Source organism: Duganella sp. BJB1802, assembly GCF_013369445.1.
Classification (GTDB): domain Bacteria; phylum Pseudomonadota; class Gammaproteobacteria; order Burkholderiales; family Burkholderiaceae_D; genus Rugamonas; species Rugamonas vulcania_A.
Map to the genome: position 1 here is coordinate 1 of NZ_JABWEF010000012.1, position 56,842 is coordinate 56,842.

At 66.3% G+C, this 56,842-nt stretch carries 47 protein-coding genes, 9 tRNA genes and 1 pseudogene (1 of these 57 cut by a window edge); 27 read left to right on the forward strand and 30 right to left on the reverse strand.

Annotated features, from left to right (window positions below; translation table 11 throughout):
• The 5 genes and pseudogenes from HUX88_RS18710 to HUX88_RS18730 form a co-directional block, all read right to left on the reverse strand.
• Window positions 1–512 (reverse strand): annotated as a pseudogene (locus HUX88_RS18710) (DUF349 domain-containing protein); the annotation flags it as partial.
• Between the two features lie 78 nt (window positions 513–590).
• On the reverse strand, window positions 591–1,316 hold the full coding sequence (locus tag HUX88_RS18715) for a hypothetical protein (protein WP_117013686.1): 726 nt from the start codon (window positions 1,314–1,316) through the stop codon (window positions 591–593).
• A gap of 153 nt (window positions 1,317–1,469) precedes the next feature.
• Complete coding sequence (locus HUX88_RS18720) at window positions 1,470–3,878, reverse strand: bifunctional acetate--CoA ligase family protein/GNAT family N-acetyltransferase (RefSeq protein WP_176362749.1); 2,409 nt, start codon at window positions 3,876–3,878, stop codon at window positions 1,470–1,472.
• Between the two features lie 27 nt (window positions 3,879–3,905).
• Window positions 3,906–4,895, reverse strand: a complete 990-nt coding sequence (locus tag HUX88_RS18725) for a DUF2804 domain-containing protein (protein ID WP_176362750.1) — start codon at window positions 4,893–4,895, stop codon at window positions 3,906–3,908.
• Window positions 4,896–4,905: 10 nt separating this feature from the next.
• Entirely contained in the window at window positions 4,906–6,147 is a 1,242-nt protein-coding gene (locus tag HUX88_RS18730) for a winged helix-turn-helix domain-containing protein (RefSeq protein ID WP_176362751.1), read from the reverse strand.
• 143 nt (window positions 6,148–6,290) lie between these two features.
• On the opposite strand from HUX88_RS18730, the gene HUX88_RS18735 reads away from it, so the two are divergent.
• The 4 genes from HUX88_RS18735 to HUX88_RS18750 all read left to right on the forward strand — a co-directional run bounded on the left by HUX88_RS18735 (window position 6,291) and on the right by HUX88_RS18750 (window position 15,303).
• Window positions 6,291–8,945, forward strand: a complete 2,655-nt coding sequence (locus tag HUX88_RS18735; protein WP_176362752.1) for a diguanylate cyclase domain-containing protein — start codon at window positions 6,291–6,293, stop codon at window positions 8,943–8,945.
• An 87-nt stretch (window positions 8,946–9,032) separates the two neighbouring features.
• Complete coding sequence (locus HUX88_RS18740) at window positions 9,033–10,283, forward strand: exonuclease SbcCD subunit D C-terminal domain-containing protein (protein ID WP_176362753.1); 1,251 nt, start codon at window positions 9,033–9,035, stop codon at window positions 10,281–10,283.
• Window positions 10,280–14,119, forward strand: a complete 3,840-nt coding sequence (locus tag HUX88_RS18745) for an AAA family ATPase (RefSeq protein ID WP_176362754.1) — start codon at window positions 10,280–10,282, stop codon at window positions 14,117–14,119. The genes HUX88_RS18740 and HUX88_RS18745 overlap by 4 nt, the downstream gene beginning before the upstream one ends.
• Before the next feature lie 32 nt (window positions 14,120–14,151).
• Window positions 14,152–15,303, forward strand: a complete 1,152-nt coding sequence (locus HUX88_RS18750; RefSeq protein ID WP_176362755.1) for a serine hydrolase — start codon at window positions 14,152–14,154, stop codon at window positions 15,301–15,303.
• 6 nt (window positions 15,304–15,309) lie between these two features.
• Here HUX88_RS18750 and HUX88_RS18755 read toward each other — a convergent pair whose 3' ends face one another.
• Complete coding sequence (locus tag HUX88_RS18755) at window positions 15,310–15,465, reverse strand: hypothetical protein (protein ID WP_176362756.1); 156 nt, start codon at window positions 15,463–15,465, stop codon at window positions 15,310–15,312.
• A 147-nt stretch (window positions 15,466–15,612) separates the two neighbouring features.
• Here HUX88_RS18755 and HUX88_RS18760 point away from each other — a divergent pair, with 147 nt between their 5' ends.
• The 9 genes from HUX88_RS18760 (at window position 15,613) to dbpA (ending at window position 23,223) form a co-directional block, all read left to right on the forward strand.
• Window positions 15,613–16,191, forward strand: a complete 579-nt coding sequence (locus HUX88_RS18760) for a putative metalloprotease CJM1_0395 family protein (protein ID WP_176362757.1) — start codon at window positions 15,613–15,615, stop codon at window positions 16,189–16,191.
• Window positions 16,192–16,248: 57 nt separating this feature from the next.
• The gene (locus tag HUX88_RS18765; protein WP_008449977.1) at window positions 16,249–16,458 is read left to right on the forward strand and encodes a hypothetical protein; all 210 of its coding nucleotides are present in this window, start codon (window positions 16,249–16,251) and stop codon (window positions 16,456–16,458) included.
• A gap of 77 nt (window positions 16,459–16,535) precedes the next feature.
• Window positions 16,536–17,447, forward strand: a complete 912-nt coding sequence (locus HUX88_RS18770) for a hypothetical protein (protein ID WP_117013677.1) — start codon at window positions 16,536–16,538, stop codon at window positions 17,445–17,447.
• A 113-nt stretch (window positions 17,448–17,560) separates the two neighbouring features.
• Window positions 17,561–18,730 carry a class I SAM-dependent methyltransferase gene (locus HUX88_RS18775; RefSeq protein WP_117013676.1) on the forward strand — a complete coding sequence of 390 codons (1,170 nt, stop codon included), beginning with the start codon at window positions 17,561–17,563 and terminating at the stop codon, window positions 18,728–18,730.
• A 77-nt stretch (window positions 18,731–18,807) separates the two neighbouring features.
• Entirely contained in the window at window positions 18,808–19,398 is a 591-nt protein-coding gene (locus HUX88_RS18780; protein WP_176362758.1) for a hypothetical protein, read from the forward strand.
• Window positions 19,399–19,502: 104 nt separating this feature from the next.
• Window positions 19,503–19,579, forward strand: a tRNA-Met gene (locus HUX88_RS18785).
• Window positions 19,580–19,714: 135 nt separating this feature from the next.
• A complete protein-coding gene (locus HUX88_RS18790; RefSeq protein WP_176362759.1) occupies window positions 19,715–21,379 on the forward strand; it encodes an acid phosphatase in 1,665 nt (554 codons plus the stop codon).
• A gap of 135 nt (window positions 21,380–21,514) precedes the next feature.
• Window positions 21,515–21,739 carry a hypothetical protein gene (locus HUX88_RS18795; protein ID WP_161091669.1) on the forward strand — a complete coding sequence of 75 codons (225 nt, stop codon included), beginning with the start codon at window positions 21,515–21,517 and terminating at the stop codon, window positions 21,737–21,739.
• 74 nt (window positions 21,740–21,813) lie between these two features.
• Window positions 21,814–23,223: an ATP-dependent RNA helicase DbpA gene (gene dbpA, locus HUX88_RS18800; RefSeq protein WP_176362760.1), complete on the forward strand. Its 1,410-nt coding sequence runs from the start codon at window positions 21,814–21,816 to the stop codon at window positions 23,221–23,223.
• A gap of 6 nt (window positions 23,224–23,229) precedes the next feature.
• Here the strand turns inward: dbpA and HUX88_RS18805 are convergent, their stop codons facing one another.
• Window positions 23,230–24,435, reverse strand: a complete 1,206-nt coding sequence (locus HUX88_RS18805) for an MFS transporter (RefSeq protein WP_176362761.1) — start codon at window positions 24,433–24,435, stop codon at window positions 23,230–23,232.
• A gap of 62 nt (window positions 24,436–24,497) precedes the next feature.
• Between HUX88_RS18805 and HUX88_RS18810 the strand changes: the two genes are divergently transcribed.
• On the forward strand, window positions 24,498–25,301 hold the full coding sequence (locus tag HUX88_RS18810) for a helix-turn-helix domain-containing protein (RefSeq protein ID WP_176362762.1): 804 nt from the start codon (window positions 24,498–24,500) through the stop codon (window positions 25,299–25,301).
• Here HUX88_RS18810 and HUX88_RS18815 read toward each other — a convergent pair.
• Window positions 25,298–26,791 (reverse strand): HAMP domain-containing sensor histidine kinase, encoded by a 1,494-nt coding sequence (locus tag HUX88_RS18815; protein WP_176362763.1) that lies wholly within the window; start codon window positions 26,789–26,791, stop codon window positions 25,298–25,300. The genes HUX88_RS18810 and HUX88_RS18815 overlap by 4 nt on opposite strands.
• Entirely contained in the window at window positions 26,788–27,504 is a 717-nt protein-coding gene (locus tag HUX88_RS18820) for a response regulator transcription factor (protein ID WP_117013668.1), read from the reverse strand. The genes HUX88_RS18815 and HUX88_RS18820 overlap by 4 nt, the downstream gene beginning before the upstream one ends.
• A gap of 151 nt (window positions 27,505–27,655) precedes the next feature.
• Between HUX88_RS18820 and msrB the strand changes: the two genes are divergently transcribed.
• Genes msrB through HUX88_RS18860 form a run of 8 tightly spaced genes read left to right on the forward strand, consistent with a single transcriptional unit; the run spans window position 27,656 to window position 34,352 of the window.
• Window positions 27,656–28,150, forward strand: coding sequence for a peptide-methionine (R)-S-oxide reductase MsrB (gene msrB, locus HUX88_RS18825; protein ID WP_117013667.1), 495 nt, complete (start codon window positions 27,656–27,658; stop codon window positions 28,148–28,150).
• 15 nt (window positions 28,151–28,165) lie between these two features.
• The gene (locus HUX88_RS18830) at window positions 28,166–30,028 is read left to right on the forward strand and encodes a cytochrome c biogenesis protein DipZ (RefSeq protein WP_176362764.1); all 1,863 of its coding nucleotides are present in this window, start codon (window positions 28,166–28,168) and stop codon (window positions 30,026–30,028) included.
• Between the two features lie 15 nt (window positions 30,029–30,043).
• Window positions 30,044–30,757 carry a peptide-methionine (S)-S-oxide reductase MsrA gene (msrA, locus tag HUX88_RS18835; protein ID WP_117013665.1) on the forward strand — a complete coding sequence of 238 codons (714 nt, stop codon included), beginning with the start codon at window positions 30,044–30,046 and terminating at the stop codon, window positions 30,755–30,757.
• A 35-nt stretch (window positions 30,758–30,792) separates the two neighbouring features.
• On the forward strand, window positions 30,793–31,842 hold the full coding sequence (locus tag HUX88_RS18840; protein WP_176362765.1) for an ABC transporter substrate-binding protein: 1,050 nt from the start codon (window positions 30,793–30,795) through the stop codon (window positions 31,840–31,842).
• The gene (locus HUX88_RS18845) at window positions 31,839–32,423 is read left to right on the forward strand and encodes an SCO family protein (RefSeq protein WP_176362766.1); all 585 of its coding nucleotides are present in this window, start codon (window positions 31,839–31,841) and stop codon (window positions 32,421–32,423) included. Before HUX88_RS18840 ends, HUX88_RS18845 begins: the two co-directional genes overlap by 4 nt.
• Before the next feature lie 20 nt (window positions 32,424–32,443).
• The gene (locus tag HUX88_RS18850; protein ID WP_229219416.1) at window positions 32,444–32,863 is read left to right on the forward strand and encodes a hypothetical protein; all 420 of its coding nucleotides are present in this window, start codon (window positions 32,444–32,446) and stop codon (window positions 32,861–32,863) included.
• 9 nt (window positions 32,864–32,872) lie between these two features.
• Entirely contained in the window at window positions 32,873–33,631 is a 759-nt protein-coding gene (locus tag HUX88_RS18855) for an ABC transporter permease (protein WP_176362767.1), read from the forward strand.
• On the forward strand, window positions 33,621–34,352 hold the full coding sequence (locus tag HUX88_RS18860; protein WP_176362768.1) for an ABC transporter ATP-binding protein: 732 nt from the start codon (window positions 33,621–33,623) through the stop codon (window positions 34,350–34,352). The genes HUX88_RS18855 and HUX88_RS18860 overlap by 11 nt, the downstream gene beginning before the upstream one ends.
• 100 nt (window positions 34,353–34,452) lie before the next feature.
• Here the strand turns inward: HUX88_RS18860 and HUX88_RS18865 are convergent, their stop codons facing one another.
• From HUX88_RS18865 to earP, 3 genes are all read right to left on the reverse strand, one after another.
• Window positions 34,453–36,072 (reverse strand): amidase, encoded by a 1,620-nt coding sequence (locus HUX88_RS18865; protein WP_176362769.1) that lies wholly within the window; start codon window positions 36,070–36,072, stop codon window positions 34,453–34,455.
• Between the two features lie 182 nt (window positions 36,073–36,254).
• Window positions 36,255–36,830, reverse strand: a complete 576-nt coding sequence (locus HUX88_RS18870; RefSeq protein WP_117013659.1) for an elongation factor P — start codon at window positions 36,828–36,830, stop codon at window positions 36,255–36,257.
• A gap of 132 nt (window positions 36,831–36,962) precedes the next feature.
• Window positions 36,963–38,117 (reverse strand): elongation factor P maturation arginine rhamnosyltransferase EarP, encoded by a 1,155-nt coding sequence (earP, locus tag HUX88_RS18875; RefSeq protein WP_176362770.1) that lies wholly within the window; start codon window positions 38,115–38,117, stop codon window positions 36,963–36,965.
• Between the two features lie 156 nt (window positions 38,118–38,273).
• Between earP and HUX88_RS18880 the strand changes: the two genes are divergently transcribed.
• The 3 genes from HUX88_RS18880 (at window position 38,274) to HUX88_RS18890 (ending at window position 41,872) form a co-directional block, all read left to right on the forward strand.
• Window positions 38,274–39,464, forward strand: a complete 1,191-nt coding sequence (locus HUX88_RS18880) for a hypothetical protein (protein WP_117013657.1) — start codon at window positions 38,274–38,276, stop codon at window positions 39,462–39,464.
• An 84-nt stretch (window positions 39,465–39,548) separates the two neighbouring features.
• The gene (locus HUX88_RS18885) at window positions 39,549–39,845 is read left to right on the forward strand and encodes a hypothetical protein (RefSeq protein ID WP_117013656.1); all 297 of its coding nucleotides are present in this window, start codon (window positions 39,549–39,551) and stop codon (window positions 39,843–39,845) included.
• Window positions 39,846–39,856: 11 nt separating this feature from the next.
• Window positions 39,857–41,872, forward strand: a complete 2,016-nt coding sequence (locus tag HUX88_RS18890) for a S8 family serine peptidase (RefSeq protein WP_176362771.1) — start codon at window positions 39,857–39,859, stop codon at window positions 41,870–41,872.
• A gap of 55 nt (window positions 41,873–41,927) precedes the next feature.
• Here the strand turns inward: HUX88_RS18890 and HUX88_RS18895 are convergent.
• From HUX88_RS18895 to apbC, 14 genes are all read right to left on the reverse strand, one after another.
• A tRNA-Glu gene (locus tag HUX88_RS18895) sits at window positions 41,928–42,003 on the reverse strand.
• Window positions 42,004–42,042: 39 nt separating this feature from the next.
• A tRNA-Glu gene (locus HUX88_RS18900) sits at window positions 42,043–42,118 on the reverse strand.
• Window positions 42,119–42,253: 135 nt separating this feature from the next.
• A tRNA-Glu gene (locus tag HUX88_RS18905) sits at window positions 42,254–42,329 on the reverse strand.
• 22 nt (window positions 42,330–42,351) lie between these two features.
• A tRNA-Ala gene (locus HUX88_RS18910) sits at window positions 42,352–42,427 on the reverse strand.
• 56 nt (window positions 42,428–42,483) lie between these two features.
• Window positions 42,484–42,559: transfer RNA gene (locus HUX88_RS18915), tRNA-Glu, on the reverse strand.
• A gap of 41 nt (window positions 42,560–42,600) precedes the next feature.
• A tRNA-Ala gene (locus HUX88_RS18920) sits at window positions 42,601–42,676 on the reverse strand.
• 121 nt (window positions 42,677–42,797) lie between these two features.
• Window positions 42,798–42,873: transfer RNA gene (locus tag HUX88_RS18925), tRNA-Glu, on the reverse strand.
• Window positions 42,874–42,896: 23 nt separating this feature from the next.
• Window positions 42,897–42,972, reverse strand: a tRNA-Ala gene (locus tag HUX88_RS18930).
• Between the two features lie 84 nt (window positions 42,973–43,056).
• Window positions 43,057–44,466, reverse strand: a complete 1,410-nt coding sequence (gltX, locus tag HUX88_RS18935; protein ID WP_176362772.1) for a glutamate--tRNA ligase — start codon at window positions 44,464–44,466, stop codon at window positions 43,057–43,059.
• Between the two features lie 30 nt (window positions 44,467–44,496).
• Window positions 44,497–44,910 carry a VOC family protein gene (locus HUX88_RS18940; protein WP_176362773.1) on the reverse strand — a complete coding sequence of 138 codons (414 nt, stop codon included), beginning with the start codon at window positions 44,908–44,910 and terminating at the stop codon, window positions 44,497–44,499.
• Between the two features lie 142 nt (window positions 44,911–45,052).
• Entirely contained in the window at window positions 45,053–45,676 is a 624-nt protein-coding gene (locus HUX88_RS18945) for a TetR/AcrR family transcriptional regulator (RefSeq protein ID WP_176362774.1), read from the reverse strand.
• Window positions 45,677–45,688: 12 nt separating this feature from the next.
• On the reverse strand, window positions 45,689–46,711 hold the full coding sequence (locus tag HUX88_RS18950) for a DUF3667 domain-containing protein (RefSeq protein WP_158568851.1): 1,023 nt from the start codon (window positions 46,709–46,711) through the stop codon (window positions 45,689–45,691).
• Between the two features lie 114 nt (window positions 46,712–46,825).
• Window positions 46,826–47,218, reverse strand: a complete 393-nt coding sequence (locus HUX88_RS18955; RefSeq protein ID WP_176362775.1) for a DUF4399 domain-containing protein — start codon at window positions 47,216–47,218, stop codon at window positions 46,826–46,828.
• Window positions 47,219–47,231: 13 nt separating this feature from the next.
• Window positions 47,232–48,320, reverse strand: a complete 1,089-nt coding sequence (apbC, locus tag HUX88_RS18960; protein ID WP_161098725.1) for an iron-sulfur cluster carrier protein ApbC — start codon at window positions 48,318–48,320, stop codon at window positions 47,232–47,234.
• A gap of 122 nt (window positions 48,321–48,442) precedes the next feature.
• Here apbC and metG point away from each other — a divergent pair, with 122 nt between their 5' ends.
• Window positions 48,443–50,620 (forward strand): methionine--tRNA ligase, encoded by a 2,178-nt coding sequence (gene metG, locus HUX88_RS18965; protein WP_229219417.1) that lies wholly within the window; start codon window positions 48,443–48,445, stop codon window positions 50,618–50,620.
• 10 nt (window positions 50,621–50,630) lie between these two features.
• Window positions 50,631–51,110 (forward strand): GNAT family N-acetyltransferase, encoded by a 480-nt coding sequence (locus HUX88_RS18970; RefSeq protein ID WP_117013648.1) that lies wholly within the window; start codon window positions 50,631–50,633, stop codon window positions 51,108–51,110.
• A gap of 221 nt (window positions 51,111–51,331) precedes the next feature.
• On the opposite strand, the gene HUX88_RS18975 is transcribed toward HUX88_RS18970, so the two are convergent.
• From HUX88_RS18975 to HUX88_RS18990, 4 genes are all read right to left on the reverse strand, one after another.
• Complete coding sequence (locus HUX88_RS18975; protein WP_176362777.1) at window positions 51,332–51,799, reverse strand: cache domain-containing protein; 468 nt, start codon at window positions 51,797–51,799, stop codon at window positions 51,332–51,334.
• A 17-nt stretch (window positions 51,800–51,816) separates the two neighbouring features.
• Window positions 51,817–52,368 carry a hypothetical protein gene (locus HUX88_RS18980; protein ID WP_117013647.1) on the reverse strand — a complete coding sequence of 184 codons (552 nt, stop codon included), beginning with the start codon at window positions 52,366–52,368 and terminating at the stop codon, window positions 51,817–51,819.
• Between the two features lie 10 nt (window positions 52,369–52,378).
• Window positions 52,379–53,455 carry a porin gene (locus tag HUX88_RS18985; protein WP_176362778.1) on the reverse strand — a complete coding sequence of 359 codons (1,077 nt, stop codon included), beginning with the start codon at window positions 53,453–53,455 and terminating at the stop codon, window positions 52,379–52,381.
• Window positions 53,456–53,525: 70 nt separating this feature from the next.
• On the reverse strand, window positions 53,526–56,842 hold the 3' portion of the coding sequence (locus HUX88_RS18990; protein ID WP_176362779.1) for a hydantoinase B/oxoprolinase family protein. 295 nt of this gene lie beyond the right edge of the window; 3,317 of the gene's 3,612 nt are visible here — the last part of the coding sequence; its start codon lies beyond the right edge, outside the window — the gene reads right to left on this strand; the stop codon is at window positions 53,526–53,528.

The window sequence follows — 56,842 nt, forward strand, 5'->3', positions numbered from 1 at the left end:
TTGACCTGCGCTTCCCGGCGGGCCGCCAGCGCGGCGCGCGCGGCGGCGTAGGGTTCGGCCAGCGCCGGCACGGCGGCGGTGATCTGCCATTGGCGGTCGAGGTCGGCCACCTGGTTGGGCGTCAGCTTCTCATCCTGCAGCAGGCGCTGGGCCAGCTCCAGGCAAGCCTGCGCTTTTTGCTGCTCGGCCTGCTGGTAGCGGATCGCGTCCAGCCGTCCCTGCATCAGCTTGGCGACGCGGCGGTCGGTGTTGCGCATGGCCTGCAGCACCCGTTCGAGCTGCGGCTGCGACTGCACATGCTCGGCGGCGGCCAGGCGCACGCCGGCGAATTCGCTCTGCAGTATCAGCTCGACGGCGGCGGCCTCGTCGCCCGCCAGCGCGGCGGCGCGCTGGGCCTGCTCCTCGCGGCGGCTGGCCGATGCGGCAGCGGCGGCGCCCTGCTCGGGAGTCGCCTCGGCGGCCTGTTGATCGGCCGCCTGGTCGGTAGTTCGCTTGAAGATGAAATCGAACATGGTGCGCTATGAGATGGCTAAAACCACCATCATAGCAAAGCAAGGGGAATTTGCCCGAAGCGTATGCTAATTGGGCGGTTATTTCATCGCCGGCAACTGCCGGGTGGTACGGACCTGGGGCGCCGGCGCCGCTTGCGCCTCGCTTTCCTCGACACTAATCATCGGCAACACCTGCAGGCCGGGAATGCTGATCTGGCCGTCATCCACCACGCGCAGGGCGCCGGCCAGGTTGCGCGCGGCCACCGCCTTGGGCTTGGCCGCGTCGACCGCCGCCACCGCCGTCATGCCGGCGCGCTTCATTTCTTCCAGATGCTTGTCGTGCATCATCAATTGATTCGCGATGGAAAACCAGGTCTCGCCGGCGATGGCGTTGCGGGCGATGGCGAACAGTTCCTGCTCCTCCTTCTCCAGCCGCTTGAGCAGCGAGGAGCAAAAGGTTTCGATGCTTTCGCAGATGAGGTTGACCTGGTCCTCGCGCACGTCGGCCACCGAGCCCAGCTTTTCCTGCAGCATGCGGATCGACAGCAGCGCCGACTGGTTCAGGCGGTTGAGCTCGTCCAGCAGTTGGTCGGCGCGCTCGGTCGCCTCGCGCAGCGCGGGGATCAGGTACATCTCGGTTTTGCGCCAGTGGCAGGCCTGGTACAGGCTGTTGAGGTTTTCGCAGGCGTATTCCAGCTGCGAAAGGGTAATGCTGTTCTGATGCATCAGCGTGGAGCGCACATACTTTTGGAACGATAACAAACTGAGGCGGACACTGGCGTGCTCCACCGACAGGGCTACCAGAGTATATGTGGCAGTTAACATTCTGACTCCCAAGGCTGAAGTTGCGAAACGCCCGGATGGGCGGCAAAGAGCGGAAGTAAAAGTGTAAATAAAGCCGACAAACACGCTTTGACCTAGAACAAATCTGCGGCCTTGCGTTATACACATCAATATATAACAACCCGGCCGCGAATGCTATCGCAACGGCAGTTGCAGACGCACCATTCCGGCCTCGGGATGCGGCAAAACCACGCCGCCGAAATGGCGCACCAGTTTTTGCACGCCGAAGTTCTCCGCCAGCGCGTCGCCGACGATCTCGCCGGTGCCCTGGCTGCGGAAATAATCGACCAGTTTCTGGAACAGGATGTAGCCCAGCCCCTTCCCTTTCAAATCGGAACGCACGATGATGGCGAATTCGGCGGACTGGTTGTCCGCGTCGGCCACGGCGCGCACCACGCCCAGCGTTTCCGGCTCGCCGTTGGCGCCGTTGCGGGTGGCGATGAAGGCCATGGCGCGGTCGTAGTCGATCTGCGTCAGGCGCGCCAGCTGGGACGGCGGCAGCTCGCGCATGGCGGTGAAGAAGCGCAGCCGCACGTCGTCCGGGTCCAGCGCGGCGAAGAACACCTGGTGCTGCGGCGCGTCCTCCGGCCGGATCGGCCGCAGCAGGATGCGCCCGCCCTGCCAGTCCAGCTCCTGCTCCAGCTCCAGCGGATAGGGACGGATCGCCAGCGCGCCGCCAGCGCGGGCCGGCGCCAGCCGCACCTGCGCGGCCAGGGCCACCACCGCGCCGCCGATGGCCAGCAGCGGATTGAGATCGAGTTCGGCCAGCTGCGGCAGGTCGGCCACCATGTCCGCCACCTGCACCAGCGTGCGGCACAGCGCGTCCGCGTCGGCCTCGGTCTGGCCTTGCGCCAGCAGGCGCGCCACGCGGGTGCGGCCGACCATGTCGCGCGCCAGCACCATGTTCAGCGGCGGCAGGCCGGCGGCGCGGTCGGCCGCCACCTCGGCCGCGATACCGCCCTGGCCGAAGAACACAACAGGCCCGAACACCGGGTCGGTGCCGGTCTGGATGCGGGCCGCCGCCAGCGTGTGGCCGGTCAGCGCGGCCTGCTGCGGCGTGGCCAGCGCGATGCCGTAGGCCGACAGCAGCGCGCGCGCATCCTGGTCGGACAAGGCGCCACGGCCGGACGCCAGGGCCGCCGCCACCAGCACCCGCGCCGCCGCGCGCTCCGGCGCCGAGGTCGCGGGCAGGCGCGCCGGCACCTCCATCAGCAGCTCCTGGTTGCGGCGGTACTGGGCGATCTGCAGGAAGCCGTGCACCGCCTTTTCCGGCGTGTCGTAGGTGGGCAGGCCGGCGTCGGCGAACAGCTGGCGCGCGGCCGCCACCGCGCGACCGCCCAGCCAGCAGGACAGCACGTTCTTCGACGCGGAGCGCATCAGCGGCGCCACCGCCGCCGCGATCCGGCCGCTGTCCACCATGGCCGTCGGCGCGTGCAGGAACAGCAGCGCGTCGGCCTGCGATTCGCGCAGCAGCGCCTCCACCGCGCTGGTGTAACGCTCGACCGGCACGTCGGCCAGCAGGTTGACGGGATTGTCCAGCGGCGCGTCGGCGCGCTTGAGCAGGCGCTGGGTCTCGGCCGACAGGGGCGCCAGCCGCGCGCCGCTGCATTCGAGCGCGTCGGCGGCGATCAGGCCCAGGCCCACGCCGTTGGTCAGCACCGCCAGCCGCTCGCCGCGCTGCGGGCGCTGGCGCGCCAGCGTCTCGACGGCGTCGAACAGGTCCTCGGTGGAGTGCACGCGCAGCATGCCGGCGCGGCGGATCGCGGCGTCGAACACCAGGTCGGCGCCGGGGGCGGCGTCGCGCCCGACCTTCAGCACGATCACCGGCTTGCCGCGCGCCGCCAGCCGTCCGGCCGACATGAACTTGCGCGCGTTGCTGACATCCTCGATGCACAGCAGGATGGCCTCGGTCTCGACGTCGCCGGCCAGGTAGTCCAGCAGGTCGCCGAAGTCGACGTCGGCGACCCCGCCCATCGTCACGAAGCGCGAGAAGCCGATGCCGCGCAGGCTGGCCCAGTCCAGCACCGCCGTGCCCAGCGCGCCCGATTGCGACACGAAGGCCAGCTTGCCGGCATCGGCGGCGATGTGGGTGAAGCTGGCGTTGAGCCCCGCCGCCGGCGACTGCAGGCCGACGCTGCCCGGCCCGAGGATGCGCATCAGGTAGGGCCTGGCCGCGTCCAGCATCGCCTGCTGCACGCTGCGGCTGCCGGCGCGCAAGCCGTCCAGCCCCGCCGTCATGACGATGGCGGCGCGGGTGCCGCGCGCGCCCAGTTCGGCGATCACGCCGGGGATGGTGGACGGCGGCGAGCACACGATCGCCAGGTCCGGCGCCGACGGCAAGGCAGCCACCCGCGCGTAGCACGGCATGTCGTGCAGCACCTGGTACTTGGGATTGAGCGGCCAGATGGCGCCGCCGCCGCGCGCGAAGCTACCCTGCGCCAGGTTGGCCAGCACGCGGGTGCCGATGCGCTGCGGGTTGTCCGAGGCGCCGATCACGGCCACCGAACGCGGTTGGAACAATCGGTCGAGATTCCTGATGCTCATGCTGCGATGCTCCTGTTGTACCGGCGACTACCAGCGCGAAGCATGGTCCTCGGTCACGCCCATCATCTGCGTGACCACGCGTTTCGGTTGATCCGGCGCGCTGCGCACCCAGCCCGTGAAAGTGCCGACCGGCTGCAGGTAGCGGCTGGCCGCCACCACCAGGTTCTGGTCGTCGCGGCGCGCGCCCTCGGGCGTGAAGTACAGCTCCAGCAGGTCGTCCTCGGTGAAGATATGCCACTGCGACAGCGGATCGCTGCTGTCGTAGATGAAGTGCGCGGGCGCCAGCGCGTGCACCTGGCCGTCCAGCCACAGCGCGTTCTCGTTGCCGCCGAAGTAGCCCGACTGCAGATTGAAGCCCATCTCCAGGTCGTGCGCCGAGGCCCAGCGCCACGCGGTGTTCCGCGCCAGCAGGCCGTTGGAGTAATCGAAGCTGGCGACGCCGCCGGCCAGGTCGTAGTCCTCGCGGAAGGTCCGCACTTCGCCGCTCAGCGGCATGCCGGACGACTTCTGCGTCGCATGCACCGAGCCATGCGCCACCGGCCCGGCGGCCAGCAGCAGCGGCGAGGCGCCGGGACCGAATTCGGCGTCGATCTCCAGGTAGTCGCAGCGCAGCGTCAGCCCGAAGCTGCCGTCGCCGCGGCTGTCGATGGCGATGCTGCTCTTGCGCGTCTTGAAGCGGCTCGACGCGCCGGCATGGTCGGCCAGCCGCGCCGACAGGCCGGGCAAGCCGTTCTCGCCGAAGTTGGCCAGCATGTCGCCGTCGTTGCGGTCGAAGGCATAGGCGAAGGCGGTGCTGGTCCAGCCCAGGTCGACGATGGCGACCGCGCAGAACAGCTGTTCGGTGCACAGCGCCACGTAGTGCCAGCGCTTGTGGTGGAAGCGGCGCCACAGGCGGTTGCGCGCGAACGGCGCGGCCAGCCGGCTCCAGTCGATGTGGCCGACCTGGCCGGCGTAGCGGCCGAACAGCGGCTGGCCGTCGGGGCCCAGCAGGCTGTCGGGGGCGGCGGGCAGGCTCATTGAACTCCCATCATGCGGCTTCCATTTCTTTGATGTTGTGATCCAGCGCGGCGCGCAGCAGCGGCGCGAAGCCCTCCGGCGCGGCGTGGACGATGCGTATCTCGGGACATTCGTGCCAGTTGGCCAGGCGCTGCAAGGCGCCGGCGACGTCGCGCACGAAACGGTCGCTGACGCGCACACCCGGCTCCAGCACCAGCGACTTCAGTTCAAACACGCCGCCGCGCCGGTGCGCCTTGGCGTCCACCCGGCCGACCAGCGCGCCGCGCCGCAGTATCGGCAGCGTGAAGTAGCCGTATTTGCGTTTCTCCGCCGGAGTGTAGCATTCGAGCCGGTAATCGAAGCCGAACAGCTCCAGCGCGCGACGACGGTCCCACACCACCGGATCGAACGGCGACAGGATGGTGGTCAGCGTCGGCGCCAGCGTGCCGGCGGCGGCGGCCTCCAGCAGCGGCGCGTGATCGGGATGGACGTAGATCGGATCGTCCCAGTCGTCGACCCAGGCGCGCAGCAGGGCGCCCTGCTCCACCAGCTCCGCCGGGTCGAGGCGCGGCGGCTTGGTGCGGAAGTAGTCGCCGATCCAGGCGGCGCGCGCGCAGCCCATCGCCTTGACCGCCTTCAGCACCAGCGCGCGGCGGGTGTCGTCGATGTGCGGCATGCGGCGGTCGTCCCAGCCGGGCAGCACGCGCTCGGCCAGGTCGTAGATGCGCTGGAAGTTCTCGCGCGCGGCAATCATCAGCGCGCCGGAGGTGAACAGCACTTCCAGCGAACGCTTCTCCGGCTTCCAGCTCCACCAGCCGCCGCTCTGGCCGTCGGTGCGCTCGAAGTCCGAGGAGCGCGTTGGACCGTTGACGCGGATGTGGTTGAGCACCGCGTCGACCTCGGCGCGGCGCTCGCGCATCCAGGTCTCGGAATACTTCCAGCCCATCGCCGCCGGATCGAGCATGCGGTGGCGATACAGGCCGTAGTCCTCGATCGGCACGAAGCAGGCCTCGTGCGCCCAGTACTCGAACAGCTGGCCGGCCGCCAGCGCCTGTTCCAGCCACGGTTGCGGATAGTCGCCCAGGCGGCTCCACAACACCAGGTAGGGACTGCGCGCCACCACGTGGATGGTGTCGATCTGCAGCACGCCCATCCGGCGGATCGCATCCAACACGTCGGCCTGGCGCGCCTTGCGGCGGCGCGGTTGCAGCAATCCCTGCGCCGCCAGGTGCAGCGCCCGCGCCGCGGCCAGGCTGATTATCAATTCGGTCATGACCGCTATTCTAATAAAGAAATCAACATTGCCTGTGATCGGAAAGTGGTTTTTTTTGACTGGCCGGCCACAAACGTGATATTTCCGTGCAGAATATCCACATTGCGGTACAGCTTAGATTTCGCCGTGACCCAAGACTTTCAATGACCCATACCGCCACGCGCCCGATCGTGATTTTTTTCCGCCGCCTGTATCGCGCGGTCCTGCTGCCCGTTTTTGCGCTGGTGCTGCTGGCCGCCATGTGGGCGGCGGTGGCCTATCAACTCGGCCAGGAGCGCCAGACCGCCCGCTACGAAGCGGTGCTGCACAATCAGTCGCAGGCGCGCACGCTGGCCGAACACACCAACCACCTGCTGCGCCAGGTCGACCACGCCACCCAGCTGTTCAAGCTCAAATTCGAGGAGACCGGCGGCGCGCTGCGGCTGGCCGAGTTCACTCGCAGGAACGGCCTGCTCGATTCGCTGCTGCCGTCCAAGCTGGACCTGCCGCTGGCATTGGTCGGCCCCGACGGCCGCCTGATCGACAGCCGCAACGGCTACTTCCCGCCGGACATGCACGACCAGTCCCTGTTCCAGCACCACGCCGGCACGCCGGTCGACACGCCACTGGTGTCGACACCGGTGGTCGAGCCGCGCACCAAGAAATGGCAGATCCTGATCACGCGCCGGCTGAACGACGCCAAGGGGGAGTTCGCCGGCATCATCATGGTGATGATCGACCCGGCCACCTTCGTCGAGGACTACGACCGCCTCAACGTCGAACCCGGCGGCGCCGTGCTGCTGGTGAGCCGCGAGAACGGCATGTCCACCGCGCGCGTCGACGACCAGCTGATCATCAGCGATTCGATCGACTTCACCGCCGCGCAGGACGGCGCGCAGCAGGACGAGCTGCTGCTGGCGCGTCCGTTCGACGCCGTCGAGCGCATCTACGGCTACGCCGAGATGCCGCGCTACCTGCTGCTGGCGGTGGTCGGCAATCCGGTGCAGTCGGCGATGGAAGGCTACACGCACCGGCGCGACATGTACTACGGCGCCGCCGCCACCGCCTCGGTGCTGATGCTGCTGTTCGTCGGCCTGCTGATGCAGCAGGCGCACCGCTTGCGGCGCAGCGCGCGCATGATCACCGAAGCCCAGACCATGCTGCGCGCGGCGGCCGACGCCAGCATGGACGCGGTCTACCTGTTCAAGGCCTGCCGCATGCGCGGACCGTCCAAGGAAATCGTCGACTTCACCATCGCCGACCTGAATGAGCGCGGCGCGGCGCTGCTGGGCGCCACCGCCGCCGAACTGAAAGGCAAGCGCCTGCTGGAAGTGCTGCCGGCGCTGCACACCAAGGGCTACATCGACAAGTACAAGACGGTGCTGATCACCGGCCGGCCGATGGAGGAGGAGTTCGAAGCCGACCACCTGCCGGGCGGCGCCCACCTGTGGCTACACCACCAGATCGTCGCCATCGACGAGGGCGTGGCGGTGACCACGCGCGACATCACGCCGCGCAAGGAAAGCGAACTGGCGATGCGCAAAAACCAGGCGGAGCTGGCCGCCGTCAACGACGCCTCGCCACTGGGCCTGATCCGCGCGGACGCCCAGGGCCACTGCACCTACGTCAACCGCACCTTCGAATTCATCACCGGCCTGACGCGCGAGGAATCGCTCGGCGATTCATGGATGCGCGCCATCCATCCGAACGACCGCCCGGTGCTCAAGGCGGCCCTGAAGCACATGGCAGAAACCCGCGTCCCCTACCAGGACACGATGCGCTGCGTCCACCCGGACGGGATGATGATCTGGATCTCGTTCAAGATCGCCGCGATGGTGGTGGACGGCCAGGTCTATGGCTACGTCGGCACGGTGGACGACATCACCCACGTGCGCAAATCCGTGATGGCGCTGCGCGAGAGCGAGGCGCGCCTGCGCACCATCGCCGACACGCTGCCGGCCATGGTGGCCTACATCGACTCGGAGGAAATCTACCGCTTCCACAACCTCGCCTACGAACGGGAATTCAACCGCAATGGCGTGTCGGTGCTGGGCAAGGCCGTGGACACCACCATCAGCGAGGAGCGCTACCGCTTCCTGTCGCCCTACATCAAGCGCGCGCTGGCAGGCGAAACGCTGACCTTCGAGGAGGACGATCCCGACTCCACCATCGGCCGCACCTTCGAGGTGGTCTACATCCCGCAGATGGACGAAGACGGTGTGTCCGTGATCGGCTTCCACGTCATGCGGCAGGACGTCACCGCGCAGAAGCGCGAGAAACAGCGTCTGCTCAAGCTCTCGCAGGTGGATGCGTTGACGGGCCTGACCAACCGCGCCGGCTTCGTGCAGCGGCTCCAGGACAGCATGCAGGCGAGCCGCGAACACCATGGCCTGATGGCGGTGATGTACATGGATATCGACCGCTTCAAGCCGGTCAACGACACCTATGGCCACAGCGTCGGCGACGCGCTGCTGAAGGCGTTTTCGGCGCGGCTGACGCACGCCATGCGCGCCAGCGACACCATCGCCCGGCTGGGCGGCGACGAGTTCACCATCATCATGGAGCGCATCGCCCGCGTCGACGACGCCGCGGCGCTGGCGGCCAAGATCGTCGCCGCGATGCAGGCGCCGTTCGATCTCGATGGCACGGTGGTGTCGATTTCGGCCAGCATCGGCCTGGCCTATTACCGGGACGAAGACATCACGCCGGCCGAGCTGCTGCACCGCGCCGATGTGCTGCTGTACGAGGCCAAACAGGCCGGCCGCAATACCTATCGCGCCGGCCCGGCGCTGCCGGCGGCGGCCAGCAACGCGGCCTAGCCAGCGGCGTATCCACTTTTATCAACTCGTCCGGGTCCATCTTGCGCTATATTGTGCGCTTCCCGGCTGTTTTGATTACACATCTTCATGCGTCTGCTGCACACCTCCGACTGGCATCTCGGCCAATCCCTGCATAATTTCGAGCGCACCTACGAGCACCAGTGCTTCCTGGACTGGCTGCTGGACACCATCGCCGCCGAGCAGGCCGACGCGCTGCTGATCGCCGGCGACATCTTCGACAACGCCAATCCCTCGTCGGCGTCGCAGAAGCAGCTGTACCGTTTCCTGCAGCAGGCCAGGGAGCGCGCGCCGCAACTGAACCTCGTCATCATCGCCGGCAACCACGATTCGCCGGGACGGCTGGAGGCGCCGGGACCGCTGCTGGAGGCGCACGGCACGCGGGTGGTCGGCGCCGTGCAGCGCAAGGCCGACGGCGAGATCGACCTGGAGCCGCTGGTGCTGCCGCTCACCGGACGTGGCGGCGCGGTGGAGGCCTGGTGCCTGGCCGTGCCTTTCCTGCGGCCTGGCGACGTGCCGCGCCTGCCGGCGGAAGATGGCGCCGATCCCGCTCCCGATCCTTATTTAGCGGGCATCGCCCTGCTCTACCAACAGACGCTGGAACTGGCGCAGTCCAAGCGCCAGGCCGGCCAGGCGATACTGGCGATGGGCCACTGCCACATGGTCGATGGCCAGATGTCCAACGATTCGGAGCGCCGCATCGTCATCGGCGGCACCGAGATGCTGCCGGCCGGGATCTTCGGGCCGGACATCGCCTACGCCGCGCTGGGGCACCTGCACCTGGCGCAAAACGTCGGCAAGCAGCAGCACATCCGCTACTGCGGCAGTCCGATCCCGCTGTCGTTCGCGGAGGTGGGATACAGCCACCAGATCCTGCGCATCGACATCGACGGCGCCAACGTGCGCGAGATCACGCCGCTGATGGTGCCGCGCGCGGTCGCGCTACTGCGGGTGCCGGCCAAACCGGCGCCGCTGGCGCAGGTGCTGGAGGAACTGGCGGCGCTGGACCTGCCGCAGGCGGAGCCTGAACGGCAGCCCTTCCTTGAGGTTCGCGTCCTGCTGGACGCGCCGGAACCGGGCCTGCGCGCGCGGGTCGAGGCGGCGCTGGACGGCAAGCCTGTGCGGCTGGCCAAGATCGAGACATCGAGCGCGGCGCGCAACACCTCCATCGACGACGAAGTGATGACGCTGGACCGGCTGGAGCAGCTCAAGCCGGACGACATCTTCCGCCAGCTGTACAGGCAAAGATTCGACAACGACGCGCCGCCCGACCAACTGAGCGCCTTCACGGAACTCATGCTGACATCGAGGCAGCCATGAGAATCCTGAAAATCAGCGGCAAGAACCTGGCCTCGCTGGCCGGCGAATTCGGCGTGGACTTCGAACAGGAGCCGCTGGCGTCGACCGGCCTGTTCGCGATCAGCGGCCCGACCGGCGCCGGCAAAAGCACCCTGCTCGACGCGCTCTGCCTGGCGCTGTACGACGCCACCCCGCGCCTGTTGAAGGTCGCGGGACGCAACTACCTGGCCGACGTCGGCGCGGAAACCGTGTCCACGCAGGACCCGCGCACGCTGCTGCGGCGCGGCACGGCCGAAGGTTATGCGGAGGTCGATTTCGTCGGCAGCGACGGCGCCTCCTACCGCGCCCGCTGGAGCGTTCGCCGCTCGCGCACCAAGGCCGAAGGCGCCTTGCAGCCGACCCAGATGTCGCTGCTCCTGCTGCCGGCGCTGCAAGCGATAGGCGGCACCAAGACCGAAGTCAAGGTGGAGATCGAGAAGCGCATCGGCCTGTCGTTCGAGCAGTTCACGCGCGCCGTGCTGCTGGCGCAGAACGAATTCTCCGCCTTCCTCAAATCCGAAGACAACGAACGCGGCGAGCTGCTGGAGACGCTGACCGGCAGCACTGTCTATTCCGAGATCTCGATGCGCGCCTTCGAACGCGCCAAGCAGGAACAGGCGGCCTTGCAAAGCCTGATCGCCCGCCTGGCCGACCAGAAGCCGCTGAGCGCCGAGCAGCGCGGCGAGCTGGAAGCGCAGCGCGCAAGCGCCGCCGAAGCCCTGCAAGTGCAGGAACAGCAAAAGCTGGAGCTGGAACAGGAACTGCGCTGGCACAAGCAGGCCGCGAAGCTGGCCGACGATGAACAGTTGGCGCAGCAAGCCTGCCAGGTCGCCGTCGCCGAGGTGGCAGCATCGGCGCCACGCCGCACCGCGCTGGCGCGCATCGCGGCGGTGCAGCCGGCGCGCCCGTTGGCCGACGACATCGCGCGCATCGGCGCGGACATCGCCGCCACCCAGGCCACCATCGCCAGCAGCACACAGGATGCGGCACTCGCCGCGCAGGCGCTCGAACGCGCCACGGCGGCGCAAGCGCAAGCCGCAGCGCAAGTGCAAGAATCGGAAGCCGCGCAACGCAACGCCGCGCCGCAGCTGGACCAGGCCAAGGCGCTGGACGCCCGCATCGAGGCCATGCTGCCGACCTACCGGCAAACCGCCGCCGCGTGCGAGAAGGCCGACCAGGCGGACGCAGTCGCCAGGGCCGCGCTGCAAGAACGGCAGGACGAACGCAAGCGCCTGGCCGCGCAGCACGAGGCGGCCGTCACCTGGCTGGCGCAGCACAAGCAATGGCAAACGATGGCGCAGTCGTGGGAGCGTTGGGATGTGCTGTTCGTACAGGCCGGCCAGGCTGCGTCGCAAGCGGAGAAGCTGAGCAGCTCACTGGCCCGCGTGCAGCGCAACGCCAGGGCGCATCGCGACGAGGAGGCCGACGCCAGCGGCAAGCTGGCCGCCGCCGGCGCAGCCATGCAAACGCTGGACGCGCAGCGGCAGGAAGCGGCACGTGTGCTGGCGGCCTTCCCCGCCGACCAGTTGCAGACTACCCGCCACGATCTGGAGCAGCGCCGCGATCGACTGGCCGCTGCGGAAAAACTGTGGATCGAACTCGATGCGCGGCAAACCCGCCATGCACATATCGAGGCGCAGTCGGCGCAGCTGCGGCAGGCGGTGACCGCCGCCGAGATTCAACTGAAGGCCGCGCAGCAGGAAGGCGTCGGCATACTGGCGGCCTTCTCGCAGGCCGAGCGTTCGCTGAAGCTGGCGGAAGCCGCCTGCGCCAAGAACGTGGAATCGCTGCGCGCCGCGCTGGAAGACGATGCACCCTGCCCCGTCTGCGGATCGCATGAGCATCCATACCGGCAGGACGACGGCGGCCTGCACGCGATGCTGGCCGAGTTCCAGGCGGAAGTGGTACGCTGCCGCCAGCAGATGGAGGCCAACGTCAATCAGCAGGCGGCGCAACGCGCCACCGAGCAGGCCAGCCTTGAACAATTGAACGCGCTGACCAGCGAAGGCCGTGCCGTGGCGCAGGCGCTGGAGCGCGTCGCCGCCGCCTGGCAGAGCCACATGCAGGCCGCCGCTCAAGGCGATGCGGCATCGGAGCTTTCGGCGTCGCTGCCGCCGGAACCGGAACGCACCGGCTGGTTCGTCACCCAGCTGGAGCAGGTGCGCGACGCGCTGCAAGCCGTCGAACGGCAGGAACGGGACATGCACGCCGCCCGCACCGCGCGCGACCAGGCGCAATCCGCCTACGACCTGGCGGCCGCCGAGCACGCGCGCCTGCAAGGCATCGCCGCCCACGCACAGACCGCGCTCGCCCAATCGAACACCGAATACAAGGCGCTCGACGATCAGCGCATCGACATCGCACTCACGCTCAGCGGCCTGCTGTCCGACCTGGACCCGGCCTTCAGCGGCGGCGACATTCCGAGCGAAGACTGGAAGGACGACTGGAAAGCCGGCCCGGCCCGATTCCACGAAGCCCGGCAGGCCGAAAGCAAGCAATGGCTGGCGCAGCGCGCGGCGCATGACGAACGCGCCGCCGCCATCGCCACCATCGAGCTGGAAGTGAAGGCGCTCGCCGAAGCGCAGGCCAGGGCCGGCCTGGACGCCGTCAACGCCCGCGTCGCCTACAGCAGCGCGGACACCGCGCTCAAGGACATGCAGCAGCAGCGCATGGCGCTGTGGGGCGGTAAGGAAGTACGCGATGTCGAAGCGGCGCTCAACGCCGCCATCGATGCCGCCAGGGAGCGGCTGGCGGGACTGCAAAACGCGGCGCAGCATGCGGCGCAAGCCCGCGCGCGCGCCGACGAGGCGCTGGCCCAGGCCACGCAACGGCTGGCGGCGCTGCACGGCGCATCGACGACGGCCGTGGCAAAGCTGTCCGACTGGGTCGCCGCATTCCAGCAGCGCCAGCCCGACGCCGGCCTGCGCGACCTGGAACATCTGCACGAACTGCTGGCCCATTCCGCCGACGACGTGGACGCCGAACGCGCCGCGCTGCAAGCCATCGACCGCGCCGCCGACAACGCCGCCGCCGTGCTGAATGAACGCCAGCGCCAGCGCGTCGAGCACCAGCTGTCCGCGCCACCGGAGCGCACGCCCCCGGCCGAAGCAGATGGCGACAACGACGCGGCCGCCGCCGCGCCGTCGCCGATCGCCCAACTGGCTGCGGCGCTGAACGCGCTCGCCACGGAACGCGGCACGGCGCAGGACCAGGCCACAGCGCTGCAACTGGCGCTGGCGCAGGACGACGCCAAGCGCCGGCAATCGCAAGCCATGCTGGCGCAGATCGAACAGCAGGAAACCATCGAGCAGCGCTGGGCGCGCATGAACGACCTGATAGGCTCCGCCGACGGCAAGAAGTTCCGCAACTACGCCCAGCAGTTCACGCTGGACGTCCTGCTGGGCTACGCCAACGCCCACCTGAACCACCTGGCGCGCCGCTACCAGCTGGAACGCATCAGCAATCCGGCCAGCCCTTCCCTGGCGCTGCTGGTGCGCGACCTGGACATGGGCGGCGAGATGCGCTCCGTGCATTCGCTGTCCGGCGGCGAATCGTTCCTGGTGTCGCTGGCGCTGGCGCTGGGACTGGCCTCGCTGTCGTCCAACCGCGTGCGGGTCGAATCGCTGTTCATCGACGAAGGCTTCGGCAGCCTCGATGCCGAGACGCTGCGCGTGGCGATGGACGCGCTGGACGGCCTGCAGGCGATGGGCCGCAAAGTCGGCGTGATCTCGCACGTGCAGGAGATGACGGAACGGATCGCCGTAAAAATACTGGTGCAGCCTTCGGCCGGTGGTAAAAGCGCGGTCACTGTGCAGTAGAATGGTGTTTTATTGCTAATGCACGTCAGCCCATGAAACTGCTGCTTCGCTTGTGCTTCTGCCTCTCGTTCGCGCTGCCCGCGGCCCATGCCGCGCCGTGCGCCGCGCCATCCACGCTGGCCGATGGCTGGGAAGTGGCCGCGCCCGAGGCGGAGGGCTTCAACGCCAACGCCTTGTGCGTCACGCTGACCGCGCTGGCCGAGGGCGGCGACAATATCCACGGCATCGTCGTCGAACGCCACGGCAAGCTGGTGGCGGAGATGTACCGCGCCGGCAAGGACCGCTCGATCCGGCGCGGCCTGGGCATCTGGCCGCCGTTCGCACCGACGGTGGAATTCGGCCCGGACACGCTGCACGACGTGCGCTCGATCGGCAAGAGCGTCATCAGCCTGCTGGTCGGCATCGAGAAGCAGCGCGGCAGGATAGGCGCGCTCACCACGCCGGTGCTGGACTACTACCCCGAGCTCCAGGATCTGCGCTCGCCTCAACTGAACGCCATCAATCTTGAACACCTGCTGACCATGAGCGGCGGCTGGAAATGGGACGAGGGCATGCAGCCCAATAACGAGCTGCGGCTGTACTGGAAATCCGACCAGCTGCGCTATGTGCTGGAGCGGCCCATCGTGGCGCCGCCGGGCACCGTCTGGAACTACAACGGCGGCGGCACCACCATCCTGGCCGACATCGTCACCCGCGTCAGCGGGCGGCCGTGGATCGAGGTGGCGCGCAAGGACTTGTTCGAACCGCTGGGCATCGTGCAATGGGAATGGGTGACCGACCTGCGCGACCGACCGGCGCCCTTCTCGGGACTGCGTATGCGTCCGCGCGACATGGCCAAGCTGGGACGGCTGATGCTGAACCACGGCCGCTGGAACGGGCAGCAGATCGTGGCAGGGGAATGGGTGGATGAATCGCTCAAGCCGCGTCTGGGCGTGGGCTTCAAAAGTCCCGGCAACCAGCCCGACGAGCTGCATTACGGCTACCAGTGGTGGGACGGCACGGCGGCCTGGCACGGCCACCGCACGCCGTGGAGCGCGGCCTTCGGCAACGGCGGCCAGCGCATCTTCATCGTGCCGGAGATGGACCTGACGGTGGTGATCACCGCCGGCGACTACGGCTCCGAAGCGATGGCCGCCAAGGTCAACCAGCTGCTGCACACGCTGATCGCCACCGTCAGCGACTAAAAAATCCTAGCGTTCGCCGCGCTCCTTTCGTTCCATCTTCAGCATCTCCCAACCGAGTTCGCGGCGGATCTGCTGTGCATCCGGCGGCGGGCGCCGCTCGGCGATCTGCGTCCGCAGCCATTGGCGCACAGACTCTTTGCTCGGTTGCTTATTTTGGTTCATGGCCTTGCCTCTTTGCGGAAGAATGATCCCCAGTAGGCCTTCAACGCCGGCCGGCCCGCACAGTTGACGCGCCGGCCGCCGCGAATTTGCAACCATTTGCTACAATTTTGCTATCATTAAGACAAGCACGAGGCAGCGCGGGTCACCATGAGCATAGGCGCCATATCACCGAGTTCCGCCAACCAGCCACCGGCGCGCGCGACGCCGCCGGTGCAGGGGACGTCGTCGCCGGCGCCGGCGGCTTCCGGCAGCGACTCCACCACCAACCTGACGCCGGAAGCGCTGGCCCTCGTATCCCAGCTCAAGACCCGCGACACCGAAGTACGCCAGCACGAACAGGCGCACCTGGCCACCGCCGGCGGCCTGGCCACATCCGGCGCCTCCTACACCTACCAGCGCGGACCGAACGGCGTCGATTACGCCATCGGCGGCGAAGTGCATATCGATACCTCGCCCGGCCGCACGCCGCAGGAGACCATCGAACGCGCCCGCACCATCGAGGCGGCGGCGCTGGCGCCGGCCGATCCCTCCGGCGCCGACCGCTCGGTGGCGGCCCAGGCGCAGCAGATGGAGCTGCAAGCCCGCGCCGAACTGGCGACGCAGCAGGTGGAACAGGCCGCGGCCCGGCTGAACGGATCGGGGCCGGCGTCAAGCGACGCCGCCAAGGTCCGCCGCGCCTACGAGGCGCCGCCGCCGGCGACGCCCAGGCTGGACGTCTTCGCCTGAGCAGGCGGGCGTCCGAGTGATAAAATCCCGCCTTTGCAAGTCACTCGAAGAGCAACCATGTTAAAAGCACCACGTACCCTGACCTTCAAATGCGCCAAGTGCGCAAAAGCCGTGCAGGTCCGCCTGCAAAAGGTATCGGCCTGCTCGCACATCCAGCCCTACCTGGGCATTTGCGCCTGCGGCGAGGTCAAACACCACGCCATCGGCCAGAAAGACGCCGTCGCCTCCTACCTGGCCGCGCCGGAAGGCTGGACCCATCATCATTAATCTTTGCGCAGGCCTCAAGAAATCGGTGGGCGCACCGTTATAGAAGTATTATCAAACCGACTTCGCTGGAACCTGCCATGTCTATCCTACCTGCTCTCGGCACCCGCGCTTTGCCGTCGTCCCTCTACGGCGCCAATCCACACAACGACGGCAAGACCACGGCGACCAACGCCGCCAAGCCGGTCAAAGCGCTGGATTCCTCGCCGACTTCCCTGTCCACGGACAGCCTGGAAAAGCACGTGGCTTCGGTCGGCAACGCCACCGTCGATTTCGCGCAGGACTTCCTGAGCAGCTTCGCCAAGTCGCTGTTCGGCGACTCGGGCAAGGATGCGACCATCAGTTTCGACTCGGCCAGCCTGGATACCAGCTCCACCTTCGCCGTGGGCGCGCAGCACACCTCGGGCCCGAACGGCAGCAGCGACGCCGCCGCCTTCGACCTGACCGACAGCTCGCACTTCATCGGCAAAGGCACGATCACCACCGCCGACGGCCGCAAGTTCGACTTCCAAGTCGAAGTGCAGTACAACGCGGAACTGAGCGGCGCCGCCAGCCAGGACACGACCACCAACACCGATACCACCGCGAAGCGTCCGGTGGCCAGCAACGGCGCCAGCGCCGACAACCTGCCGACGGTACAGGTGCCGAACATCGACTTCCCCGGCACGCTGGCCGACCTGTTCAAACTGATCGGCCGCGACCTGCAATCGGCGCTGTCGACCGGCGACAGCGCGCCCGCCAAGACCAGCGACGGCATCGACCGCAACACGCTGCGCAATCTGTCGCTGCGCCTGCTCAACCTGGTCGACAGCAAGGACACCAACACCTACACCGCGCCGACCGCCGCCGACAAGGTCAAATCGGCGGCCGACGCCTACGGTGCGCAAGCCCCGCAGGAACCCATCAAGGCCGGTCCCGCCGGCGTGAGCGCGACGCCCGCGCCCGCGGACGATCCGATCTCGCTCGCTCCCGTCAAAGACGCCAACAGCTAAGCGCCAAGTATAATAAGCGCCTCAACACCGAAACGCCGGCAGGGATGAACACCATCCCCGGCGTTTTTTGTGCTTGTCCATTCCGCTTATTACACCTACCGATTGCCCCGAACATGTCCGCACACACCACCGCCTCCCCTACGCCGCAACAGATCCACTGGGAGGAGAACGGCGTGCAGTGCGCCGCGCGCTGGCGCTCCGAAGCCGGCATGCCGCCGCCGAAGCGCGTCGTCATCGCCGACGACCGCACCAACGCGGACGTGGCCTACCGCCTGGCCTGCGAAGGCACGGCCCTGCTGTGGCGCGGCGACTTCCAGAACGCACGCCAGCTGCTGCAGGCCCTCGCGCGCCGCGCGGACCACAAGGGCAAGCCGTCGAAGAAGGCCAAGCCGGCCAAGACTCCGGCCACGCCGACCGAAGCGTTCCACCTGCATCGCCAGGCGCAATCGCAGCGGGCGCGCACGCTGGCCATGCTGCTGATTCCTTTCGACGCCGGCTACGCCATCCCGCTGCGCCGCGCGCCGGACGTGCAACTGGCCTGCAACGAGGCCTACGGCCGCTTCGAGGAACCGTTCGTGGCTTCGCTGCGCGAGCTGCTGGGCGTGATCGGCGCGCACGAATGGCGCCGCACCGGGGTCGAGATCCCGGCGCTGGACGCGCGCATCCACCCACACTACGGCGTGTTCTCGCCGGTGCGCGGCGAGTATGTGGAGCTGGTGGCCAATGCGCCGCTGCCGGCCGGCGTCAAGCTGGCCTACGATATCGGCGCCGGCACCGGCGTGCTGTCGGCGGTGCTGGCCAGGCGCGGCGTGGCGCGCGTCATCGCCACCGACCAGGACCAGCGTGCGCTGAGCTGCGCGCGCGAAAACCTGGCGCGGCTGGACCTGGACGGCCAGGTCGAGCTGCTGGAGGCCGACCTGTTCCCGGAAGGCCGGGCGCCGCTGGTGGTGTGTAATCCGCCGTGGGTGCCGGCGCGTCCGAGTTCGCCGATCGAATACGCGGTCTACGACCCGGACAGCCGCATGCTGCGCGGCTTCCTGGCTGGCCTGTCGGCGCACCTGACGCCGGGTGGCGAAGGCTGGCTGATTTTGTCGGACCTGGCCGAGCACCTTGGCCTGCGTCCGCGTGAGCAGCTGATGGAATGGATCGCCGCCGCCGGCCTGAAAGTCGTCGACCGCCACGACGTGCGCCCCACCCACCCGCGCGCCGCCGACGCCACCGACCCGCTGCACGCCGCGCGCGCCGCCGAGGTCACGTCGCTGTGGCGCCTGGCCGCCGCGTAAGACCGGCGCCTCTCGAAAGAGGCAATGTTTGCAGTTCTGCTATGCTCGTGTAAATCAACTTTCGTGGAGGACCTCCCATGTTCAAGCGATTATTCGGGCTGATGTCGCCGCCTGCTGCGCCCCTTCCACCACCCTCCGACCTGTTGAGCGATGAAGCGTATGCGCGCTACAAGGCCGGCGCCTCCGGGCTCACACGCCTGATCACGCGCCACCTCGGCGAACAGGAAAGCGAACGGCAGGTGCGGCACGTGGAAGCGAAGTACGACTCCACAGGGCCGACCAACATCGACGAGATCCGCTGGCTGTTTTACGACGCCATGCTGGACGACGAAGGCCAGCAACGCGGACAGTGGTTCATGCTGCAGGTCGACTGGAAAGCCAGCGAGGAAGTCGCCTGGCAGGTGCAGGAAATGCTGGCGGCGCGTGGCATCGAGCCGGTGTGGCAGTGGGATCACGAAGGCAAGACCGTCATGCAGGGGCTGCGCGACCTGTCGCAATGGCTGGCGTCACGGCCTCTGTCGCTGCTGATAGTGGACTACGAGTCGGATTCCTACTACGCGCTCATCATGGAAACCACCCTGGTCGAGCAGACGATCGCCTTGGGGCGGGAGGCTGGCGTGAAGATCCTGAGCTTCGAGGACTTCACGGCCACGCAGGGCGAGGAATGATGCGATAAATATAAGCGCCACTTAAAAAATCCACCGAAATATAAGTGACTCTTATTTTTACCCTTGCGGAACGCAAAAGGTCTATGTATAATTCGGGCCTCAGACGCGGGGTGGAGCAGTCTGGCAGCTCGTCGGGCTCATAACCCGAAGGTCACAGGTTCAAATCCTGTCCCCGCAACCAGATTCGATAAGCCGTTGATTTCTTTCAGGAATCAACGGCTTTTTCTTTTTCGGCACACTCCGGGGACTCCCCCTTCATACCCAAGCCGGCATAAAACTGTCACAATCGCGTTTTTAGTCTGCCAAGGAGGCGCGTGTGAAGGATCAGGTCCAGTTATCAGCACAAAATGAGCAGGATGCTCCCACCAATCCATCACGCCGCCGCATCTTCCAGGCCGCCGCCGCCACCGGCATGGCCGCTTCCCTGCCAGCGCTGGGCGAGGCCGCCACCGCCAGGCCGGCCGCCGTCAAAGGCTCGCTGGACGCCAAGCTGAAAGCCCACATCAAAACCGTGGTCGTGATCTACCTGGAGAACCGCAGCTTCAACAACCTGTTCGCCAACTTCCCCGGCACCGCCGCGCCGCTGTCGGCCGCCACCGCCGCCGCCTGCCAGCAGCGCGACCGCGACGGCTCCGTGCTGCCGGCGCTGCCGAAGGTCTGGGGCGGCATGGTGCCCAACACCCAGGACATCGGCGGTAAAAAATACGCGCTCAAGGAAGACGACATCAAGGGCCTGCCGAACGGCCCGTTCAAACTAGTCGACACCGAAGGCAAGCCGCTGCCCGAAGCCGTGATCACGCGCGACCTGTGGCACCTGTTCTACCAGAACCAGATGCAGATCAACGGCGGCAAGAACGACGGCTTCGCGGCCTGGGGCAACACCGGCGGCATGGTCATGGGCTACTACGGCGAGACCAGCAAGAACCTCGGCCTGTGGAAGATCGCCGAGCAGTACACGCTATGCGATAACTTCTTCATGGCGGCCTTCGGCGGCTCCTACCTGAACCACCAGTTCCTGATCAGCGGCCGCACGCCCGAGTACTTCAACGCCAAGGACACCGCCGCCAAGAAGAAGATCGCGGTGCTGGACGACGGCCCGACCGGCATGCGCCTGTCCGTGACCAAGGACAGCCCGGCGTCGGCGATGGACGGCATGCCGGTCTACGTCAACAACGGCGCCATCACGCCGGACGGCTACGCGGTCAACACCATGGCCCCGCCCTACCAGCCCAGCTACATCCGCCCGGCCTTCGACGGCGATCCGCTGCTGGCCGATCCGAACGACGCCGGCACGCTGCCGCCGCAAAGCTACGACACCATCGGCGACCTGCTGTCGGCCAGGAAGGTCAGCTGGGCGTGGTACGGCGGCGCGTGGCAGGCCGCGCTCGACGCGCGCGGCGGCGGCGAGAAGCCGAACTTCCAGTACCACCACCAGCCGTTCAACTACTTCAAGCAGTTCGCACCCGGCACCGCCGCGCGCGCCGAGCACCTGCGCGACGGCGGCCTTGGCGACAGCCCGATCTCGAACAAATTCCTGGCGGACGTCGTCGCCGGCAAGCTGCCCGCCGTGACCTTCTACAAGCCGCAGGGGAACCTGAACCTGCACGCTGGCTACTCGGACGTGGAATCCGGCGACGCCCACATCGCCAACGTGATCGAGCACCTGAAGAAGTCCCCGCAGTGGAAGGACATGGTCGTCGTGGTCACCTTCGACGAGAACGGCGGCTGGTGGGACCACGTGGCGCCGCCCAAGGGCGACCGCTGGGGTCCGGGCTCGCGCGTGCCGGCCATCGTCATTTCGCCGTACGCGAAGAAGGGCCAGGTCGACCACACCTTCTACGACACCACGTCGATCCTGCGCTTCATCACCCGCCTGCACGGCCTGCCGCAGCTGGAAGGCATCAAGGTGCGCAACGAAGCCTTCGCGGCCCGCAACGCGCCGCCGCCGGGCGACCTGACGGCCACGCTGAGCTTCCGCTAAGCTTCCGATGAGTTAGTGCGGGCGGCAGCACCTCTGTGTTACAATCCGCGACTTACTTACTGAGCCCGACTGCTGCAGCCGGGCTTTTGTTTTGAGCGGCGCATTTTCACGGCGCCGTGGGCACGAGATTTAAGAATGAGAGATAAAAAAGACAACGCCACGTTCGACCTGCCCGGCTTCAGCCCGGCCGCGCCGCTCGAACCGGAAGCGAAGCGCCCGCCGGCGCCGCGCGGCAAGCGTGCCACAATCAAGCAGGTGCAGCTCGAACTGCTGGAACCGACCGACACCACCGGCCTGCCGGTCTGGGTGCGCGACGAAAACCTGGACCTCACCGGCTTGCCGGTGTGGGCGCCAAACTAACACCAACCCCGATATCACAGCGTCAGCGAGCCTGTTAGACTGTGACCACGTCCTTTTTGAACAGGTCTGACACCATGACATCCACCGCCTTTTCCAGCCTGCCGCTGGCCCAAACCCTGCTCGACAATCTCGATTCGCTCGGCTACAAGGAGATGACGACCATCCAGGCGCAAAGCCTGCCGTCGGTGCTGGAGGGGCGCGACCTGATCGCCCAGGCCAAGACCGGCAGCGGCAAGACCGCCGCCTTCGGCATCGGCATCCTGGCCAAGCTCAATCCCGCGTGGTTCGCCGTGCAGGCGCTGGTGCTGTGCCCTACCCGCGAGCTGGCCGAGCAGGTGGCCAATGAGCTGCGCCGCCTGGCCCGCGCCACCGGCAACGTCAAGGTGCTGGTGCTGACCGGCGGTTCGCCGATGCGTCCTCAAATCGCCTCGCTGGAGCATGGCGCCCACATCGTGGTCGGCACGCCGGGCCGCGTGCGCGACCACCTGGGCCGCGGCACGCTGGACCTGTCCAAGGTCGAGACGCTGGTGCTGGACGAGGCGGACCGCATGACCGACATGGGCTTCTACGACGAAATCGCCGGCATCGTCAGCGCCTGTCCGAAGCGCCGCCAGACCTTGCTGTTCTCGGCCACCTACCCGGACGACATCCGCCGCGCCACCGATTCCTTCCTGGCCGATCCGGTCGAAGTGACGGTCGAGGCGCAACACGACAACAGCCAGATCGAGCAGCTGTTCTTCGAGATCGGCTTCGACGAACGCAACGCCGCCGTGGCGCGCCTGCTGGGCCACTACAAGCCGGTATCGGCCATCGCCTTCTGCAACACCAAGGTGCAGTGCCGCGAGCTGGTGGAAGAGCTGCAGGCAAAGGGCTTCTCGGCGATGGCGCTGTACGGCGAACTGGAACAGAAGGAGCGCGACGAGATCCTGGTGCTGTTCTCCAACCGCAGCTGCTCGGTGCTGGTGGCCACCGACGTCGCCGCGCGCGGCCTGGACATCCCCAACCTGGAGGCGGTGATCAACGTCGACGTGTCGAAGGACACCGAGGTGCACATCCACCGCGTGGGTCGCACCGGCCGTGGCGGCGAACAAGGCCTGGCCCTGTCGCTGTGCGCGCCGAACGAGAAGAAGTGGGTCAAGCTGATCGAGGAATACCAGAACGCGCCGGTCGAATGGTTCGATCTGAAATCGCTGGATGAAAACGACTACGGCGTCGATCCGGCGCCGATGATGACGTTGGTGATCTCGGGCGGCAAGAAGGACAAGCTGCGTCCGGGCGACCTGCTGGGCGCACTGACCGGCGACGCCGGCCTCTCGAAGGAACAAGTCGGCAAGATCAACGTGTTCGAGTTCCAGACCTACGTGGCGATCGACCGCCGCGTGGCCTACGATGCCTTCGAACGCCTCAGCAAGAACAACCCGCTGGGCGGCGACTTCGGTGCCATCAAGGGCCGCAACTTCAAGATGCGCTTCATCGACGCCTGATCCGGTTTAGCGGTGCTGCTGCGGGATATGCGGCAGCAGCACCGTCAGGATGCCCAGCAGCGGCAGGAACGAACACAGTTTGTACACATAGGCGATGCCGGCCACGTCGGCGATATGCCCCATGGCGGCGGCGCCGATGCCGCTCACGCCGAACATCAATCCAAAGAAGATCCCCGCGATCATGCCGACCTTGCCCGGCATGAGCTCCTGCGCGAACACCACGATGGCGGAAAACGCCGACGAGATCACGAAGCCGATCACCACCGACAGCACGGCGGTCCAGAACAGATCGACGTAGGGCAGCATCAGCGTGAACGGCGCGGCGCCGAGGATGGAGATCCAGATCACGCGCTTGCGGCCGATGCGGTCGCCGATAGGCCCGCCCATGAAGGTGCCCGCCGCCACCGCCGCTAAAAACAGGAACAGGTACAGCTGCGCCGACGATACCGACAGGCCGAATTTGTCGATCAGGTAGAAGGTGTAGTAGCTGCTCAAGCTGGACATGTAGATGTACTTGGAGAAGACCAGCAGCGCCAGCACCGCCAGTGCGCCATAAACGCGCCCCTTAGGTAAAGGCGATACGGCATGCGAGGCGGCCTTGCGCGGCAGCCCGGCCAGGTGCGCGCTGTGCCAGCGGCCGATGTGCGCCAGCACCATGATCGCCGCCGCCACCGGCAGCGCGAACCAGGCGATATTGCCCTGTCCACGGCCGATGATGACAGCGGCCGCCAGCAAAGGCCCGAGCGCCGAGCCGACATTGCCGCCGACCTGGAACAGCGACTGCGCAAAACCGAACCGCCCACCCGAGGCGATGCGCGCCACGCGCGAAGCCTCCGGGTGGAAGGTCGAGGAACCGACGCCGATCAGCGCGGACGCCACCAGCAAGGCCGGGAACGTGCCGGCGACGGACATCATGAGCACGCCGATCAGCGTGGCGACCATCCCGAGCGGCAGCAGGAAAGGCATGGGACGGCGGTCGGTGTAAAGGCCTATCCAGGGCTGCAGCAGCGAGGCGGTGCACTGGAAGGTCAACGTGATCAGGCCGACCTGCGTGAACGTCAGGCCGAACTGCGCCTTCAGCATCGGGTAGATCGACGGCAGCATGGCTTGCGTCAGGTCGTTCAGCAGGTGGACCAGGGCGACCGCGCCGAGGATGGACATGACGGTATCCCCGTGGGGGCGGCTGGAGGAAGTGAGAGTGGATGTATTCATGCGGCCCAGTGTAATATGGCTGCAAACCCGATATATTCCAACTTTCGTCGACTAAGTGACAAATGAAAGCTCTCCACCGCAGCAGCGACCATCGAGATTATCAACGCGTTCCGCGCGTCGTCACGGCGATGGCGCGCGACGAGGTGCATGGCATATCGGTACGGCCGCACAGCCACGAACGCGCGCAGCTGCTGTATGCCACCGAAGGCCTGATGAAGGTGAAGACCGACTTCGGCGTGTGGATACTGCCGCCGCGCCGTGCGCTGTTCATTCCGCCTGGTGTGATGCATCAGTGGACGTCGTTGAGCAAGGTGACGATGCGGACGATCTACGTCGAAGCCGAAACGGCGCAGGCCTTCGGCGATGTCTGCCGCGTGATCGAAGTCAGTCCGCTGCTGCGCGAGCTGATACTGTCGCTGCTGGATGAACCCATCGAATATCCACTGCCCGGCCGTGGCGAGCATCTGGCGATGCTGATCCTGTCCGAGCTGGCGTCGGCGGAGACGGTGCCGATCGCGATCCCCTGGCCGCGCGACCGCCGCCTGCTGGCCGTGTGCGAAGCCATCATGGCCGATCCGGGCAGCCCGCGCACCATCGAGGACTGGGCCGCCGAAGCCGGCGCCAGCGCGCGCACGCTGATACGCCTGTTCCCCAGGGAGACAGGCCTGCATTACCGCCAGTGGGTGCAGCAGGTGCATCTGGCCGAGGCCTTCGGCCGGCTCGAACGCGGCGACAGCGTCGGCGAAATCGCGGCGGCGCTGGGCTACGCCAGCCCGAGCGCGTTCAGTGCGATGTTCCGCCGCATCCTCGGCAAAACGCCGCAGCACTACCTGGGCAGCTGGCGCGCGCCGCTACAACGCGCCTAGACCGTCGCCAGCGTAAAGCGGAACACGGCGCCGCGCTGCGGCACGCGCACCAATTCGATCCCGCTGCCATGCAGTTGCAGGATGCGGCTGACGATCAACAGGCCAAGCCCCCCTTCCCTGCGCTCGCCGCGCAGCGCGAACGGGCGGCGGAACAACACTTCCTCCATGTCCGGAGGGATGCCAGGCCCGGTATCGCTGACGGTGATCCGGATGTGGCCCTGCGCGCCCGGCTCCACCTCGATCTCCACCGTGCCGCCGGGCGGCGTGTGGCGGATCGCGTTGTCGAACAAATTGGTCAGCACGCGCTCGATCATGCCCAGGTCCGCGCGCACCAGCGGTGCGGGGTGCGGCAGCACGGCGTTCAGGCGCAGCTGCTTTTCCTCCGCCCGCAATTCGAATTTCTGGAACACGTCCTGTATCAGATCGCTCAACGAGAAGGATTCGATTTCCGGCGCCACCGCGCCATGTTCCAGGCGCGCCAGCTCGAACAAGGCCTGCGCCAGGCGGCCAACCTTGCGGCTCTGTGCCAGCGCGATGCCGAGGTAGTGCTGGCGGCCGGCCGCATCCAGCGTTTCATCCTTCAGCGACAAGGTCTCCAGATAGCCGTGCAGGGAGCCGAGCGGCGTACGCAAATCGTGCGAGATATTGGCCACCACTTCGCGGCGTTCGTGGTCCAGCTGGCGCACCGTCTGCCATTGCTCGTTGATGCGCGCGGCCATCTCGCCGTAGGCATGCTCCAGGATCGCGATCTCGTCGCGCCCTCCGCCAGCGTTGGGCGGCGGCAGCGCCAGTTGCTCGGCCTTGGTGTCCAGCTGGCGCATGGTGTCGGCCAGCCGGTGCAAGGGCCGCGTGATCAGGCGAAAGGCGACCAAGCCGGCCACAAGGCCAAGCAAGGCCACGATGGCCATCGACCATAGCGTCGTGCGCAGCACCGAGCTGGCGGTGGCGCGGGCCGCGAGGCGGTCGTGTTCTTCGCTCTGCAGGATGACGTAGATATAGCCGACCTTGCGTTCGCCCATGCGCAGCACTGCCGCGCTGAACACCTTGCGACCGGTGTCGCTGCGCGGATCGTCGCCCTGTATCGGCAAGGGCTGGTTGTCCAGCAGGCGGCGGATGGGCTCAAGGTTGACGTGGTCGCGCTTCAGGTGGCCCGCCGGCGCGGCGTGGCCGACGATGCGGCCCTCCATGTCGAGCAGGTAGACTTCGACATTGGGATTGACCACCATCAGCTGCCCAAACAGGCGGCGCACGGCTTCGGGGCCGAGGCCTTCGCTGGCCGGCGCGCCGGGCGCAGGGGCGGGGTCGCTGTCCGCATGCATCAGCTGTGCGTCCAGCGCGATGCTGCGCGCCAGGCCGCGCGACAGGCCCTGCACCACCTCCTTCTCGTGCATGATGTTGGCGCGGATCTGCAGCCACGCGGACGCGCCGCAGCAGGCCAGCAGCAGCACCGAGAACACCAGCGACAGGCGCTGGGAAAGGGTCAGGTTCATGCCGCCGGCCCGCCGTGCGCGAAGCGGTAGCCCTTGCCCCATACGGTCAGGATGCGGGCCGGATCGGCGGGATCGGCCTCGATCTTGGCGCGCAGGCGGTTGATGTGGGTGTTGACCGTGTGCTCGTAACCGTCATGCTGGTAGCCCCACACCTGGTTGAGCAGGTCCAGCCGCGAGAACACTTTCTCGGGATGCTTGACGAAGAAGTACAGCAGGTCGAATTCGCGCGGCGTCAGGTCCAGCGGGCGGCCTTCAACCTGCGCCTGCCGGGTCAGCGGATCGAGGCGCACGCCGTTCAGTTCCAGCGCGCCGGCTTCGTTGCGCTGGTTGCGGGCCATGGCGTCGGCACGGCGCAGCAGCGCCTTCACGCGCGCCACCAGCTCCAGCACGGAGAACGGCTTGACGAGATAATCGTCCGCGCCCAGCTCCAGTCCGAGGATGCGGTGCACTTCGCTGGAGCGCGCGCTGGTGATGATGATGGGCGTGTAGGTCGCCATCGCCCGCGCCTGGCGGCAGATTTCCAGCCCGTCCACGCCGGGCAGCATCAGGTCGAGGATCAGTGCATCCCAGCCGCCGGTGCGCAGCTGGGCCAGGCCCTGGTTGCCGTCGGCACAGTGGGTGACCTGATAGCCTTCGTCCTGCAGGTGCAGGCGCAGCAGGTCGGCGATGGGCATATCATCCTCTACGATCAGGACGCGTTTTGGTAAATCCATAGTCAGTCTGGCCGGGTAAAAGTCTGGATGCCGCCATTGTGCGGGATTCCTGCGCAGGAAAGTATCACATTTAATTGAACATTACGTGAGGATTTCGCCATCCGCGCCGGGGCACAATGGCTGCATCGACATTCCACTTGATGGAGTTTATATGACTTCCAGACGCAAATTTCTCCTCACTAGCGGCGCCGCCCTGATGGCAGGCGCCGCAGCTTTAAAATGGCGCGCAGCCAACGCCGGCCCGGCTCCCACCTGGGAAGTGACGCACACCGACGCCGAATGGCGCGCCCTGCTCTCGCCGGCGCAGTACGAGATCCTGCGGCGCGGCGGTACCGAGCGGCCGTTCAGCAGCCCGCTCTACAAGGAGCACCGGGCCGGCAGGTTCCTCTGCGCCGGCTGCCAGAATCCCCTGTTCTCGTCCGCCGCCAAATTCGACAGCGGCACCGGCTGGCCCAGTTTCTGGAAGCCGCTGGAACGCGGCGTGTACACGAGCCGCACGACGTCGCTGGGTTTCCGTGGCGCCGAGGTGCAGTGCCGCCGCTGCGGCGGCCATCTGGGCGACGTGTTCGACGACGGCCCGGAACCGACCGGCCTGCGGTACTGCATCGACGGCCTGGCGCTGACGTTCACCCCCGGCGCGGCTTGAGGGAGGGCCATTGCCATGCTGCTGATCCTTCTCTCTTACCTCGGCGGGGCGCTGACGATACTCAGCCCCTGCATCCTGCCGGTGCTGCCGTTCGTGTTTGCCCGCACCGGCCAGCCGTTCGTGCGCAGCGGATTGCCGCTACTGGCTGGGATGGCGCTGACCTTTGCGCTGGTGGCGACGCTGGCCGCCGTCGGCGGCGGCTGGGTGGTGCAGGCCAATCAATATGGCCGCTGGCTGGCCATGGCGCTGATGGCGTTCTTCGCGCTGACCTTGATGCTGCCGCATCTGGCGGACCGCTTGACCAAGCCGCTGGTGGCGCTTGGCGACAGGCTGTCCAGCAAGGCGCAGGCGGCCGATGGCGCGGCGGATAGCGCGTGGTCGGGTGCGCGGTCCTCGTTCCTGTTGGGGATCGCGACCGGCTTGCTGTGGGCGCCCTGCGCGGGGCCGGTACTTGGCCTGCTGCTGACCGGCGCGGCGCTGAACGGCGCCAGCGCCCAGACGACGCTGCTGCTGTTGGCCTATGCGGCGGGTGCGGCGACTTCGTTGGCACTGGCGCTGCTCATCGGAGGACGAGTCTTCAACACGATGAAGCGTTCGCTGGCCGCTGGTGAATGGTTGCGGCGCGGCTTGGGCGTGGCCATGCTGGGTGGCGTGGCGGCGATTGCCAGCGGGCTGGATACCGGCCTGCTGACGCGAGTGTCGACGGTCGCCACTTCGGGCCTGGAGCAAAAGCTGATCGATACGCTGTCGCCGCGCGAGCCACGAGGCGGCGCGATGATGGCCGGTGGCGCGATGCGTGGCGGCGACGCGGCGAACGGCTCGGGCGCCATGATGTCGCGCACCGCGATGAGCGGCAACGGCCCCGCCATGATGGCCATGCACGCCGCCGCACCGGCCGAGGACACGCTCCCGGTGGAAGGCAAGCTGCCGCCGCTGACCGGCGCCGTCGATTGGCTGAACTCCGCGCCGCTGACCGCCGCGCAGCTGAAAGGCAAAGTGGTGCTGGTCGACTTCTGGACCTACTCTTGCATCAACTGCCTGCGCTCCATGCCCTACGTGAAAGCCTGGGCGGAAAAATACCGCGACCAGGGCCTGGTGGTAATCGGCGTACACGCCCCCGAATTCGCCTTCGAACGCGATATCGGCAACGTGCGCAAGGCGGTCAAGGACCTCGGCATCACCTACCCTGTCGCCGTGGACAACGACTATGCCATCTGGCGCGCCTTCGGCAACCAGTACTGGCCCGCGCACTACCTCATCGACGCCAAGGGCCAGATCCGCCACCACCATTTCGGCGAAGGCGAATACGCCCAATCCGAGCAGGCGATCCAGCAGCTGCTGGAGGAAGCGGGCCGCAAGGACGTGGCCAACACCGTGGTCAGCGCGGAAGGCGCGCAAGGCGTGCAGCAGGCGTCCGACATGGGCCAGGTGGCCTCGCCGGAAACCTACCTGGGTTACGAACGGGCGCAGAATTTCGCTTCGCCTGAAACCCAGGCCGCGGACAAGAGCCGCAGCTACACCGCGCCTGCGCAGCCGGCACTGAATCAATGGGGCCTGGCCGGGAACTGGCTGTCGCAACCGGACCAGGTCACGCTGAGCCAGGGCACGGGCCGCATCGTCTACCGCTTCCACGCCCGAGACCTGCACCTGGTGCTGGGCCCGGACAAGAACGGCAAGCCGGTACGCTTCCGCGTGACGATAGACGGCGCCGCGCCGGGCCGCAACCACGGCGCCGACGTCGCCGCCGACGGCAGCGGCACCATCAACGGCCAGCGCTTGTATCAGCTGGTGCGGCAGTCCGGCAGCATCGGCGACCACACCTTCAACATCGAATTCCTCGATCCCGGCGTACAAGCCTACGCCTTCACCTTTGGTTGAAACGGAGAGCACGACATGAACAGCTTCTTGAAAAACTACGGCGGTCCCCTGGCGCTGGCCGGCGCCGCCATCTTCGGCGTAGCGTTGTGGCAGCAGCCGGCGGTATCGGCGGAAGTGGCGGTGGCGATCGCGCCGCCGGCCGTCGATGAACCGGCACCCACCGGCCACACCGCCACCGCCATCTTTGCCGGCGGCTGCTTCTGGGGCGTGCAGGGCGTGTTCCAGCACGTGAAAGGCGTCAGCAACGCCCTCTCCGGCTATGCTGGCGGCGACGGCCGCAGCGCCAACTACGACGCCGTAAGTGGCGGCGACACCGGCCACGCCGAAAGCGTGAAGATCACCTACGATCCGGCGCAGATCAGCTACGGCAAGCTGCTGCAGATCTTCTTCTCGGTGGCGCATAATCCCACGGAGCTCAATCGCCAGGGGCCGGACAGCGGCACGCAATACCGCTCCGCGATCTTCCCGCGATCGCCGGCGCAGCGCAGCGTGGCGGAAAAGTACATCGCGCAGCTCAACGCCTCGCACGTGTTCAAGAAGCCGCTGACGACCAGGATCGAAATGGACAAGGCCTTCTACCCCGCCGAGGCCTATCACCAGAACTTCCTGACGCTTAACCCCAACCATCCGTATATCGCCTTCAACGACCTGCCCAAGGTCGAAAACCTGAAGCGTATCGCGCCGGATGTATATCGCGCCGATCCGGTGCTCGTGCGTAAAGGCCTGTAGTACAATTACAGGACAATACGACACGGCCAAGCGCCATGGAAAACAGAGACGATCCCTCCCCCGATTCACCGCTGCGGCGCCGGCTGCTGGGCGGTTTGCTGACCGCCGCCGCGCCGGCGCTGCCGTTGATACTGCCGTCCAGCGCCCGCGCCGCCGACGCGCCCATTCAAGTGGGCGGCCTGCCCGTCACCTGCAACCTCACGCTGCCGGTGGCCTGCATGGCGAAGGCCGCGTCCATGGGCAAGCCAGGCGCCCTGCCTCGCGGCTTCGAATACAGCAAGTACAACGGCTGGCCCGAGGTGAAGGAGTCCCTGATGACGGGACGCATCCAGGCCGCATACATGCTGGCGCCGTTGGTGATGGACCTGGCGGACAAGCGTATTCCGGTGAAGATCGTCTCGCTGGGCCACCGTTCGGGCGCCGTCATCATGGTGCGTACCGATTCCGCCTACAAAAAATTCGCCGACCTGCGCGGCAAGCGCATCGCCATCCCGAGCCGCTTCGCGGTGGACTTTCTGTTCCTGCGCAAAATGCTGGCGCGCGAGAAGATGACGCCCAAGGATATCGAGATCATCGAGATGGCGCCGCCGGACATGCCAGCCGCGCTGTACGCCAAGGCGGTGGACGGCTACTGCACCGGCGAGCCTTTCGGCGCCGCCGCCCAGCGCGCCGGCTACGCGCGTCCGCTGGCGATGACGCGCGACGAATGGCGCAACTACATCTGCTGCGTGCTGACGGTGCGCGAAGAACTGATCAAGGAAAACCGCCCGCTGGTGCAGGAGCTGGTCAACTACGTGCAGGCCGCCGGCAGCTGGCTCGATTCCACGCCGGCCAGCCGCGAAAAGGCGATCACCATTGCCGCCGGCCGCAAGTACTTCAACCAGGACCCGAACGTGCTGCGCTTCGTGATGCAGAACCCGGCCGACCGCGTGACCTACGGCGACCTGCGCATGATACGTTCCGAGTTCGACGAATTGATGCAGCTGTCGATCGAAGCCGGCACCATCAAGCACCCCATCGCCTACGAATCCTACGTGGACGAGAGCTTCGTCAAGGCCATCAAGCCGGTCGCCATCAGCCTATGAGCAAGTTGAAGACCGCATTGCTGGCGATGGCGATCAGCTTCGGCGCGCACGCCGCCGACACCCTCGGCCTGAAAGCCGGCGTGTTCGATCCGCCACGCATGGCGCCTGACTTCACGGTGCGCGGCTCCGACGGCAAGGAGCTGAAACTGAGCCAGTACCGGGGCAAGCTGGTGCTGCTGGAATTCGGCTACACGTCGTGCGTGGATGTGTGCCCGGTGTCGCTGGGGATGCTGGCGGAGGCGCGCAGGCAGATGGGCGCGCAGGCCAACCAGCTGCAGGTGATCTACGTGACCGTCGATCCCGAACGCGACACGCCCGAACGCATGCGCAACTACCTGCGCGCCTTCGACCCGACCTTCATCGGCGCCACCGGCACGCAGCAGCAGATGGCGCGCGTGCGCCAGGACTACGGCATCACCGCCACCAAGAAGATGATCGACGGTAGCAAGACCGACTACACCGTCGGCCATTCCTCGTACCTGTACTTCGTCGACCGCAAGGGCAGCCTGCGCGCGCTGCTGCCGTTCGGACGCACCGCCGCCGACGTGGTGCACGACGCCACGCTGCTGTTGAAGAATTGAAGGCGCGGCGTCTCCAGATATTGGCCGCCGTCGCGGCGGGCGTGGCGGCGTTGAGCGCGTGGGCCGCGCTGGCGCCCATCGCCCTGCCCTCGCGCGACGAGCTGTTTGAAATCCCCAACGGCACCTGGGCGCGCCGCATGGCCGGCGACAAGGTGGAGATCCTGCCGTCCGAAATCCATCTGACGCAGGGCGCGAACGACGTCCTCCTGCTGCGTAACAAGGACAACGTGCCGCAAATTTTCGGGCCGGTGCTGATCATGCCGGGCCAGAGTTTCCGGCTGCCGTTTGAAACCGTCTCCGTCAACGACTTCGCCTGCACCGCGCACGCCAGCGGGCAAATGCGGGTGGTGGTCGACGCCATGCCGGCAGCAGGCTGGCAGCGATTGAAGTGGCGCGCCCTGCGCGCCTGGGCGCGTGCGCCGCATCTGTTCTCAACCTGACTGGACGCCATGGAAAAACTCAAGAAAATCCTGCCGCCGCTGGCGGTGCTGGCCGCGCTGATCGCCCTGTGGTGGATCGTCGTGGCGCAGTCCGAGAGCGTGATCTTCCCGACGCCGCTGCAGGTGGTGACGGGCACGCTGGAACTGGCCGAAGACGGCACGCTGTGGGAGCATATCGGCGCATCGCTGTTCCGGGTCGGCACCGGCTTCGGGCTGGCGGCGCTGGTGGCGATTCCGCTCGGCCTGTGGATGGGGCGCGTGGACGGCGCCTACATCACGCTCAATCCCATCTTCCAGATCCTGCGGCCGATATCGCCGATCGCGTGGATACCGCTGGCCATTTTGTGGTTCGGTGTCGGCAACGTGTCGCCGATCTTCCTGATCTTCATCGCCGCCGTGTTCCCGATGATCGTGCAAACCGCGTCCGGCGTGCACACCATCGAGCGCCGCTACCTGCGGGCGGCCGAGAACTTCGGCGTATCGAAGACCACCTTGTTCCGGCAGGTGATCATCCCGGCGGTGCTGCCGGAGATTATCGTCGGCATGCGTATCGCGCTGGGCGTGGCGTGGCTGGTGGTGGTGGCGGCCGAGATGATCGCGCTGCGTTCCGGCCTGGGCTACCTGATCATGGACTCGCGCAACGCCGGCAACCGGTATGACCTGGTCATCGCCGGCATGATCATCATCGGCGTCATCGGCCTGATACTGGACGCGGTGATGCGCAAACTCGAAGGCCTCAAATCGGTAAGGTGGCGCTATGGACGCTAAGATCGTCGTCAAGGAAATCAGGAAGAACTTCAAGGAGCTGCCAGTGGTCGGCGGCGTTTCGCTCGATGTGAAGGATGGCGAATTCGTCGCCATCGTCGGGCCATCGGGCTGCGGCAAATCGACGCTGATGAAGATCATCGCCGGCTTCGAGCAGCCCAGCGAGGGCGAGGTGCGGATCGACGGCACGGTGCGGCGCGGGCCCAATCCCAAGGGCATCGCTATCTCGCAGCATGGCTCGGTGTTCCCGTGGCTGACGGTGCAGCAGAACCTGATGTTCGGCCTGACCGGCAACGGCCATGGCGACAAATCTGCGCTGGCCAATCACTACGCGGAGATGGTGGGGCTGAAGGGCTTCGAGAACAGCTACCCGCACGAACTGTCGGGCGGGATGCTGAAACGGGTGGAGCTGGCGCGGGCGTTCGTCGTCAAGCCGGAGATCCTGTACATGGACGAGCCCTTCTCCGCGCTGGACGCGTTGATGAACCTGAAGATGCGCACCGAACTGCTGCGCATCCTGGCCGAAGAGCGCCACACGGTCATCCTGATCACGCACGATGTGGAGGAAGCGCTGTTCATGGCCGACCGCATCCTGGTGCTGTCGCCGAGGCCGACGCGGATCCAGGCGACGTTCGAAGTGCCGCATCCGCACCCGCGCAAGCTGTCCCATCCCGAGTTCCAGGAAATGAAAGAGCAAATCTTGCGCGAACTCGGCGTCACCTAACCGTGGAAAATTAAGTCGTTCGACATTCGACACGGCCTCAGCCGTGTCCGAATGTCAGACTTGACCCCACCGCTGTTTCGGTTGAGCTCGTGTCCGAATGTCAGACTTGACCCCAGGCTTTTCCAATGTTGACGCTGGCTGGGAATTGCGGGGCGCGGCGGTGTAGCGTGGCTTGCTCGTAGCTGTAGGCCATGCGGATCAGCATCGCTTCGCTGTAGGCGGCGCCGACAAACGAGAGGCCGACCGGCAGCCCGTGCACATAGCCCGCCGGCACGGTGATGTGCGGGTAGCCGGCCACCGCCGCCGGCGATGAGAAGCTGCCGCCGAAATGGTCGCCGTTGATGAAGTCGGTCAGCCATGCCGGCCCGCCGGTCGGCGCCACCAGCGCGTCGAGCCGGTGCTCGCGCATGACCTGGTCGATGCCTTCGGCGCGCGAGTAGCGCTGGTTGTTGGCCAGCGCGTCGCGGTAGGCCGGCGTGTCGAGGTCGCCCTTGGCCTGCGCGCGTTCCAGGTATTCCTGGCCGAAGTACGGCAGCTCTTGCTGGTGGTGCTTCTGGTTGAAGGCGATGACGTCGGCCATGTCGGCCACCGGCGCGTGCGGCGCGTATTCCTTCAGGTAGGCCGCCAGGTCGGCCTTGAATTCGTACAGCAGCACCTCGGTCTCGCTGTCGCCGTACTTGCTGATGTTGGGCACTTCGGTGTCGACCAGGATCGCGCCCTGCGCCTTCAAGTCCAGCAAGGCTTTCTCGATCACCGCGTCCAGCTCGTCGTTACTGCCGAAGAAGTTGCGCGCCACGCCGATGCGCTTGCCCTGCAGGCCGCCCTTCTCCAGCGCCGCGCGGTAGTCGCCCGCCTTGCCGGCGCCTTCCCGCGTGACCGGATCGCTGGCGTCGACGCCGGTCATCGCGGCCAGCATCAGCGCGGCGTCGGCCACGCTGCGCGCCATCGGGCCGGCGGTGTCCTGCGAGTGCGCGATGGGGATGATGCCGCTGCGGCTCACCAGCCCCAGCGTCGGCTTGATGCCGACCACGCCGCAGATCGAGGCCGGCGAGACGATCGAGCCGTCGGTCTCGGTGCCGACCGCCAGCGTGGCCAGCCCGGCCGCGATCGCCGCGCCCGAGCCGGAACTGGAGCCGCTGCAGTTGCGGTCCAGCGAGTACGGATTCAGGGTCAGGCCGCCGCGCCCGCTCCAGCCGCTGACCGAATGCGTCGAGCGCATATTGGCCCATTCGCTCAGGTTGGTCTTGCCGATGATGACGGCGCCGGCCGCGCGCAACTGGGCGGCCACATGCGCGTCGCGCGCGGCGCGCACGCCGTTCAGCGCCAGCGAGCCGGCGGTGGTGCTCATGCGGTCGCCGGTGGCGATGTTGTCTTTGAGGAGGACGGGGATGCCGTGCAGCGGACCACGCACGCGCTTGAGATTGCGCTCGCGGTCCATCTCCAGCGCGATCTTCAGCGCTTCGGGATTGATTTCAATGATGGCGTTGAGGCGGGGGCCGGACTTGTCGATGGTCTTGATGCGGGCCAGGTATTGCGAGGTCAGCGAGTGCGAGGTCAGCTTGCCGGCCTCCATCATCTGCTGCTGTTCCCACACGCCCGCGTCGAGGATGCCGCCGGGACCGAGCTTGGATGCGGCAGCGGCCGGCGCCGCCAGTATCCGGTTGCTGCCAGCCATGGCGCCCGCCGCGACGCCGATACGAACGAATTCCCTGCGATCCATGCCATCCCCGTGAGTAGTTTGAACCGATCACCAATGCGCACTATTTATTGCGTTGCATAAATATATCAGCGTGTTGCCACCTACACCACAAAAATTATTACAAATCAGAAAATAATTACCATTTTCCAATAAAAAAAGCACGCCGGCATCATGCGGGCGTGCTTTTTAGCAACTAAAACCGATTAGTTACGAACGATACGCTTGTATTCGTTGGTGCGGGTGTCGATTTCGATGACGTCGTCCTGGCTCACGAACAGCGGCACTTGCACGGTGTGGCGGTGGGCTTCGATGGCGTTTTCGATCTTGGCTTCCTTCAGGACGTTGCCCGAAGTGTTGCCTTTAACCGCAGGCTCCGAGTACACCACTTGACGTGCGATGGTGGTTGGCAGTTCAACCGAGATCGCTTTGCCGTCGTAGAACACGGCTTCGCATTCCATGCCGTCCTTCAGGTAGTTCAGCGCGTCGCCCAGGTTTTCTTCTTCGATTTCGTACTGTTCGTAGTCGGCGTCCATGAAGACGTACAGCGGGTCGGCGAAGTACGAGTAGGTCACTGGCTTCTTGTCCAGAACCACCACGTCGAACTTGTCGTCGCCGCGGAAGACGTTTTCCATCGGGGTGTTGGTCAGAAGATTCTTCATCTTCCACTTGTAGGTGAAGCCCGTGCGGCTCGAACCGTTGACGTCGGAGCGCAGAACGATCATAGGCTTGCTGTCAACCATGATGATGTTGCCAACACGAATTTCTTTTGCAGGTTTCATAGAGAGTGTACGTAAAAAGTAGGTTGCGTAAAAATCATCTGTCGCCAGGCGGAACGCCCAAAGCTCACGGTTGATCGGGTAAAAATGCGCTAGAGATTAACCCGGCATTATACCCTGTTTTTCCAGCATCGCCTATCTCAGCGTGGCGGCGAAGGCTATCAAATTGGCGGCCAGATCGCCGTTGGCCAGCATTTGCGTTTGCCATGTGTCGGCGCGCGCGGCCATGGCCGGCATCTGGCGCGCGAAGGCTTGCCACAGCGACGCCCAGTCGCTGCCCTCGCCCGCCGTCGGCGCGCCGTTCCAGCGCAGCGAGAATTCGTCGAGCGCATCGAGCCCCACCGCGTAGCGCTGCAGGAAGGCGCGCAATTTTTTGTGGTGCAGGTTCTCGTCCTGCGGGTAGATGTGCCAGACGAAAGGCTTGCCCGCCCACTGCGCGCGCACGAAGGAATCCTCGCCGCGCACGAAGTTCAGGTCGCAGGCCCACAGCAATTTGTCGTAGTCCGGCTGCGGCACGAAGGGCAGCACGCGCAGCGTCAGCGCGCCTTGCGTGGCGCTGGCGCCGGCCGTGGCGTCGGCGCCGAGGAAGGCTTGCACCGCCTCGGCCGCCACGCCTTCCGGCACCAGGCAGGTGACGGCCTGGTCGCCCGCGCGCCACACGTCCAGCAGCGCCGACACCGGCGCGTGCGGGTAGCAGAACAGCGAGACCTTGGTGGCCGCCATCTCGTCCGGCGTGACGCCGAAGCGCGCCAGAAACTGCGCCATCTCCGCCGGCGAAGACTGGAACTGGCGGCGCTGTTCGTCCAGCTCGGCTTCGCGCAGCAGGCCGCCGGTCTTGTCCGTGAAGCCGGGGAAGAAGAAGTGCTTGGTCAGCGGCAGGCGCGGATGCGGCGACGTCAGGCGATGACAACCCTCGACCCACTCCTCCGCCGTCAAGCCCTCCAGGTTGAACCACACCGGCCGCGGTTCGCACTGCGCCATCGCCTCGATGTAGCCGGGCGGGATGTCGACGGCGAAGAATTCGATGACGATGTCGGCCACGTCGGCCGGCGTGAACGCGCCATCCTGGCTGGCCCAGTGGCGCACGGTGACGCCGTCCAGCTGCTGGCTGGCGGCGCCGGTGTCGACCTCGGGACAGATGCGGCGGAAGCTGGCCAGGTCGTCGACCCACAGCGTGACGGCCAGGCCGTGCTCGCGCCGCAGCTGGCGCGCCAGGCGCCAGCAGATGCCGATGTCGCCGTAGTTGTCGACTACACGGCAGAACAGGTCGAGGCGGCGGAATGTCGTCATGGCGGAGCGGAGAAAAAGAGAGGCTGGATGATACCTGATTAACGCGCGGCGGCCACCAAGAATACCAAAACTTTCGGCTGGCCGGCCCGGTCCAACCCCTTCCAGCGCCGGTCCTCAGGCCGCGCTGGCCCACAGCAATCACAACAAGGAGATGTCATGAACGAGTACCAACAATACTATGCACAACAACTAGCACCGCAACAGTTCGGCGGCCTGGCGCCGCAAGGCTTCTTCGGCAGTCTGCTCGGTGCCCCGCTGGGTGGCCTGATCGGCCGCGGCATCGGCGGCCTGTTCGGCAACTCGCACCTGGGCAGCCAGATCGGCCAGGCGGCCGGCGGCATCGGCGGCGCCTTCCTGCCGCTGGGTGTGGATCCTGTGACGGCGGCCTACGCACAACAAGCACAACAACAGCAACTGCAACAGCTGCAACAGGCACAGCTCGCACCGCAGGGCTGGTTCGGCAACATCATCAAGAGCGTGGCCCAGCCCCTGGGCGGCGCCATCGGCGGCGCGTTCGGTAACGCCGGCCTGGGCAACACCATCGGCGGCATCGCCGGCCAGTTGGGCGGCATGCTGCCGTTCGCGGCCGATCCGGTGACGCAGGCCTACGCGCAGCAGGCGGCGCAGCAGCAGCAACTCCAACAGCTGCAGCAGCTGCAGGCGCAAGGCCTGGCGCCGCAGGGCTGGTTCGGCAACATCATCAAGAGCGTGGCCCAGCCATTGGGCGGCATGATCGGCGGCGCCTTCGGCAACTCCGGCCTGGGCAACACCATCGGCGGCATCGCCGGCCAACTGGGCGGCATGCTGCCGTTCGCGGCCGATCCGGTGCAGCAGGCGTATGCGCAACAGGCGGCGCAGCTGCAAGCGCAGGCGCTGTCGCCACAGGGCTGGTTGAGTAACCTGCTGCGCAACCGCACCAACACCGGCGTCATGAGCCCCCCGATCTTCAGCCAGCCGATCGGCAGCCCCGGCATCGGCCAGTCCATCCCCGGCATCGCCAACATGCTGCCGTTCGCGGCCGATCCCGTGGCGCAGGCCTACGCGCAGCAGGCCCAGGACGCGCAGCTGCAACAGCTGCAAGGGCTGGCGCCGCAAGGCTGGTTCGGCAACATCATCAAGAGCGTGGCCCAGCCGCTGGGTGGCGCCATCGGCGGCGCGTTCGGTAATTCCGGACTGGGCAACACCATCGGCGGCATCGCCGGCCAGCTGGGCGGCATGCTGCCGTTCGGTACCGATCCGGTGACGCAGGCCTATGCGCAGCAGCAGGCGCAGCTGGCCCAACTGACGCAACAGGCGCAGCTGGCCAACGCCGCCAACTCGCTGTACGGCGGCCAGACCCTGCATTGATCCACCGCTGTGGCGCCGACGGCGCCGCAGTCCTGCCCTCCGGCGGCGGCCACGGAGGGCGCCGCTCTTTTCAAGGAGATCCCCATGACAGAAACGCAAGCCGCGTCGGCCAACAAGGCCAGGTATCTGATCCATGCCGCCGACAGCGCGCCGCTGACCGATTTTCTGGCGCTGGCCGACGTCGATCCCGAGATCGACGTGGTCGACGTCATCGGCCCGCGCGACCAGCCGCACACGGCGGTCGTTGAAATCAGTCCCGACAAAGCGCGCCTGCTGGAGCTGCATTTCCGCAGCGCCGGCAAGCCCTCCCAACAATTGACGATAGAACCGGACCAGCCGCTGTCGCTGTTCGACAGCGCGCCGTCCGATCCGATGATGTGAAAGGAAAGTCCATGCCCAGACCAACCAACGACGGCGCCTCGTCGTCGCCGGACCCCACCCTCTCCGGCGGCGACAACGGTCCCGCCTCCACTGAAAGCGCGGGCCGGTCCTCGCGCGGCGCATCCGGCTCGTCCGGCGGCGAATCGCGCGCGTCGGCCGACACCGCCGACGCCGCCCGGCGCCCCGCCGATGGCCGCGGCCGCAACGTGGCCGCGCGCAAGAAGCAGTACGTGATCGCGCCGCGCCAGCCCGACGGCTTGCAGGCCATGAGCTTCCAGCCGCTGCAGTTCTCGGCGCTGGAGCAGGCGCTGCGCAGCAGCAACGATATCGAGGTGGTCGACACGGTCGGCCCGAAATCCGTGCTCGGCGCGCTGGCCGACGGCATGGGCGGCTCGCAGGGCGTGCTGGTGGCGCGCATGACGGAGCAGAAGGCCGCCGTGCTGCACCAGCAGGGCCAGGGACGGCTGCTGGTCGAGCCCGACCAGCACCTGAACCTGATGGACCCGGCGCTGCGCCAGCCGGCCATGGTGACCGGCATGCTGCCGGCCGGCGGCGGGCCGGTGCTCAACGCCGTCATCAGCGTGACCGGCAAGGACGGCGCGCCGCAGGCCGAGGCCGAGGTGTCGCTGTTCGGCAGCATGCTGCCGGCCAGCGGCGTGACCGACGCCAACGGCCAGGTCACGCTGTCGCTGTACGGCGATACGCCGGAATCGGTGCGCGGCCTGTACGTCAAGCCCAAGGCCGACTACTGGAGCTTCTACCAGCGCGATCCCGACATCAGCACCGACGAGCCCAACGTGGTGGCGCTGCGCGCGCTGTCGGACTGGCCGTCGCTGGCAGGCTTCCCGCGCCAGCGCGCCTACGGCTGGGGCCAGAAGGCGATGCGGCTCGACCAGCTGCCCGGCAACTACCGCGGCCAGGGCATCAAGATCGCCATCATCGACTCGGGCGCGGCCACCACGCACGCCAACCTGGTCGGCATCAAGGCCGGCTTCGACGTGCTCAACAAGAAGACCAACCCCGACGGCTGGGACCAGGACACGCTGGGCCACGGTTCGCACTGCGCCGGCGTGATCGCGGCGGCCGACATCGCCTCGGGCATCCGCGGCTTCGCGCCGGACGCCGAGGTCCACGCCTGCAAGCTGTTCCCCGGCGGCCAGATCAGCCAGCTGATCGACGCGCTGGAGTACTGCATCGACAAGCAGATCGACGTGGTCAACCTGAGCCTGGGCGGGGCCGAGGTGTCGGAGGCGCTGGAGCAGCAGATCGTGCGCGCCAAGCGGGCCGGCATCGCCTGCATCGTCGCGGCCGGCAATTCGGGCGGCGCGGTGCAGTACCCTGCCTCGTCGCCCAACGTGCTGGCGGTGGCCGCCGTGGGCAAGCTCGATGAGTTCCCGGCCGACAGCTACCACGCGCAGACGCTGGACCAGAACGTCGACGCCTACGGCTACTTCACGGCCAAGTTCAGTTGCTTCGGGCCGCAGGTGGCGGTGTGCGCGCCGGGCGTGGCGATCACCTCCTGCGTGCCGCCGAATAATTTCGCGGCCTGGGACGGCACCTCGATGGCGACCCCGCACGTGACCGGCCTGGCCGCGCTGACGCTGGCGCACCACCCGGACTTCCAGACGCCGCAGTACAAGGCGCGCGGGGCCGAGCGGGTCGAGCGGCTGTTCCAGCTCATCCGCGCCAGCGCGCACCGCGTCAGCCTGGGCGACCAGGGCCGCATCGGCTTCGGCCTGCCGGACGTGCTGGTGGCGGTGGGCTTGCAGAACGCCGCCATGCAGCAGCCGGCGCAGGCCGTGGCGCCGCAGCAGGCCGGCGCGATGGCGCCGATGATGGCGTCGCCGCAGCTGGGCGCCAACCTGGGCGGCGCGATGGGTGGCTTGATGGGCGGCGGCGCGGTCTACGACCCGCTGGGCCTGGATGTGGCGCGCGCGGCGCAGATGGCGGCGTACGGCACGCAATGGCCGCCGCTGCACGTGGGGCGTTTCCCGCTGCCGCAGCCGTACAACCCCATCATGTGGTAGGTCCGGAAATGCAAAAAGCCGCGCGAGGCGGCTTTTTGCATGTGTGCTGCTTGACTGGCGTCCCCAGGGGGATTCGAACCCCCGTACTCACCGTGAAAGGGTGATGTCCTAGGCCTCTAGACGATGGGGACAGAAATCTGTCCGTGTTGCTGACCTTACTGGAAAAATCCTGGCGTCCCCAGGGGGATTCGAACCCCCGTACTCACCGTGAAAGGGTGATGTCCTAGGCCTCTAGACGATGGGGACTTTTCCAAGGCGCGAATCATAGCAGTCAAATTCGCCGAAGGCAATAGCAAACCCTTGTTTTTACAGGAAAAACCCGAAACATGGACGGGTTGGCAACGAAAACAAAAAAGCCGCTCAAGGCGGCTTTTGCGATACTGGCGTCCCCAGGGGGATTCGAACCCCCGTACTCACCGTGAAAGGGTGATGTCCTAGGCCTCTAGACGATGGGGACATGTCGGTGCTTCCTGCGCTAATGGTGGAGGTAAGCGGGATCGAACCGCTGACCTCTTGCATGCCATGCAAGCGCTCTCCCAGCTGAGCTATACCCCCCGGGCGCAGAAAGTCTTCTGTCGTACTGCATTTACTACTCATCAGCCTGGCAAAGCTGGCGTCCCCAGGGGGATTCGAACCCCCGTACTCACCGTGAAAGGGTGATGTCCTAGGCCTCTAGACGATGGGGACCTTGGAACTACGGCACTACTATCGTCATCACTTCCGCGCGGTGGTGGAGGTAAGCGGGATCGAACCGCTGACCTCTTGCATGCCATGCAAGCGCTCTCCCAGCTGAGCTATACCCCCCGGGCGCAGAAATAATAAAAGCCGCTTGCGCGACTTTTGTTCTCACTACTTGTATCTATCCAGCGTAACGCCAAACATCAAACAATCAGTACAAACAACGTCAACTACAACATCTACAACTTGGCGTCCCCAGGGGGATTCGAACCCCCGTACTCACCGTGAAAGGGTGATGTCCTAGGCCTCTAGACGATGGGGACTGCGAACAACCAATTCTGCAACGTGGTGGAGGTAAGCGGGATCGAACCGCTGACCTCTTGCATGCCATGCAAGCGCTCTCCCAGCTGAGCTATACCCCCGTTTGCTGCAGAAACAAGAGTATAGCAAAGAAGCTGCGCTATGCAAATACCCTTTTGCAACTTTGCTCAGGATTCAAGTCAGAATCACAGAAATTTCGCCAGGCGCGCAACGATGGCCTCGCGGCCGAAGATCTGCAACACCGCGTCGATGGCCGGCGTCTGCAATTGGCCGGTAACGATCAGGCGCAGCGGCATGGCCATCTGCGGCATCTTCAGGCCGTTGGCGGCCAATACTTCCTTGATCATCGCGGCCAGCGCTTCCTTGGTCCACTCCACCGTGGCGCAACGCTCGGCGAACTGCGCCAGCGCCGGCTTGACGGCGTCGGTCAGGTGCTGGGTCATCAGCGCCGCGTCCGGCTGCGGCGCGCGGTAGAACAGCATGGCGGCGTCGGCCAGTTCGTTGACGGTGTTGACGCGCTCCTTCATCAGTGCCAGCACGGCCGGCAGCGCGGGCGCGCCGTCGAACACGGCGCCGGCCGCCAGCATGCGCGGCTGCGCCAGCGCGGCCAGACGTTCGTTGTCGGCCTGCTTGATGTAGTGGTTGTTGAGCCAGTTCAGCTTTTCGATGTTGAACTGCGCGGCCGAGTTGGACAGGTGGGTGCCGTCGAACCAGCTGCACACCTGCTCCATCGAGAACACCTCGTCGTCGCCGTGGCTCCAGCCCAGGCGCGCCAGGTAATTCAAGATCGCTTCCGGCAGATAGCCTTGCGCCGGGTAGTCCATGACATTGACCGCGTCCTTACGCTTGGACATTTTTTGGCCGTCGGCGCCGAGGATCATCGGCAGGTGGCCGTACAGCGGCAGCGGCGCGCCGATCGCGCGCAGGATGTTGATCTGGCGTGGCGTGTTGTTGACGTGGTCGTCGCCGCGCAGCACGTGGCTGATCTGCATGTCCCAGTCGTCGACGGCCACGCAGAAGTTGTAGGTCGGCGTGCCGTCTGGGCGGGCGATGACCAGGTCGTCCAGTTCCTTGTTGCCGATGGTGATGGTGCCTTTGACGAAATCGTCCCAGGTCACTTCGCCGTCCAGCGGGTTCTTGAAGCGCACGACCGGCTTGCGGCCTTCGGGGATGGCAGGCAGCGTCTTGCCCGGCTCCGGGCGCCAGGTGCCGTCGTAGCGCGGCTTCTCGCCCGCTTCGCGCATGCGCTCGCGCATCGCCTCGACTTCTTCCGGCGACGAGTAGCAATGGTAGGCGGTGCCCGCCTCCAGCATCTGCGCCACGACTTCGCGGTAGCGGTCCATGCGCTGCATCTGGTAGAACGGGCCTTCGTCGTGGCTCAGGCCCAGCCACTCCATGCCTTCGATGATGGCCTGCACCGCCTCCGGGGTCGAGCGCTCCAGGTCGGTGTCTTCGATGCGCAGCACGAAGGTGCCGCCGAAGTGACGGGCGTAGGCCCAGGAGTACAGCGCCGTGCGGGCGCCGCCCAGGTGGAGGTAGCCGGTCGGGCTCGGTGCGAAACGGGTGCGGACTGGCTTGGCTGGTGCAGTAGTCATCGAAGTAGGAATGCTTATGTGTAAAAGACGCTATTTTACCCGCTCCGCGTCCACCTCGGCCACCGGCGCGAAACCTGCGCGGTAGGCTTGCTCGGCATCGGCGCGCGTGTTGATCTCGAAGAGCAGGCCGCCCGGCGCCTCGCAGAAGAAGCGCGAGCCGCGCGCGTGGTAGAAGACCTCGGTCTTCATGACGACGCCGTCGTCCTTGAAGCGGCGGTACAGGCTGCGGACTTCGTCGATGCCCGGCAGCTCAAAACCCAAATGGAAGTTGTGCGGCCAGTTGACGTCGCGATCGCTGGCGTCCTCGATGACGATATCGAAGCCCGCGCGTTTCAGCACGGCGGTGTCGCCGAAGCGCTCGGCGGTGCAGCCCAGTTGGCGGACGAAAAAATCCACGGTGGCGGTGACGTCCTTCGACGGGAAGCTGAGGTGATTGAATTTCATGGTGTTTCTCCTGTTGTGAAGACAACAGAATACGGCCCGAAAACAGCGCCATCAACTCGCTTTCCGGCGCCGGCGCGCGGCGCAAAAAACGCTGTGCAAACAAACGCTTGCGGCTGTTTTCAGGCGCGCGCGGCGGGCTTGCTCACATTTGGCGCGGCGGCACGGCCAGATAGCCGAAGACGGCGGCGCCGATGCGATAGGCCAGGTCATCGACATCACGCTCGCCACGTTCGCCGGCGGCGTCGGTCATGCCGCGTATCATCGCCGCCAGATCGTCGGCGGCCAGGCGCCTGCGCGGCTCGTCGTCGCACAGGTGGGCGGGCGCGCCGGGCTTGGCCAGCATGGCAGACAACACCAGGCGGAAGTTGGAGCCATCGCCGAGGGCGGCGCGGAATTCGGGCCGCGCCTCCTCCTGGTCCAGCAGGCGGGCCAGGTTGGGACGGGTCAATTGCTGGCGCGCGGACAGGTCGACCAGGCTGGCGAGCGCCTCGCGGCAAGTCGGCAGCGCCTGCGCGGCGACCAGCGCCTCATGGAACTTGCGCTTCTCGCGCAGCACCAGGGCCAAGGTCAAGGCGTCCTTGCTGGGGAAGTATTGATACAGCGAGCCGACGCTGGCGCCGGCGCGGCGTGCGACCGCGTTGGTGTTGAAGCCCTCAAGGCCGTCGGCCTCCAGCACCAAAGCGGCGGCCTCCAGCAGCGCGTCGACGGTGTGGACGGCGCGGCGCTGGCGTGGCGCCTTGCGGAGATGTAAAGCGGAGGGCGGCATCCGTTTGTTCGATCAGCTCGTCGTGAACGCCAGCACCGCCATGAGCTGTACGATCAGCATCATCAGCACCAGCAGGTAGGCGACCGTCAACACCAGCCAGCGCACCGCCGTGGCGAAGGGCGAACCGCCATACACATTCTGCATGGCCCGGCCGATGTACAGCGCAAGCACCAGCCCCAGCGCAGCCAGGCCCCAACCCCATGGCGTCACATGCATCAGTGCCATGACGAAAAAGCCGAAAGCATTCACATGCAGCGCGAACAGCAGGTATTCGCCATAAGGCCTGCGCGACGGCAGATACAACAGCTTGAGAAACAGGGCAAACACCGGCACCATAAAGAAGATCACATAAGGCATGCGGGCGAAGAAACCATGCGTCATGAGCTCGGCCTTGGTCGCCGGCGGCAGGTCGCTGAAATGCTTCATTTTGTCGTCGAAGTGCGGGAACACCGCATGCCCGATCGAGCCGAGCATCGACGGCTCCTGGCTGTCGGGGATGTTCAGCTTGAAGCCGAACTCGAATGACCCGCCTTCGCGCAGCAGGCTGATCCCGTAATAGCCCAGCGAGACCGTATAGCGCGTGGCGCCGGCGACCAGCGGTGGCGGCACGGCATCCGAACCGTTGTGCTTGACGTCGGCGGTGAAGGCCATCCCGCCCGGCGCGGTGGGCTTGGCGTGGTCGTCGCCGACATGGAAGCCGCTGAACTGCAACAACGCAAACAGAATCACACTGAGCGTCAGGAACAGCCGCAGCGGCTGCATGTAGTTGACCCGCTGGCCAGCCATATAGGCCTTGGTCAGGCCGCCCGGCCGCAACAGCAGCTGGCCCAGCGTGCGCCACAGCTTGCCTTCGATGGCGACATAGTGGCCGATGAACTCCGCGACGAACTCGCCCATGCTCGGGGGATGCAGCACGGATTCCTGGCCGCACTGCGGGCAGAAATTGACGCCGAGGCGGGCTTTGCAACCGGGGCAGAATTCGGGCGCGGCGTGGTGGGCGGACGGTGCGGGAACTGTGTGCAGGGACGGCGACATCGAAGCGGGCTTTCGGACTGGGAAAAACCGCATCCTACCCCATGACATTGCGTTTTTAAAAACTTTTTTGGAAAAATGCGTGCGGCCGTGGACCGCACGCAACCATTCCGCGTCTTACTTGACGGTGATCTTGATGTCCTTGGACATGCCGGGGCCGTAGGACTGGTGCAGGCCGTTGGCGAACTGCATCGACAGGGTGTAGGTGCCCGGCGGCAGCTTGACTTCGGTCTCGGTCTGGCCCTTGCCGAAGTGGATGTGGTGCTCGTCGGCCGGCACCACCTCGCCCGCCTTGACCGGCGCGGCGTTGATCAGCAGGTGGTGGTGGCCGGTGTTGGCCGTCATGTCGCCGGCCGGCTTGACTTCCATGCCGCTGACGGCGAACTTGACCTTGAACGGGCTGGTGACGGTGGCGCCATCGACCGGCTCGACAAACGATACCGACTGCTGGGCGTACGCACTCGCACCCAGGGTCAGGAAGGCTGCTGCGGCTATCATTTTTTTCATCATGGGGAATCTCCGGTTAGTCGTTCTTGATGACGATGCTAGGGAACTTGCTGGTCATATCCTTGGCCTTCTCCGAGACCTGTACTGCAATCTTGCGCGCGATATCCTTGTAGATGGCGGCCACCTTGCCGTCCGGCTCGGCCACCACGGTCGGCTTGCCGGAATCGGCCTGCTCGCGGATGGACAGCGTCAGCGGCAGCGCGCCGAGGAACTCAACATTGAAATCCTTGCACATCTTGGCCCCGCCGCCGGCGCCGAAGATTTCCTCCGCGTGGCCGCAGTTGGAGCAGATGTGCGTGCTCATGTTCTCGACGATGCCCAGGATCGGAATGCCGACCTTCTCGAACATCTTCAAGCCCTTGCGCGCGTCCAGCAGCGCGATGTCCTGCGGCGTGGTGACGATGACGGCGCCGGTGACCGGCACTTTCTGCGACAAGGTCAATTGGATGTCGCCGGTGCCGGGGGGCATGTCGACCACCAGGTAGTCCAGGTCGCGCCAATTGGTCTGCTCCAGCAGCTGCTGCAGCGCCTGCGTGACCATCGGGCCGCGCCACACCATCGGCTCGTCCGGGTCGATCAGGAAGCCGATCGACGACACTTGCACGCCGTAATTCTCCAGCGGCTCCATGGTCTTGCCGTCCTTGGTCTCCGGCCGGCCGGACACGCCCAGCATCATCGGCTGCGACGGGCCGTAGATGTCGGCGTCCAGCAAACCGACCGAGGCGCCCTCGGCGGCCAGCGCCAGCGCCAGGTTGACGGCGGTGGTCGACTTGCCGACGCCGCCCTTGCCGGAGGCCACGGCGATGATGTTCTTCACATTGGGCATGAGCTTCAGGCCACGCTGCACGGTGTGCGAGATGATCTTGCTCGACACCCCGACGCTGACGTTGCCCACGCCCGGCAGCGCGCGCAGGCCGGCGATGACGGCGGCGCGGATGGCGTCGAACTGGCTCTTGGCCGGGTAGCCCAGCTCGATATCAAGGGAGACATCGCCGCCCTCGACCTTCAAATTCTTCACGGCCTTGCCGGTCACATAGTCTTTCGTTGTATTTGGGTCAACGATCTTGGACAGCGCGGCTTTGACGTCTTCTACTGTGATGCTCATGTAACTCTCTCCGTAAAATGTGCCCTCATTCTAGCGCATCGCGCCGGAAAACCCCTCGAACGTGCGCAGTTGCGGCTTCCACTGTTAAAATGTTCTTTTTCCACCCACAAAGTGCATCAACCATGACCCGCAAGCTGTTCGTCACCACTGCCCTGCCCTACGCAAACGCCGCTTTCCATATTGGCCACATGATGGAGTACATCCAGGCCGACATCTGGGTCCGGTTCCAGCGAATGCAGCGCGACGGCGACGCCCAACGCGTGGTGCACTTCGTCGGCGCCGACGACACCCACGGCACGCCGATCATGATCGCGGCCGAGAAGGAAGGCATCACGCCGCAGGAATTCGTCGCCAAGATCGCGGCCGGCCGCGCCCAGTACCTGGACGGCTTCCACATCGCCTTCGACAACTGGTATTCCACCGACTCGCCGGAAAACGTCGAGCTGTCGCAGGGCATTTACCGCAAGCTGCGCGATAACGGCCTGATCCAGACCAAGATCGTGCCGCGCTTCTACGACCCGGTCAAAGGCATGTTCCTGGCGGACCGCAACATCAAGGGCGAATGCCCGACCTGCCACGCCAAGGACCAGTACGGCGACAACTGCGAGGTGTGCGGCGCGGCCTACCAGCCGACCGAGCTGATCAACCCGTTCTCGGTGTTCACCAACGCCACGCCGGTGCTGAAGGATTCGGAGCAGTACTTTTTCAAGCTGTCCGACCCGCGCTGCTACCAGTTCCTCAAGGAGTGGCTGAACACGCCGGGCCGCCTGCAGCCGGAGATGGTCAACAAGGTCAGCGAATGGCTGGGCGAAGCCGGCGAAAAGCTGGCCGACTGGGACATCTCGCGCGACGCGCCCTACTTCGGCATCCCGATCCCCGACGCGCCGGGCAAGTTCTTCTACGTATGGCTGGACGCGCCGGTCGGCTACCTGGCCAGCCTGAAGAACTACTGCGAGAAAAAGGGCATCGATTACGAGGCGCTGCTGAAGGATCCGGGCACCGAGCAGATCCACTTCATCGGCAAGGACATCGTCTCCTTCCACCTGCTGTTCTGGCCGGCCATGCTGAACTTCGCCGGCCATCCGGTGATCGACAAGCTCAAGGTCAACGTGCACGGCCACCTGACCGTCAACAATGAAAAAATGTCCAAGTCGCGCGGCACCGGCATCTCGCCGCTGCGCTACCTGAACCTGGGCATGAACCCGGAATGGCTGCGCTACTACATCGCCTTCAAGCTGAACTCCAAGGTGGAAGACCTGGACTTCACCGGCGACGACTTCGTGGCCCGCGTCAACAGCGACTTGATCGGCAAATACGTCAACATCGCCTCGCGCTGCGCCGGCTTCATCGCCAAGAAGTTCGACGGCAAGCTGGCGTCGTCGCTGTCCGAGGGCGCGCAGGGCTGGATCAAGCGCGCGCTGATCACCGCCGACGGCGTCGAACGCCAGGCCAGCATCGCCGCCAATTTCGAGGCGCGCGAGTTCGGCAAGGCGCTGCGCGAGATCATGGAGATCGCCGACATCACCAACCAGTATGTCGACGAGAACAAGCCGTGGATCCTGGCCAAGGACGACGCCAAGCTCGCCGAGCTGCACGACGTCTGCACCACCGCGCTGATCCTGTTCCGCCAGCTGACCATCCTGCTGTCGCCGGTGCTTCCGGGCGTGGCGGCCAACGTGGCCAAGTTCCTCAACGACGAGCAGCTGGTGTGGGCCGATACCGACGTCGCCAGCGGCGTGGTGTCCAGCGCCATGCTGGGCCGCACCATCGGCGCCTACGCGCACCTGATGACGCGCGTCGACGCCAAGATGATCGAAGACCTGTTCGATGCCCCGGCACAGCAGGCCGCAGCGGCCGCCGCTCCGGCCGCCGCCGCCGCCAAGCCGGCCAAGCAAGCCGCCGCCGCCGCGCCAGCCGCACCGGCGCTGCCGATGCCGGAAGGCGTGGAGGAACTGGCGCCGCAGATCAGCATCGACGACTTCGTCAAGATCGACCTGCGCGTGGCCAAGATCGTCAACTGCGAACACGTGGACGGCTCGGACAAGCTGCTGCGCCTGACGCTGGACGTGGGCGAAGGCCGTCTGCGCAACGTCTTCTCCGGCATCAAGTCCATGTACCAGCCGGAAGAGCTGGTCGGCAAGCTGACCGTGATGGTGGCCAACCTGGCGCCGCGCAAGATGAAGTTCGGCGTGTCCGAAGGCATGGTGCTGGCCGGTTCGGCCAAGGACGAGAAGGCCAATCCAGGCATCTACATCCTCAACCCGTGGCCAGGCGCCGAGCCAGGCATGCGTATCCGCTAAGGACGTGGGCATGAACATCGTGGTTCGGGAAGCAAGGAATGACGATGCCCAGCTGATCGCCGAGCTCACGCGCGCAGCGTGGGCCGGCAAGGTCAGCGTCACCTCCAGTGGCCACCGCGAAACCGCCGTCCACGTCGCAGACCACCTGCGCGACGGCGGCGGTTTTATCTTGCTGGTCGATGAAAAGCCGGTGGGTTCGGTGCGCTGGCTGCCGCTGGACGCCGAGCCGGACGTGTGGGAAGTGTGCCGCATGGGCGTGCTGCCGGAGCACCGGGGCAGCAACCTGTCGCAGCATCTGCTGGAAGCCGTGATCCACCACGGGCTGGCCTGCGGCGTCGAGGAAGTGCGGCTGGCCGTGCGCAGCGACCAGCCCAAGCTGATCGACTTCTATTCCGCCTTCGAATTCGAGCTGGCCGAGGAACTCGAATACACGCATGCCAATCCGCTGGAACCGCCGCCGCTGGTGATGCGGCGAATGCTCAGGTACTGAGCTGATCCGCGCCGAGGGTGCGCGAGGGGAGAGGCCGCGCGCATCCTTCGACGGATTGTGCTATTTCCGCCCTCTGATTCCCGCTCCCCTCTTCTATTTCCATCTATTTTGTTTGCTGCGCCTGCACATAGCGCGGAACCAACGGGAATAGAGGGAAATAGATGGGCGAAATAGTATAGTCCGGCGAAGGCCCGAATCGCCCCTCCCCCTATACATACTCCTTACTTGTAGATGCCGCAGCCGATCACCACGTCGTCCACGCGCTCGACGTAGGTGCGCTTGCCGTCGATGCTGCCGGTGGTGGGGTTGGGCCACTTGTAATCGACCCAGCCTTTGCCCTCCTTGCTCATCCCCAGCGCCAGGATGTCCTTGATCAGGTACTTGCCGTCGGCGTCCTTCATCTCCAGCACGTTTTTGCCCACCAGCTTGACGTTGGCGCCGTTGGCCAGCTCCACGCCGTCGCCGTTGGCGCCGAAGGCGAAGATGTACAAGTCCTTATGAATAAAGGCGCCCTTGGGATTATTGAACTCGGCCAGCGCCTTCTCCTTGCCGTTCTTCTTCATGAATTCGGCGGCCTTCTTGACCATCGCCACCGCTTCGTCGGCCGTGCCCTTCTCCGCCGCGCCGGCGCCCGCGTTGAACAGCAGCGCCATGCAACCAACCATCAGGTACTTCAACAGGTTCTTCATTTTCCCAGCTCCTTGGATTAACAACACGAACGTCGATTATTCGATGCCAGCCAAGCCAGCACCGGGCCCACGCCCACCACATCCGCCGCGCGGGCGATGACCGCCTCCGTGACGCACCACGGATACGGCAGCGAGGCCACCCATTTCATCACCGGCTCCAACGCAGCCGGCGGCAGTATCTGCATGACCTCCACGCTGATGGCCAGCCGCTCGGCCAGGCCGGTGACATCTTCGAAACGCCAGTCATAGCGCCCGCACCCGACCCGCACATTGCCACTGCCCTTGTCCGTCATCGCCACCAGCCATTCGCAGCTGAAGGCGGAAACCCCTTTCCCCGGCGGAGGTCCCAGGCAAAAAGTATAGACGTTCTCGTAGCTTTGTCCGAAACGGCGTACCAAAACCTCGGCAATGGCGTCGCGTCCCTGCGACAGTGGCGGAAAGGCGATGCTGTCGGTATGGACCTGCATCGACAACAAGGCGTCCTCGCTGAAAGCCTCGGCCAGCAGGTGGGGACGATTGCCGTCCTTCGCCAGCAGGTAGCTGTGGATGGTGTGGGCGGGTGAGCGCATGATGGCCGGCCTAGAAGACGTGGCGCATGCCGAGGTTCAGGCCACGGTTGCCGGTGCCGCCCTCGATCGCGCTGCCGACCGTGTAACCGGCGCCGTTCTTGTTGCGGATGTAGGCGTACACGCCGTACAAGTCCGTACGCTTGGACAGGTAGTAGCGATAGCCCGCCGCCAGCTGTTCCGCATCCTGATTGAAGCTGGTCTTGTCGTTCTTGCGGATGTAGGAGCCGATCCACGTGCCCATCCCCTGCGGCACGGTCACGCCCAGCAGCACCACGCTGCTGTCGATCGACGGCGTCGGCGCCACCGCGTAGCCGAACGGATTGTTCAGGTTACGCGGCAAGGCGCTGTTCATGCCCTTGTCCACGCCGTACGCGAAGTGCGCCTTCGCCACGCCGAAGTCGTACAACGCCGTCAGCACGGTGTTCTTCGCGGTGCTGTTGTTCTTCACGGTGGCGGTATCGTTGTTGCGGTTGTGATGCGCCAGACGCACCACCAGCGGGCCGTTCGCGTAACCGACCGCGCCGCCGAACTGGCGCTGCGCCGTGCTGTCTCCCGCTACCTCGCCCACGCCGTAGACCACTTCCGCATTGAAGCCGTTCACCACCGGCGACGCGTACTTGACCGCGTTGTCCATGCGGCTGGCGCTATTGCCGGTCGACGCCATCAGGTTCTTGGTGTCGCCCGCCGTGCCGGAACCGAAGGGATCGACCGCCGCCACGGCCAGATACTGCGGCGTGTACTGGCGGCCCAGCGTCAGCGTGCCGGCCGTCTTGCTCTGCAGGCCGACGTAGGCCTGGCGCCCGAACAGCAGGCCGCCCTGCCCCATCGCGCCGGTGTCGGCCTGGAAGCCGTTCTCCAGCAGGAAGATGGCCGACAGGCCGTCGCCCAGATCCTCGGTGCCCTTGAAGCCCAGCCGCGAGCCAGATTCCACGCCGCTGGTCAGCTTGGTGCTGGAAGCCGCCGCGCCAACGCCGCCGCTCTCGCGCACCACCGCCATGTCGACGATGCCGTACACCGTCACGTTGGATTGGGCCGTCGCCGCACCCGCCAAGGCGCTCAGCGCCAGCGCAAACATAGTCTTGTTCATTTTGTCCCCAGTTGTTCAGGCTCTGAAATTAAAGGCGGGATAACGAGCCCTGGCCACCCCGCCCATCTGCTTATTTGATACCGAAGCCGCCGCCGCCCGGCGTCTCGATCGCGAACACGTCACCCGCACGCATCTCCGCTGTGTGCGTGGCGCCAAATTCCTCGATCGATCCATCGCCGCGCTCGACCCAGTTGCGGCCCAGCGCACCAGGCGCCGCGCCTTCCAGCCCGAACGGCGCGATGCGGCGGTGGCCGGCCAGGATGTTGGCCGTCATCGCCTCCAGGAAGCGGATGCGGCGCAAGGCCCCGTCGCCGCCGCGCTGCGCGCCCTCGCCGCCGCTGCCGCGCCGGATCGCGTGCGTTTCCACCAGCACCGGGAAGCGCCATTCCAGCACCTCGGGATCGGTCATGCGCGAGTTGGTCATGTGCGTCTGCACCGCCGCCGTGCCGTCGAAGCCCGGCCCCGCGCCGGAACCGCCGGCGATGGTTTCGTAGTACTGGTGCTCTTCATTCCCGAAGGTGAAGTTGTTCATCGTGCCCTGCGAGGCCGACATCACGCCCAGCGCGCCATACAGCGCATCGGTGACGTACTGCGACACCTCCACGTTCCCCGCCACCACCGCCGCCGGATAGCGCGGGTTGAGCATCGAGCCTTCCGGGATGATGAGCTTGAGCGGCTTGAGCACGCCCTCGTTCATCGGGATGTCGCTGTCGATCAGCGTGCGGAACACGTACAGCACGGCCGCCTTGCAGACCGACAGCGGCGCGTTGAAGTTGGTCGGACGCTGCTCGCTGGTGCCGGTGAAGTCCACCGTGGCGCTGCGGCTGGCGTGGTCGATGGTCAGCTTCACCTTCAGCACCGCGCCGTCGTCCATCTCGTAGGCGAAGCTGGCGTCGCGCAGGCCGCCGATGGCCTTGCGCACCGCCGCCTCGGCGTTGTCCTGCACGTGCTGCATGTAGGCCAGCACCACGTCCTCGCCGTAACAGCCCACGGCCTTCAGCAGCTCGTTGGCGCCGGTCTCGCAGGCGCCCAGCTGGGCGATCAGGTCGGCGATGTTCTGGTCGATATTGCGGCTCGGCCAAGGGCCGGCGCCGAACAGCCCGCGCACCAGCGGCTCCATGAACACGCCCTTGTCGACGATCTTGATGTTATCGAGCAGGACGCCCTCTTCCAGGATGCTCGTGCTGTTGGGTGGCATGGAGCCGGGCGTGATGCCGCCCACGTCGCCGTGGTGGCCGCGCGCGGCGACATAGAACAGCGGCTTGTCGCTGCCGCCGTACACCGGACAGACGATGGTGATGTCCGGCAGGTGCGTGCCGCCGTTGTAAGGCACGTTGAGCACATACGCATCGCCCGGCGCCATCGTGGCCGCGTGCTGGCGGATCACGCACAACACGCTGTCGCTCATCGACCCCAGATGCACGGGGATGTGCGGCGCGTTGGCGATCAGGTTGCCGTGGCGGTCGAAGATGGCGCAGGAGAAGTCCAGCCGCTCTTTCATGTTGACCGAGTAGGCGGTGTTCTCCAGCGTGGTGCCCATCTGCTTGGCGATCGCCATGAACAGGTTGTTGAAGATCTCCAGATGGATCGGATGCACGGCGGTGGTCATCTTGTGCGCGCTGCCGGCGGCCGCGCTGCGCTCCAGCATCAGCGTGTGGTCGGGCAGCACGTGTGCGGTCCAGCCGGCGTCCACCACGGTGGTGGCGATCTCCTCGCGGATCAGCGCGGGGCCGGCCACGCGGCTGCCCACCGGCAGCTCGGCGCGCACATGCAGCGCGATCGGCACGGTCTGGCCGTCGACGTAGCTGTACACGCGGCCCGGCGAATCGCCGCCACCGCCGGCCGGCACTTCGATGACGAAGTCGGCGCCATCGCCAGCGCCTATCGCTTCGGCGGATACCGATTCGATCACCAGCGGTTGGCCTTCCATGACGAAGCCGAAACGGCCGCGATACAGCGCCGCAAAGGCCTCGCTCATCTCGGCCATGCTGCCCAGCGAGATGACGAAGGCGGAATCGCTGTCCTCGTACTTCAGCCGCGCGCACAGTTCGACGCGGATGTCCTCCTGCGCCACCTGCTGCTCCAGCAGTTCCGTCGCGGCGTCGCGCGCCAGCGCCACCAGTTGCGGCCCCAGATCGGCCAGCGTGGCCTCGCTCAAAGGCTGCTCGACCGCGCCTTCGCGCATGGCGCGGATGTCGGCCAGGCCCATGCCGAACGCGGACAGCACGCCGGCGAACGGATGGATCACGATCTTGGTCATGCCCAGCACATCGGCCACGCGGCAGGCGTGCTGCCCGCCGGCGCCGCCGAAGCAGCACATGGCGTAGCGGCTGACGTCATAGCCGCGCTCCACCGAGATCGACTTGATCGCCTGCGCCATGTTATCGACCGCCACCGCCAGGAAGCCGTCGGCCACGGCGGACGGCGACAACCGCGTACCGGTTTCGCGGGCGATCTTCTCGGCCAGTTCGCCGAAGGCGCGCACCACCACGTCGCGGTCCAGCGGCTGGTCGCCGTTCGGGCCGAACACATGCGGGAAGTGCTCCGGTTGGATACGGCCCAGCATCACGTTGCAGTCGGTGACGGTCAACGGGCCGCCCTTGCGGTAGCTGGCCGGCCCCGGATTGGCGCCCGCCGATTCCGGCCCGACCTTGAAGCGGCCGTTCTCGAAACTGCAGATCGAACCGCCGCCCGCCGCCACGGTATGAATGTGCATCATCGGCGCGCGCACCCGCACGCCGGCCACCACGGTCTCGAACACGCGCTCGTAGGCGCCGTCGTAGTGGGCGACGTCGGTCGAGGTGCCGCCCATGTCGAAGCCGATCACCTGTTTCAGGCCGATCGCCTCGCAGCTCTTGACCGCGCCGACGATGCCGCCGGCGGGGCCGGACAGGATCGCATCCTTGCCCTGGAAGCGGCCGGCGTCGGTCAAGCCGCCGTTGGACTGCATGAACATGATACGCACATCGCCCGTGTCGGCCGACACCCGCGACACGTAATCGCGCAGCACCGGCGACAGGTAGGCATCGACCACCGTGGTGTCGCCACGGCCGACGATCTTCATCAACGGGCTGACCTGGTGGCTGACGGATATCTGCGTGAAGCCCGCCTCCTCGGCCAGCGCCTGCAGCCGCTGCTCGTGCTGCGGATAGCGGTAGGCGTGCATCAGCACGATGGCGATGGCGTCAATGCCCATGGCGCGCAGCCCCACGAACTGGCCGCGCAGCCGCTCCTCGTCCGGCACCTCCAGCACCTCGCCGCGCGCACCGATGCGCTCATCGATCTCGATCACTTTTTCGTAGATCAGGTCCGGCAGCTCGATGCGCATGGCGAAGATGTCGGGCCGGTCCTGGTAGCCGATGCGCAGCTGGTCGGCGAAACCGCGCG

What these genes read in the sequence shown, in the direction of transcription:
- HUX88_RS18715 (WP_117013686.1), bottom strand. Translation starts at nt 1,316, where the DNA reads ATGTTAACTGCCACATATACTCTGGTAGCCCTGTCGGTGGAGCACGCC.
- HUX88_RS18720 (WP_176362749.1), bottom strand. Translation starts at nt 3,878, where the DNA reads ATGAGCATCAGGAATCTCGACCGATTGTTCCAACCGCGTTCGGTGGCC.
- HUX88_RS18725 (WP_176362750.1), bottom strand. Translation starts at nt 4,895, where the DNA reads ATGAGCCTGCCCGCCGCCCCCGACAGCCTGCTGGGCCCCGACGGCCAG.
- HUX88_RS18730 (WP_176362751.1), bottom strand. Translation starts at nt 6,147, where the DNA reads ATGACCGAATTGATAATCAGCCTGGCCGCGGCGCGGGCGCTGCACCTG.
- HUX88_RS18735 (WP_176362752.1), top strand. Translation starts at nt 6,291, where the DNA reads ATGACCCATACCGCCACGCGCCCGATCGTGATTTTTTTCCGCCGCCTG.
- HUX88_RS18740 (WP_176362753.1), top strand. Translation starts at nt 9,033, where the DNA reads ATGCGTCTGCTGCACACCTCCGACTGGCATCTCGGCCAATCCCTGCAT.
- HUX88_RS18745 (WP_176362754.1), top strand. Translation starts at nt 10,280, where the DNA reads ATGAGAATCCTGAAAATCAGCGGCAAGAACCTGGCCTCGCTGGCCGGC.
- HUX88_RS18750 (WP_176362755.1), top strand. Translation starts at nt 14,152, where the DNA reads ATGAAACTGCTGCTTCGCTTGTGCTTCTGCCTCTCGTTCGCGCTGCCC.
- HUX88_RS18755 (WP_176362756.1), bottom strand. Translation starts at nt 15,465, where the DNA reads ATGAACCAAAATAAGCAACCGAGCAAAGAGTCTGTGCGCCAATGGCTG.
- HUX88_RS18760 (WP_176362757.1), top strand. Translation starts at nt 15,613, where the DNA reads ATGAGCATAGGCGCCATATCACCGAGTTCCGCCAACCAGCCACCGGCG.
- HUX88_RS18765 (WP_008449977.1), top strand. Translation starts at nt 16,249, where the DNA reads ATGTTAAAAGCACCACGTACCCTGACCTTCAAATGCGCCAAGTGCGCA.
- HUX88_RS18770 (WP_117013677.1), top strand. Translation starts at nt 16,536, where the DNA reads ATGTCTATCCTACCTGCTCTCGGCACCCGCGCTTTGCCGTCGTCCCTC.
- HUX88_RS18775 (WP_117013676.1), top strand. Translation starts at nt 17,561, where the DNA reads ATGTCCGCACACACCACCGCCTCCCCTACGCCGCAACAGATCCACTGG.
- HUX88_RS18780 (WP_176362758.1), top strand. Translation starts at nt 18,808, where the DNA reads ATGTTCAAGCGATTATTCGGGCTGATGTCGCCGCCTGCTGCGCCCCTT.
- HUX88_RS18795 (WP_161091669.1), top strand. Translation starts at nt 21,515, where the DNA reads ATGAGAGATAAAAAAGACAACGCCACGTTCGACCTGCCCGGCTTCAGC.
- dbpA (WP_176362760.1), top strand. Translation starts at nt 21,814, where the DNA reads ATGACATCCACCGCCTTTTCCAGCCTGCCGCTGGCCCAAACCCTGCTC.
- HUX88_RS18805 (WP_176362761.1), bottom strand. Translation starts at nt 24,435, where the DNA reads ATGAATACATCCACTCTCACTTCCTCCAGCCGCCCCCACGGGGATACC.
- HUX88_RS18810 (WP_176362762.1), top strand. Translation starts at nt 24,498, where the DNA reads ATGAAAGCTCTCCACCGCAGCAGCGACCATCGAGATTATCAACGCGTT.
- HUX88_RS18815 (WP_176362763.1), bottom strand. Translation starts at nt 26,791, where the DNA reads ATGAACCTGACCCTTTCCCAGCGCCTGTCGCTGGTGTTCTCGGTGCTG.
- HUX88_RS18820 (WP_117013668.1), bottom strand. Translation starts at nt 27,504, where the DNA reads ATGGATTTACCAAAACGCGTCCTGATCGTAGAGGATGATATGCCCATC.
- msrB (WP_117013667.1), top strand. Translation starts at nt 27,656, where the DNA reads ATGACTTCCAGACGCAAATTTCTCCTCACTAGCGGCGCCGCCCTGATG.
- HUX88_RS18830 (WP_176362764.1), top strand. Translation starts at nt 28,166, where the DNA reads ATGCTGCTGATCCTTCTCTCTTACCTCGGCGGGGCGCTGACGATACTC.
- msrA (WP_117013665.1), top strand. Translation starts at nt 30,044, where the DNA reads ATGAACAGCTTCTTGAAAAACTACGGCGGTCCCCTGGCGCTGGCCGGC.
- HUX88_RS18840 (WP_176362765.1), top strand. Translation starts at nt 30,793, where the DNA reads ATGGAAAACAGAGACGATCCCTCCCCCGATTCACCGCTGCGGCGCCGG.
- HUX88_RS18845 (WP_176362766.1), top strand. Translation starts at nt 31,839, where the DNA reads ATGAGCAAGTTGAAGACCGCATTGCTGGCGATGGCGATCAGCTTCGGC.
- HUX88_RS18855 (WP_176362767.1), top strand. Translation starts at nt 32,873, where the DNA reads ATGGAAAAACTCAAGAAAATCCTGCCGCCGCTGGCGGTGCTGGCCGCG.
- HUX88_RS18860 (WP_176362768.1), top strand. Translation starts at nt 33,621, where the DNA reads ATGGACGCTAAGATCGTCGTCAAGGAAATCAGGAAGAACTTCAAGGAG.
- HUX88_RS18865 (WP_176362769.1), bottom strand. Translation starts at nt 36,072, where the DNA reads ATGGATCGCAGGGAATTCGTTCGTATCGGCGTCGCGGCGGGCGCCATG.
- HUX88_RS18870 (WP_117013659.1), bottom strand. Translation starts at nt 36,830, where the DNA reads ATGAAACCTGCAAAAGAAATTCGTGTTGGCAACATCATCATGGTTGAC.
- earP (WP_176362770.1), bottom strand. Translation starts at nt 38,117, where the DNA reads ATGACGACATTCCGCCGCCTCGACCTGTTCTGCCGTGTAGTCGACAAC.
- HUX88_RS18880 (WP_117013657.1), top strand. Translation starts at nt 38,274, where the DNA reads ATGAACGAGTACCAACAATACTATGCACAACAACTAGCACCGCAACAG.
- HUX88_RS18885 (WP_117013656.1), top strand. Translation starts at nt 39,549, where the DNA reads ATGACAGAAACGCAAGCCGCGTCGGCCAACAAGGCCAGGTATCTGATC.
- HUX88_RS18890 (WP_176362771.1), top strand. Translation starts at nt 39,857, where the DNA reads ATGCCCAGACCAACCAACGACGGCGCCTCGTCGTCGCCGGACCCCACC.
- gltX (WP_176362772.1), bottom strand. Translation starts at nt 44,466, where the DNA reads ATGACTACTGCACCAGCCAAGCCAGTCCGCACCCGTTTCGCACCGAGC.
- HUX88_RS18940 (WP_176362773.1), bottom strand. Translation starts at nt 44,910, where the DNA reads ATGAAATTCAATCACCTCAGCTTCCCGTCGAAGGACGTCACCGCCACC.
- HUX88_RS18945 (WP_176362774.1), bottom strand. Translation starts at nt 45,676, where the DNA reads ATGCCGCCCTCCGCTTTACATCTCCGCAAGGCGCCACGCCAGCGCCGC.
- HUX88_RS18950 (WP_158568851.1), bottom strand. Translation starts at nt 46,711, where the DNA reads ATGTCGCCGTCCCTGCACACAGTTCCCGCACCGTCCGCCCACCACGCC.
- HUX88_RS18955 (WP_176362775.1), bottom strand. Translation starts at nt 47,218, where the DNA reads ATGATGAAAAAAATGATAGCCGCAGCAGCCTTCCTGACCCTGGGTGCG.
- apbC (WP_161098725.1), bottom strand. Translation starts at nt 48,320, where the DNA reads ATGAGCATCACAGTAGAAGACGTCAAAGCCGCGCTGTCCAAGATCGTT.
- metG (WP_229219417.1), top strand. Translation starts at nt 48,443, where the DNA reads ATGACCCGCAAGCTGTTCGTCACCACTGCCCTGCCCTACGCAAACGCC.
- HUX88_RS18970 (WP_117013648.1), top strand. Translation starts at nt 50,631, where the DNA reads ATGAACATCGTGGTTCGGGAAGCAAGGAATGACGATGCCCAGCTGATC.
- HUX88_RS18975 (WP_176362777.1), bottom strand. Translation starts at nt 51,799, where the DNA reads ATGAAGAACCTGTTGAAGTACCTGATGGTTGGTTGCATGGCGCTGCTG.
- HUX88_RS18980 (WP_117013647.1), bottom strand. Translation starts at nt 52,368, where the DNA reads ATGCGCTCACCCGCCCACACCATCCACAGCTACCTGCTGGCGAAGGAC.
- HUX88_RS18985 (WP_176362778.1), bottom strand. Translation starts at nt 53,455, where the DNA reads ATGAACAAGACTATGTTTGCGCTGGCGCTGAGCGCCTTGGCGGGTGCG.